A 48,622-nucleotide genomic window follows, 5' to 3' on the forward strand; every position below is an offset into this window, starting at 1 on the left:
CGTCGGTTCAGTTGGCATTCATGTCGACTGACACCCCGCCATCGCGAGCAAGCTCGCTCCCACAGTTGTTTTGTGTTGGCTGAAATATCCGCGCCTGCCCCCGATCCCTGTGGGAGCGAGCCTGCTCGCGATGGCGGCTTTATGGCCGGCCAGGATTCTGTTGATTGAGTACATATCCGTTGCTGCGGTAACGACGACTTAGGGTTCCGCCCTTACGGCGGCTCACTTTTTTTCAGACGCCAAAAAAAGTAAGCAAAAAAGGCTTAACGGGGCGCCGAGATCAACGTCCACCGCGAGGCGGCCTAACAGCCGACCTGGCTCTTGAGGTCGTACACCCATCAGCTCTGTTTGAGCAGGACCTGTGGGAGCAAAGCTTGCTCGCGAGGCGGCCTGACAGCCGACCTGGTTCTTGCGGCCACATACCCATCAGACTTGTTTGAGCAGGACCTGTGGGAGCAAAGCTTGCTCGCGAGGCGGCCTAACAGCCGACCTGGCTCTCCGGCCGTACCCCGCTCCCACAGTGGAATGGTGTTGAACTTGGGATTCGGTTCGACACAGAACCCTGTGGGAGCGAGCTTGCTCGCGATGGCGTCGGCTCAGCTTGCATCAATGCAAGCGCTACCCCTTGGCCCCAGGCGCCGCCATCTCCTTGGTTTCCAAACGATCCAACGCCCGCTCAACCAACAATTGCACCCCGTCGGCCATACGACTGATCGCCAGGGCGGCACAGCGGCGTGAGTCATCCACGTCATCAGCCAGGTCGGCGGCGATGGTGCTGATGGAGAGCAGGTCTTCGGAGGCGTTGGCCAGCAGGGTTTCGGTGTCGATGTGGGGGGCGACGATGAACAGCTGGGTGCTGTCGGGTTCGGGCGGTGAGGCGGGCTTGGGGTTGAGGTAGTAGTCGAGGGCGCGGGTGGCGGCGTCATCGAGCTTTTTTTCTTCCTGCATTTCGACGCGGGATTTGTGGCCGCTTTGCGGAGGATTCGGAGTTGCTTTGAACATGATTAATTACCCGATATGTAATTGATTGGAAGCTGACACCTTTCGTTGCACCGAAAGAGGTGGCAGCTACGCGCGGGTGTGCAAGACCGGGCATATCGGACCCCGGCAGACCTCGAGAGTCTCCCGCGCGCAGCCGCCATAAACGCACCAATATGAGCATGAGCCGATTGGTGTGGCAGTTCGCGCGCCGATATGTACCGGACTTGCACGTCCGTGTCACCGTTTTTTGCGATGACGAACAGAGGTTAGCGGCGCTCGAAAGCCCTGCCTAGTTCATGAACAGCCCGGCGTTTTGAAGGAAATCTCCGAGGAACAGGAGAGCAAAAAGATCAAAAGATCGCAGCCTTCGGCAGCTCCTACGGAAATCGATGTAGGAGCTGCCGAAGGCTGCGATTTTTTGATTTTTGGTTTCGTGACTTGGCAGTCATCTTTCGCGAAAACAAGCTGATCTTCCGCTAAACCGATCCGATGATGGCGTTACGCCGAAGAATCGCTAAACTGCCAGCCAATCATCTTTCATCACGAGGTTGTGCCCATGAAATTTCGTTTTCTGCTGTGGATGCTGGGGTTGTTGATGGGCAAGGCCAGTCGGACCAATCCTGCGTTCCAGCAGCAGTTGGGCGACAAGGAATTGGTGTTCCAGCTGCAAACCCTGGACGGCAAGGTCGCCCGGCATTTCACCGTGAAAAACCAGCGCATCACTAGCCAGTCCGGCACTTACCCGGAGCCTGCGTTCGCCATTGCCTTCAAGGACGCCGCCTATGGCTTTGCCACGATGCAGGCCAAGAACAAGCAACTGGCGTTCATGACGGGGATTCAGGACAAGTCGATCCAGATCAAGGGCAACCCGGCGCTGGTGATCTGGTTCCAGGGGCTGACCAAATACCTGAGGCCGAGGAAACCGAAAGCCTAGTGATTCCCCTGTGGCGAGGGAGCTTGCTCCCGCTGGGCTGCGAAGCGGCCCCAAATGGATTGACGCGGTCCTCCAGGCGGATCGCGTCGGCAGGTTTTGCGTCTGCTGCGCAGCCGAGCGGGAGCAAGCTCCCTCGCCACAGGAGCTCGTCCGCCTGACACAGAGCCGTTTTCAGCCGTGGCCGAACTGCGACGCCAGCTCCCTCAGCAGCACTTCAGCCTCGAGCACTTTGCTGACTACGTCGTTGACCTTGTCCCGAGACAGGCCTACGCGTTCGAGCAACGCATCGGGAATTTCCTCGTCCGGGCCGGAGCCGATACCGCGCGAGCGCAGCAGGCGCACGGCCAGGCACACCAGGTTCGGGTAGGCGGCGTATTCGCCGTCGTAGTGCGGGTCGTGCTGGAAGCGCAGGGCGGTGGCCAGTTCGTCGGGCATGTCCCAGTAGCGCATCAGCCAGGCGCCGATCTGCTCGCGGCTGATGCCCAGCAGGTGCTGTTCCACGTAGCTGTGGCACAGGTGCGGGTTGACCTCCAGATGCCGGCAGATCAGCGAGAAGTGCGGCGGGAACACGTGGGCCAGCAGCAGGTAACCGAAGTTGTGCAGCAGGCCAGAGAGGTAGGTCAGGCCGCCTTCGGGTCGCTGGGCGCGCGGCATGGCGCGGGTCAGGCCTTCGATGACGGCGGCGGTGTAGATCGACTGGTGCCAGTACGGCGTGGTGTGTTGCGGGTGATCCTTGGGCAGGCTCAGGGTCTTGCCCAGCGCCAGGCCCAGCGCCAGGTTGATCACCAGGTCGAAGCCCAGGACCCGCACGATGGCATCTTCCACCGAACGAATCTTGCCCGGTGAGGCGTAGTAGGGCGATGCCGCCCAGCTCACCACTTGCGCGGCCAGGGCCGGGTCGGTTTCCACCACGCCGGTGATGTCATCGATGGTCGCGTCCGGGTCGACCCGCAGCTTGATGATTTTTTGCGCGGTTTCAGCCAGCGGCGGGATCTCGATGGTTTCTTCCAGCCGTTGCTGGATACGCCGGGCGGTGAATGCCTGCACGGCCAGGGTGATTTCCTTGCGGTCGTCGTCCGGGCGGTCCAGGTTGGGGGTGATGTTGCTCAGGGGCTCGCCGAACGTCGCGGCGCTGGCCTTGGTGAGCATGGTCTTGAACGCTTCGCTGGTGACTTCCAGCAGCAGCCCCGGTTCGCCGGAGTTGATCAGCAACTTCGGTTCGCGCAGCAGGCTTTCTTCGTACAGGCACGGCGAGCTGGTCAGCGCCGGCAGGCCGGGCAGCAGGCTCAGGCTGTGTTTGCCGAGCATGCGTTCCAGGCGTTCGGTCGGCACTGCCGTGAGTTTGCGACCGGTGAGCTCAGCCAGGCGGTTGAGGTCCAGCAGTTGGCTTTGCGGAAACAGTACCATCAGCGCGCCAACGGCATCGTGCAGCAACACCGCCTGTACTTTGCGGGCAGGGTTCAGGCCGGGGTGTTCGAGCACTTCGTCAAAGCCGATGCCCAATTTCTCGAGCAACAGCCGAATAACAGACGGAGCGTGCGGTGATTCGGGGACGAGGGCAGCTTCTGTCATGGTCTGTATCCGTTTTCCTACAAGTTGGTCAGTATAACCAGCTTGTCCGGTACGCGCGTCCGGAAAACTGAGCACGTGCTCACACTTGGCCGTATTGCTGCCCGTGCCGCAGCCAGCGATCCAGTAGCGGGCTGACGTGCTCGGGCCAGCGCTCCAGCAGCGCCTGGGCGGCATCGCGTACGGCGGGGAGCAGGTCGGCGTCGCGCATCAGGTCGGCTACCTTGAATTGAAGCAGACCGGTCTGGCGCGTGCCGAGCATTTCACCGGGGCCGCGTAATTCGAGGTCTTTTTCGGCGATGACGAAACCGTCGTTGGTTTCGCGCATGATCCCCAGCCGCTGGCGCCCGATCTGCGACAGCGGTGGGTGATAGAGCAAGACGCAATGGCTGGCGGCGCTGCCCCGACCGACGCGGCCGCGCAACTGGTGCAGCTGCGCCAGGCCCAGGCGCTCGGGGTTTTCGATGATCATCAGGCTGGCATTGGGCACGTCGACGCCGACCTCGATCACCGTGGTGGCAACCAGAAGTTGCAGGGCGCCGGCCTTGAATTCAGCCATGACGGCGGCTTTCTCGGCGGGCTTCATGCGGCCGTGGATCAGCCCGACCTTCAACTCGCCGAGGGCGGCGGTGAGGTCTTCATAGGTGGTTTCGGCCGCCTGGCAGGTCAGTTCTTCCGACTCTTCGATCAGCGTGCACACCCAATAAGCCTGGCGCCCTTCGGCACAGGCGCTGCGCACGCGCTCGATCACTTCCACCCGTCGAGTGTCGGTGACCAGCACGGTGTTGACCGGCGTACGGCCGGGCGGCAGTTCGTCGAGGATCGAGGTGTCGAGGTCGGCGTAGGCGCTCATCGCCAGGGTCCGCGGGATCGGCGTGGCGGTCATGATCAATTGATGAGGGCACATCCGCCCACCGACGCCTTTCTGCCTCAGGGCCAGGCGCTGTTGCACGCCGAAGCGGTGCTGTTCGTCGATGATCACCAGGGCCAGGTTCTTGAATTGCACTTCGTCCTGGAACAGCGCATGGGTGCCGACCACCATGGGCGCGCCTTCGGCGATCTGTGCCAGGGCGGCGGCGCGGTTCTTACCCTTGAGCTTGCCGGCCAGCCAGGCGACTTCGATGCCCAACGGTTCGAGCCAGCGCTGGAAGGTGATGAAATGTTGTTCGGCGAGGATCTCGGTGGGCGCCATCAATGCCACTTGATAACCCGCTTCCAAGGCCTGCAGGGCGGCGAGGGCGGCGACCACGGTCTTGCCGGCGCCGACATCACCCTGGATCAGCCGCAGCATCGGCTCGGGCTGGCTCAGGTCGTAGGCGATTTCGTTGCCGACCCGTTGCTGCGCGCCGGTGGGGGTGAAACCGAGGTTGGCCAGGTAGCGGGCCGGCAGGTCCTTGGCCTTGGGCATGGCCGGGGCGCGCAGGGAACGCAGGCTTTCGCGCAGGCGTTGCTGGGACAACTGATGCGTCAGCAGTTCTTCGAACGCCAGGCGATGCTGGGCCCAGTGATGGCCAAGGGCGAGTTCGTCGACATCGGCATCGGCGGGCGGATGGTGCAAGTAGCGGATCGCATCGGCCAGGGGCGCCAGGTGGTAATCCCGGGCCAGTTCCGTGGGCAGCCAGTCGGGCAGGCTGCTGGGGCCGAGCAGGGTCAGGGTTTGCTGGCAGAGCTGGCGCAGGCGTTGTTGGGTCAGGCCTTCGGTGAGTGGATAGACCGGGGTCAGGGTCTCATCCACGGGTGGCGGTTCGTCGCCGGTGATGGCGCGGTATTCCGGGTGATAGATCTCCAGCCCCGAAGCCCCGGGCCGTGCCTCGCCGTAGCAGCGCACGCGGGTGCCACGCTTTAGGCCTTCCTTTTGTGCATTGCTGAAATGATAGAAGCGCAGGCTGAGCCCGCCAGTGCCGTCCTGCAGGCGCACCACCAGGCTGCGCCGACGGCCCATGACCACGTCGGCGCCGCTGACGGTGCCTTCGATCACCGCATCCTGTCCCGGGCGCAGATGGCCGATGGGCACCACACGGGTGCGGTCCTGGTAACGCAGGGGCAGGTGGAACAGCACGTCCTGGAGGTTTTCCAGGCCGACCTTGGCCAGTTTCTCGGCCATGGCTTCACCAACACCCTTGAGTGTCGTGACCGGCACTTTCGACAGCTCAGTCATGGCCGTGGCTTACTTGCCAGCGGGCGGCCTGGCCACGGAGCACAGACGGATCGAGTCGGCGAGGATCTCGATGGCCTTGGGCCGCGGGAAACTGGCGCGCCAGGCGATGGCAACGGTGCGGAACGGCACGGGCGGCGTCAGTGGGCGGACTTCGATCACGCCGGGGGCGTAATGATGGCTGTCCACCGCCGACAGCGGCAGGATCGAAATGCCCAGGCCCGAGGCGACCATGTGGCGGATGGTTTCCAGGGAGCTGGACTCCACCGTGGTGTGCTTGGCGCCCTCGCTGCCCTTGGTCAGGGTCGGGCAGGCTTCGAGCACTTGGTCGCGGAAGCAGTGGCCTTCGCCAAGCAACAGCAGGCTCTTGTCGTTGAGCAGGGCGGCGTCGATGGTTTTTTTCTGGGTCCAGGGGTGCTGGGCCGGCATCAGGACGTAGAACGGTTCGTCGTAGAGCGGCAGGGTCAGGACGTCGGCTTCGTTGAACGGCAGGGCGATGATGATCGCGTCCAGCTCGCCGTTGCGCAGCTTGTCGCGCAGCACATGGGTGAAGTTTTCTTCGATGTACAACGGCATCTGCGGGGCGACCCGGTGCAGTTGCGGAATCAGGTGCGGGAACAGGTACGGGCCGACGGTGTAGATCGCGCCGACTTTCAGCGGGGCGGTCAGCTGGTTCTTGCCGGCCTGGGCCAGTTCGCGAATGCCCTGGGCCTGCTCCAGGACCTTTTGTGCCTGGGCGACGATGCCTTCGCCCACCGGGGTCAGGCGCACGGCGCTTTTGCTGCGCTCGAAAATCAGCACACCGAGTTCGTCTTCAAGCTTTTTCACGCCCACCGACAGCGTCGGCTGGCTGACGTGGCAACGCTCGGCCGCATGGCCGAAATGCTGCTCTTGGGCGAGGGTCACGATGTAGCGTAATTCTGTGAGGGTCATGGCGAGCGTCCGTGAAGTTGCGAGCCAAGCATACCGGCTGCAATCGATAGACGCACGTTATCAGACTGGGGGTGCGGTGTGACACTGTCCAATGTCTCTGTGGCGAGAGGATTTATCCCCGCTGGGGTGCGAAGCACCCCCAAAGCTCCAGCAATGTGGCAATCAAGAAAGATGTATCAGTAGCTTTTTTGGGGCCGCTGCACGCCCCAACGGGGATAAATCCCCTCGCCACAAAATAAGAAGCCCCTGTTACAGGGGCTTGCAAATTTGGGTCAGCGCCGGCGCTTGTCGATGGAGTACACAAACGGTGCCGTCAGTTCGATGGTGCCGTTGGTCAGCAGCTCCGCCGGCGGCTTGGGCAGCGGTTGGGCTTTGCGGATCATTTCCAGGGTGGCCCGGTCCAGGGAGTCCGTGCCGGAGCTGCCCACCAGTTCGAATGACAACACGTTGCCTTCGGCATCCACCACGAAGCGCAGGCGGTTGGTGCCTTCCTTGTTCATCTGCCGGGCCCTGACCGGGTAGTCCTTGTACTTGCCCAAGTGCGCCAGCAGTGTGCCTTGCCAATTGGCCTTGGCAGCCGATTGCGCAGGCGACGGGCCGGGCGCCGGTTGTGCGGACTTCTCGGCCACTGACTGGGTCGGCGGGGTGTCGCTGGGCTTCTGCTCCGACGGCTGTTCCTTCGGCGGCTCGGGCTTCTTCTCCACCGGCTTGGGCTTGGGCGGTTGCGGCTTTGGCTTGGGCTTGACCGGCTTGGGCACGGAAATCTCCGGCTTCGGCGCTTCGGCAAGCTTGGGCAGCGGCAATTCTTCGACCGGCTCGGGCGGTTGCGGCGGTGTGACGACTTTCGGCGGTGCCGGTGGCGGCGGGGCGGGCACCGGCGCCAGCTCGACCATCATCGCCTGGGGAGGCAATTCGATGGGCGGGCGCGATGTCCAGTTCAACGCCAGGGCGATGGCGAGCGCATGCACGCCCAGCACCACCACCAGGCTAGCGCTGTATCGCGTCAGCTTTTGGCGCGTCGTGATCATTTCTTGGGCGCCGTCTCGAGTCCGACCAGGCCGACCTTCAGGTAGCCAGCGCCCCGCAGTGCGTCCATCACGCTCATCAGGTCGCCGTAGTCCACGCCTTTGTCGGCCTGGAAGAAGATCGTCGTGTCTTTCTTGCCTTGGGTCTTGGCGTCGAGGGTCGCGCCGAGGGTTTCGGCCTTGACCTCGTCTTCACCCAGGAACAGGCGCTGGTCGGCCTTGACGCTGAGGAACACCGGTTTCTCCGGCCGTGGCGAGGGCTTGGCCGTCGACGCCGGCAGGTCCACCTTGATGTCCACGGTGGCGAGCGGGGCGGCCACCATGAAGATGATCAACAGCACCAGCATCACGTCGATGAACGGCGTGACGTTGATTTCGTGGTTCTCGGCCAGATCGTCGTCTGCGCCTTCTTTCAAATGCAGGCCCATGGCCGATTACCCCACTTTCACCATGTGCGGTTGCGAGCCACGCTCGGGCGGCAGGTGGTCGAGGTCGCGGCTGACCAGCAGCAGGACTTCGGCCGAAGCGTCGGAGACCTGGGCCTTGTAGCCGGCAATGGAGCGGGCGAAGACGTTGTAGATCACCACGGCCGGGATCGCCGCGACCAGGCCCAGTGCCGTTGCCAGCAGGGCTTCGGCGATGCCGGGTGCAACGACGGCGAGGTTGGTGGTCTGGGTCTTGGCGATGCCGATGAAGCTGTTCATGATGCCCCACACGGTGCCGAACAGGCCGACGAACGGCGCGGTAGAGCCGATGGTGGCGAGCACGCCGGTGCCGCTGCTCATGTTGCGACCGCAGGCGGCGACCAGGCGCTCGAGGCGGAAGCTCACGCGTTCCTTGATGCCTTCTTTCTCGCGGCTGTTGGCCGACAGGCGCATCTCTTCGAGTGCGTCATGCACCAACAGGTTGGCAAGAGTGCCTGCCTTCGCGGCAGTGGCGCTGGCTTCCTTGAGGGTGGTGGCTTTTTTCAGGGCGGCGATTTCACCGCGCAAGCGACGCTTGGCGCCCAGCAGCTCGAAGCCTTTGGCAATCCAGATGGTCCAGGTGATGATCGAGGCGATGGCCAGGCCAATCATCACGATTTTGACGATGATGTCAGCGTTCTTGTACATGCCCCATGGCGACAGGTCGTGGGCCATGCCCAGGGAGTTGTCGGCTTCGAGCACTTCAGGTGCGACGGCCTCGACGGCTTGGGCTGGGTCGGTGGCGGCGGGCGTCGCAACGGGAGCGGCCGGGTCGGCCGGTGCCTGGGCCGCAGCCGGTGCGGTGGCCGGGGTTGTAGCAGGGGGCGTGGCGGGCGTTTGTGCATCGGCGAACACGGCGGCAGGTGCCAGCAGCAGGCTGAACAGCAGGGCGGCTACCGTGCTCCAGGCACGAGGTCGATTGGTTGGCGAAGCGGGGGCTAGAGAACGTTTCATGCTGGCCGGACCTGAGAGGAAAAGAAGGTTTGATGTTCTTCCAGGCCTCGTGGGCCGAGAACAAAAGTGGCGGGCATTATTGCAAGTAATTCTTGTTAACAAAAGTAATACAGTAACTTTTTTTCTCACATGGCTAGCCGCTCGTCCCCCACGGAGGCTAGTCTGCGGCTTTGCCAGAGGAGTTCTTGATGTCCGCGCCTTCTGTTTTGATCGCCGGTTGCGGTGATATCGGCGGCCGCCTGGCCAGCCAGTTAGTGGCCGAACATTGGCAAGTCCATGGGCTGCGACGCACGGTTTCGAACCTGCCGACAGGCGTCATCGGGGTGGCGGGGGATCTGTTCAGCGAGCAATGTCCCGCCGACTGGCCCACCGGGTCGCTGGATTATCTGGTGTACAGCGCCGCGGCCACCGACCATGACGAAGCGGGTTATCGCACGGCTTATGTCGAGGGGTTGCAGCATGTGTTGAGCTGGTTGAAGCAGCATGGCCAGCGGCCCAAGCGTCTGTTTTTTGTGTCCAGCAGCAGCGTTTATGGGCAACAGCAGGGCGAATGGGTGGATGAAACCTCGCCCACCGTGGCCGGCGGGTATTCCGGACGGCTAATGCTCGAAGCCGAGCAAGTGGCCCTGGACAGCGGCATCCCGGCCAGCCGCGTGCGCCTGACCGGCATCTACGGCCCGGGTCGGGAATGGTTGCTGAGCCAGGTGCGCCAAGGCTATCGCGTCGTGATCGACCCCCCGCTCTACGCCAATCGCATCCACGCTGATGACGCGGCCGGCTTGCTGGCGTTCCTGTTGGAGGCCGATCGCCAGGGTCAGGTGGTGGACGATTGCTACATCGGCGTCGACGACGCCCCTGCGCCGCTGGCCGAGGTGGTGGGCTGGTTGCGCGAATACATGGGCGTGACCGAATGGGCCGAAGACGCCAGTGTGCGTCGCGCCGGCAGCAAGCGCTGCAGCAATGCCCGGGCAAAAGCCCTGGGATGGACGCCACGGTATCCGAGTTTTCGCGAGGGGTATGCGGCGATTCTGGAAGGGCGCTGCTGACTACAGCCACCCCAAAACCAACTGTGGGAGCGGGCTTGCTCGCGATGAGGCCATAACATTCAACATCAAGATTGACTGTTACACCGCTATCGCGAGCAAGCTCGCTCCCACAGGGGATTTTTGTTGTCACCTGGATCGCATTACTGCTTTTCCAGCACCCACTTGCGATCACCCGGCGTGAACGAAGGCATTTCATCCGCCAGCGCCGCATTCACGGTCTGGAAAATTTCCAGTTTCTTGCCGTCGCGGGCAAAGATCCAGGTGTTGCCCTGGCCGTTCTGTTGCAACCAGATGTTGTCGTTGCCACCGCTCATGGAGGCGCAATCGCCCGCCAGGCACAAGGCGTAGCGATCGGCACCCGGCAGCCCGCTGACCTGGCCGTCGGGCTGGAATTGCACGGTGGCGCCCTGGCCGGGACCGCTGGCTATGTTCCAGGTGCCGCCCAGATAGGCGGCATACAGCGCACGCTCGAAACTGGCGCCGATGGGCGCGCCTTCCGGGACCTGGACTTGCGCGCGGTCGAACATCTGCTGCGGTTCGTTCTCGGTGGCGGCCTGGCTCAACTGGTCGCCATCGCGCTTGAGTTCGCTGGCGGAGCTGCCGTAGAAATCAACTTTCCAGGCGCCGTCTTCTTCGCCCAGCAATTTGCCTTCGACGTTTTCAAAACCGTTGGTGTAGCGCGCCTGGCCGGCTCGGGTGTTGACGTCCCATTCCAGATTCGGGCCATAGCCCTGCAGCGCTTCGCGAAGCGGGCCGCCCTTGGCGGCAGCGTCGATGGCTGCCTGGTTGATCCAAGTGCCGCTAATGTCACGGTCGGCAGGGTCGCTGGCGCAGCCGCCCAGAAGCAGGGCTGCCAGCGAGAGAGCAAGCGCTTTGCGCATGGTGGAATCCTTTCAAGACGAAAACGGCGCAGCGGGGGAGGCTGCGCCGGCCTTATTACTCGATGACCAGGATGGCATCCATCTCAACCTGAGCGCCCTTTGGCAGGGCGGCCACGCCGATGGCGGCGCGGGCAGGGTAAGGCTGGTCGAAGTACTTGCCCATGATCTCGTTGACCTTGGCGAAGTGGCTCAGGTCGGTGAGGAAGATGTTCAGCTTGACGATGTCCTTGAACGAACCACCGGCGGCCTCGGCCACGGCCTTGAGGTTTTCGAACACCTGCACGGTCTGGGCTTCGAAGCCTTCCACCAGCTCCATGGTTTTCGGGTCCAGTGGGATCTGGCCCGACATGTACACGGTGTTGCCGGCCTTGATCGCCTGGGAATAGGTGCCGATGGCGGCTGGGGCTTTGTCGCTGGTGATAACGGTCTTGGTCATTGATGACTCCTTGTAAGGAATAGGGCTATTGAGGCGCTATGCGCGCATGCGGGTGATGCGGATAACGCCGGTCAGGGCGCGCAGTTTCTTGATCACGCGGGCCAGGTGCACACGGTCGTGCACGCTGACCACCAATTGGACGACGCTGATGCGGCCATCGCGCTCGTCCATGCTGATTTTTTCGATATTGCCGTCGGCGGCATTGACGCTGCTGGCCAGCAGGGCGATCAGGCCGCGCTGGTGTTCCAGCTCGACCCGCAGCTCGACGTTGAATTCGCCGGTGACATCCTTGGCCCAGGAGAGCTGGATGCATTTTTCCGGGTTATGCCGGATTTCGCTGATGTTGCGGCAGTTGTCCAGGTGCACGACCATCCCTTTGCCGGCGGACAAATGGCCGACAATCGGGTCGCCCGGGATCGGCGTGCAACACTTGGCATAACTGAGCACCAGGCCCTCGGTGCCGCGAATCGCCAGCGGGCCTTCGGGGCTTGGCAACTGTTCGCCTTCGCCGAGCAGGCGACGGGCGACGACGTAGGCCATGCGATTGCCCAGGCCGATGTCTTCGAGCAGGTCTTCGATCAATTCGAGGCGGTATTCGTGGAGCATCACCTGCACGCGCTCGCCCGGGATCTTGTCCAGCGAGCTGTCGAAACCGTTCAGCACCTTGTTCAACAAGCGTTCGCCGAGGCTGATGGATTCGGAGCGGCGTTGCAGTTTCAAGGCGTGACGGATATGGGTGCGGGCCTTGCCGGTGACCACGAAATTGAGCCACGCCGGGTTGGGCCGTGCGCCCGGGGCACTGACGATTTCCACCGTGGAACCGCTTTGCAGTGGTTCGGACAACGGTGCCAGGCGGCGGTTGATCCGGCACGCGATGCAGCTGTTGCCGACGTCGGTGTGCACCGCATAGGCAAAGTCCACGGCCGTGGAGCCTTTGGGCAGCTCCATGATCCGGCCCTTGGGCGTGAAGACGTAGACCTCGTCCGGGAACAGGTCGATCTTCACGCTCTCGATGAATTCCAAGGAGTTGCCGGCACGCTGTTGCATTTCCAGCACACCCTTGACCCATTGCCGGGCGCGGGCGTGGGTACTCTTGGGCTGCTCGTCACCGCTGGATTTGTACAGCCAATGGGCGGCGATGCCGTTGTTGGCCATCTCTTCCATTTCGCGGGTGCGGATCTGGATTTCGATGGGTACGCCGTGCATGCCGAACAGCGTGGTGTGCAGCGACTGATAGCCGTTGGCCTTGGGGATCGCGATGTAATCCTTGAACCGCCCCGGCAACGGTTTGTACAAATTATGTACAGCGCCCAGTACGCGGTAGCAGGTGTCGACCTTGTCGACGATGATCCGGAACGCATAGACGTCCATGATCTCGTTGAAGGCCCGACGCTTGCCGCGCATTTTCTTGTAGATGCCGTAGAGGTGTTTCTGCCGCCCGCTGACTTCGCCTTCGATGCCGTCGATGGCCAGGCAGTGGCTCAGGGACTCTTCGATCTTGTTGACGATTTCCTTGCGGTTGCCCCGGGCGCGCTTGACGGCCTGGTTGATCCGCGCCGAACGCATCGGGTGCATGGCCTTGAAGCCGAGGTCTTCGAACTCGATGCGGATCGCGTGCATGCCCAGGCGATTGGCGATGGGGGCGTAGATTTCCAGGGTTTCCTTGGCGATGCGTCGGCGTTTTTCGCCGGACAGCACTTCCAGGGTGCGCATGTTGTGCAGGCGGTCGGCGAGCTTGACCAGGATCACGCGGATGTCGCGGGCCATGGCCATGGCCATTTTCTGGAAGTTTTCGGCCTGGGCCTCGGCCTTGGTCTCGAAGTTCATCTGGGTCAGCTTGCTGACCCCGTCGACCAGTTCGGCCACGGTTTCGCCGAACTGCGCTTGCAGCGCTTCCTTGGCAATGCCGGTGTCTTCGATCACGTCATGCAGCATCGCCGCCATCAGGCTCTGATGGTCCATGTGCATGTCGGCAAGAATATTCGCCACCGCAAGGGGATGCGTGACGTACGCCTCGCCGCTGCGGCGGCGTTGGCCGTCGTGGGCTTGTTCGGCGTAGAAATAGGCTCGGCGGACCAGGTTGACCTGGTCCGTGCCGAGGTAGGCCGATAAGCGATCGGCGAGGGCGTCTATGCTCGGCATGATGACTCCTGCCGTTTGCTGTGACCCCGCGCCGTGCTACGTCGACCAGGCATAGGCTTAGACCGCCTCGTTGGACTCGTCCTCGAACGCTGCGAACAGCGGTTCGTCTTCGACGATTTCAGCGTTGGCGATGAACTCGTAGCTCATCAGGCCTTCGGCGATTTCACGCAGCGCTACCACGGTAGGCTTGTCGTTTTCCCACTGGACCAATGGCTCTTTGCCGCCGGTGGCCAGTTGACGGGCACGCTTGGTAGAGAGCATGACCAGCTCAAAGCGGTTTTCCACGTGTTCTAGGCAGTCTTCAACGGTTACGCGGGCCATGGTATTCCTCGGAGCGAATGCAATATGCGCGCTGCCCGGTTGGGCGAGCGGACTCGACAGTTTAAAAAAACACCAGCGTTTAGGGAAGCGCTGATTTTTTAACCAAACCCCTCGGCGCGCTGCGACTACCAATGTAAAGCCGTCGCAGCGGTTTTGGGAAGGGCTGTTCAGCCCAACAATTCGGCCAATAATTTACCGAAACGTTGCTGTTGGCGTTTCTGTTGCAGCTGGCTGGCGCGGAAAATCGCCTTCAGGTCGTCCAGCGCGTGGGCGAAATCGTCGTTGATGATCAGGTAGTCATAGTCGACGTAGTGACTCATCTCGCTGACCGCTTCGCGCATCCGCCCTTCGATGATGTCGTCACTGTCCTGGCCGCGGTTGGTCAGGCGCTGGCGCAAGGCTTGCTGGCTCGGCGGCAGGATGAAGATCGAACGGGCCTGGGGCATCAGCTTGCGCACCTGCTCGGCGCCTTGCCAGTCGATTTCCAGGATCAGGTCGTGACCTTCGTCCAGGGTCTGCTGCAAGTAGCTTTGCGAAGTGCCATAAAGGTTGCCGAAAACTTCGGCGCGCTCCAGGAAGTCGCCGTGTTCGGCCATCTTCACGAACTCTTCGCGGTCGACGAAGTGATAGTTCACACCATTCACTTCGCCCGGGCGCATGGCGCGGGTGGTGTGCGAGACCGAGACGCGGATCTGCGGCTCGGCGTCGATCAGTGCCTTGACCAGGCTGGTCTTGCCGGCGCCCGAGGGCGCGGAAATGATGTACAGAGTGCCGGTGCTGTGGGTCATGTTGTGAGCCTTACTCAATGTTTTGCACTTGTTCGCGCATTTGCTCGATCAACACCTTGAGGTTGACCGCCGCCTGGGTGCTGCGCGGGTCGAAGGCTTTGGAGCCCAGTGTATTGGCTTCGCGGTTGAGTTCCTGCATCAGGAAGTCGAGGCGGCGACCGGCCGCACCGCCGGACTTGAGCACCCGGCGAACTTCGATGATGTGGGTGCTCAGGCGATCCAGTTCTTCGGCCACGTCGCTCTTTTGCGCGAGCATGACCATTTCCTGTTCCAGGCGTTGCGGGTCCAGCTCGGCCTTCATGTCGGTGAAGCGGTCGAGGACTTTCTGGCGCTGGGTGGCGAGCATCTGCGGGACCAGTTCGCGCAGGGTGCTGACGTCTTCTTCAATGGAGGTCAGGCGCTCGTTGATCAGCCGGGCCAGCTCCGCGCCTTCGCGCTCGCGGCCGGCCTTGAGTTCCTTGAGACCTTCATTGAACAGCGCCATCGCCTCGGCGTTCAGCGCCTGCGGGTCGCTCGCATCGCCCACCAGCACACCGGGCCAGGCCAGGACTTCCAGTGGATTCAAGGCAGCAGGGTTCTTGATCAGGCCGGCGACGGTTTCGGCGGCGGCGACCAGTTGCGCGGCGCGCTCGCGGTCCACCTGCAAGGCTTTGCCGGTGCTTTCTTCAGTGAAGCGCAGGGTACATTCCAGCTTGCCCCGGGACAGGCCCTGGCGCAGTGCTTCGCGCACCCCCCCTTCCAGGTCGCGGAAAGACTCGGGCAGGCGCAGGTGCGGCTCCAGGTAGCGGCTGTTGACCGAGCGCAGTTCCCAGCTCAGCGTGCCTTGGGCCCCGGCTTTTTCGACGCGGGCGAAGGCGGTCATGCTGTGCACCATGGAGGTTCCTCGCAATGCAGGCCGGCACGACGGTGGTCGTGGGCCTGGGATCTGTAGATAAAAGCCCGAGGGCAGCAAAGGCGCAGGATTGTAGCGCAGTGAGGCGTATGCCCCAACCGCACTTGCGACAAAGCGCAGCAGCCCGTCGGGCGGGCCTTGGCGCCGCTTCGCTCGCGCCGGCTTTTTAGAGCCGTGCTACGTTTAACTGCCCTATGACGGTTCACGGCTCTATAATGCTCGGCAGTTTTCCGTCCTCTGTACAGGTACTCCCTATGAAACGTCCAAGTGGTCGCGCTGCCGATCAGCTTCGCTCGATCCGCATTACCCGCAACTACACCAAACACGCCGAGGGATCTGTACTGGTCGAATTCGGTGATACCAAGGTCATCTGCACCGTCAGCGTCGAAAACGGCGTGCCACGGTTTCTCAAGGGCCAGGGCCAGGGCTGGCTGACGGCCGAATACGGCATGCTGCCGCGCGCCACCGGTGAGCGGAACCAACGTGAGGCCAGCCGTGGCAAGCAGGGCGGTCGTACCTTGGAAATCCAGCGCTTGATCGGCCGCTCGCTGCGTGCTGCGTTGGACATGTCCAAGTTGGGCGACGTGACGCTGTATGTCGATTGCGATGTGATCCAGGCCGACGGCGGCACGCGTACTGCGTCCATTACCGGCGCCATGGTCGCCCTGGTCGATGCCTTGAAAGTGATCAAGAAGCGCGGTGGCCTCAAGGGCGGCGACCCGCTCAAACAAATGATCGCCGCGGTGTCCGTGGGCATGTACCAGGGCGAGCCGGTGCTGGACCTGGATTACCTGGAAGACTCCGCCGCCGAGACCGACCTGAACGTGGTCATGACCAGTGCCGGCGGTTTCATCGAAGTCCAGGGCACTGCCGAGGGCGCGCCATTCCAGCCGGAAGAATTGAACGCTATGCTGGAGTTGGCGAAGAAAGGCATGAACGAGATCTTCGAACTGCAAAAAGCCGCATTGGCTGACTGACCGATACCCGCTTCAAGACAAGGAGAGCGTCATGAGTGATGAGCAAATCCTGCTGCCCCAGCCGAGCAAAGAGGCGCGTCAATGGGCAATGTTTTGTCACCTGTCCGCCTTGTTGGGGATCTGGATTCCGTTCGGCACGCTGATCGGGCCGCTGGTGCTCTGGCAGCTCAAGCGTGAGTCCGACCCGTTCATCGATGCCCAGGGCAAGGAAGCGCTGAACTTCCAAATCACCGTGGCGATTGCCTCGGCGATCTGCCTGCTGTTGATGGTCGTGGTAATCGGCTTCTTCCTGTTCGGCCTGGTGGCCATCGGTGCGCTGGTATTGACCATCATCGGTGGCGTGAAGGCCAATGAAGGGCTGCCGTATCGGTATCCGTTTACCTGGCGCTTGGTCAAATAACCATCGGCGTTGCGATTCAAGGAAAATGCCCCGACTTATCGGGGCATTTTTTTTTGAAGTTGTAAATGTTTCTCTTTGTGTGCAGCGTCCCATTGCGTCGCCAGTTATCGTGCACATATACCGCTCTTACACTTCCAGTCACAACTGCACAGTTCCAGTGCAATCTCTATGCTTGGCAATAAGACACTTCGATTGATAGAGTTGCGCCAAGTTATATTCCTTTAGAAATATTTCGATATATTCAGACCATTGAAGGTCCTTGAATTCAAAGCCAATCAGTGTTGAGGCAATCAACCTGTTCAAGAGGCGTGCCCAGGTAAAAAGTCCGCCCCTGAATACATGTTCAAAGAATAAACACTCATGTTGCAGCTTGACTTCTATGGAACACTTGTCGCCGCCTCTCTAGTCCTTTTGTTGGGGCGCGGACTTGTTACACGTGTTGGTTTTCTACGCGCCTATAATATTCCTGAGCCTGTATCGGGCGGGTTGGTAGTTGCCCTGGCTCTCCTGGCTTTGCGCGGGCTTGAAGTTGAAGTTCGATTTGATACTTCATTGCAGACACCGCTGATGCTGGCATTTTTTGCCACGATTGGCCTGAGCGCAGACTTCGCCAGCCTGAAGAAAGGCGGGCGCGTGGTGGGGATTTTCCTGCTGGCGGTCGTCGGTCTGCTGGTGGTCCAGAATGCCATGGGCATCGGGCTCGCAAAAGCGCTGGGGCTCGATCCGTTGATGGGGTTGCTGACAGGCTCGATCAGCTTGGCGGGCGGTCACGGTACCGGCGCGGCGTGGGGGGCGGTGTTCAGTGAGAAATACGGTCTGGCTTCCGCCTCCGAGCTTGCGATGGCTTCCGCGACGTTTGGCTTGGTGTTGGGTGGCTTGATCGGAGGGCCGGTTGCGCGCCTGCTCATCAAGCGTGTCCAGTCACCCGTCGGCCTTGAGCCAGAAATGCCCCGGGTGCCCAAGGGGTTCGAGCAGCCGAACAAAGAGCGCTCGATTACGCCGTTTTCGTTTATCGAGACGTTGGCGCTGATTGCGGTCAGCCTGTTGGTCGGCACGCTCTTGAATGGGCAGCTCCACGACACCGCCTTCGAGTTGCCGACCTTTGTTTGCGTTTTGTTCGTGGGGGTGGTCTTGCGCAATGGCCTTTCGGCGCTTGGCTTGTATCAGGTCTTTGAGCGAGAAGTGTCCGTGCTCGGCAATGTCAGCCTGTCACTGTTCCTGGCGATCGCCCTGATGTCACTCAAGTTGTGGGACCTGGCGTCGCTGGCCTTGCCGATCTTCATTATCCTGGCGGCCCAGACATTGGTCATGGCGCTGTTTGCGATTTTCGTGACGTTCAGAATCATGGGCAGTCATTACGATGCCGCCGTCTTGGCGGCAGGGCATTGCGGTTTTGGGCTGGGTGCCACGCCGACGGCCATCGCCAACATGCAGGCAGTGACGCAGCGCTATGGGCCTTCACAGATAGCGTTCCTGGTGGTGCCGATGGTGGGGGCGTTCTTCATCGATATCATTAACGTCATCGTCATCAAGTTGTACCTTGCCCTGCCGTTTTTTGCCGTGGCTTGAGGTTCCGAGCGGTAGCGTTCGCCATAAAAAATGCCCGTCTCTTGCGAGACGGGCATTTTCTTTGGACGGTCGACCTGGGGGATGTCGCCGGTACGCTTAGATGGTCAGCGTCCAGTCGTAATCCACGATCAGCGGCGCATGCTGCGAGAACCGTGGTTGGCGCGGCAGGCGAGCGCTGCGTACGAAGCGGCGCAGCCCTGGCGTCAGCAACTGGTAGTCGAAGCGCCAACCGAGGTTGAGCATCTCAGCCTGTTCGTTGTCCGGCCACCAGCTGTACTGGTCGCCTTCACGGCTGACTTCGCGCAGGGCGTCGACGTAACCCATGTTGCCAATGATCTCGTCCATCCAGGCCCGTTCCGGCGCCAGGAAGCCAGGAGATTGTTGGCTGTCGCGCCAGTTCTTGATATCCAGCTTCTGCTGCGCCACGTACAGCGAGCCACAATAAATGTACTCGCGACGTTTGCGCCGCTGTTTATCCAGGTAACGGGCGAAGTCGTCCATCAACTTGAATTTCTGATTCAAATCTTCATCGCCGTTCTGCCCCGAAGGGAGCAGTAAGGTCGCGATGCTGACCTTGTCGAAATCGGCTTGCAGGTAGCGCCCGTAGCGGTCCGCCGTCTCGAAACCGAGACCGTTGATGACAGCCTTCGGTTGCAGCCGCGAGTACAAAGCCACGCCACCCTGGGCGGGGACTTCGGCATCGCAGGCATAAAGGAAGTAACCATCCAGTTGGAAGGCTGCATCGTCCAGTTCAAAGGCGGAGGCGCGGGTGTCCTGCAGGCAGATGACGTCGGCATTCTGTGCTTGCAGCCAACTGAGCAAACCACGCTCGACTGCAGCCTGAATACCATTGACGTTCACACTGATGATCCGCATAAATGGCCCCAAAAATCACGTGCGTGTATGATACACGCCGTGTACCTATTTAGCTAAATCCGCGGTATTTGAGGCTTTTTTTCATGCAGGCGTATCAGCGCGATTTCATTCGCTTTGCCATCGATCGCGGCGTTTTGCGCTTCGGTGAGTTCACCCTCAAGTCCGGGCGCACCAGCCCGTACTTCTTCAATGCCGGCCTGTTCAACACCGGTTCCGCCCTGGCGCAACTGGGTCGTTTCTATGCGGCAGCCATCGTCGAGAGCGGCATCCCGTTCGACGTGCTGTTCGGCCCGGCCTACAAAGGCATCCCGCTGGCCGCCACCACCGCCGTCGCTCTGGCCGAACATCACGGCCGCGACTTGCCTTGGTGCTTCAACCGCAAGGAAGCCAAGGCCCATGGCGAAGGTGGCAGCCTGGTGGGGGCGCCGCTGACTGGCGACGTGTTGATCATCGACGACGTCATCACTGCCGGCACGGCCATCCGTGAAGTGATGCAGATCATCGGTTCCCAGGAAGGCGCCAAGGCCGCTGGCGTGCTGATCGCCCTGAATCGCCAGGAGCGCGGCAACGGTGAGCTGTCGGCGATCCAGGAAGTGGAGCGCGACTTCGGCATTCCGGTGATCAGCATTGTGTCGCTGAACCAGGTGCTGGAGTTTTTGGCCGACGATCCACAGCTCAAGCAGCATTTGCCGGCGGTTGAGGCTTATCGGGCGCAGTTCGGCGTCTAAGAAGCCCGCTGATTTTGATCTTGTGGCGAGGGAGCTTGCTCCCGCTGGGCCGGTCCGACGCTTCGGGCGCAGCGGCCCCAATATTTTTGCGGTCGCTGCGCGACCGAGCGGGAGCAAGCTCCCTCGCCACAAAAGCATCATCTGAAAAAGAGGTGTAAAAAAAGACCCCGCTCAACCAGGTTGAGCGGGGTCTTTTTTTACCGGTATCGCTTAAGGACGCTTGCGATTGCTGATCAACGTGCCCACACCCGTATCGGTGAAGATCTCCAACAGGATCGCATTCGGTACCCGGCCGTCGATGATCAACGAACTGCCGACGCCACCTTGTACCGCTTCCAGCGCGCAACGGATCTTCGGCAGCATGCCGCCGTAGATAGTGCCGTCAGCGATCAGTTCATCGACCTGTTGGGTCGACAGTCCGGTCAGGACTTTGCCCGACTTGTCCATCAGGCCGGCGATGTTGGTCAGCAGCATCAGCTTTTCAGCTTTCAGTGCCTCGGCAACCTTGCCCGCCACCAGGTCGGCGTTGATGTTGTACGACTCGCCGTTGGCGCCCACGCCGATAGGCGCGATGACTGGGATGAAGTCGCCCTTGACCAGCAGGTTCAACAGGTCGGTGTTGATGCCGACCACTTCGCCCACATGCCCGATGTCGATGATTTCCGGCTGGGTCATCTCCGGAGTCTGGCGGGTGACGGTGAGTTTCTTCGCCCGGATCAGCTCGGCGTCCTTGCCTGTCAGGCCGATGGCGCTGCCGCCATGGCGGTTGATCAGGTTGACGATGTCCTTGTTGACCTGACCGCCCAGGACCATTTCCACCACATCCATGGTCTGCGCGTCGGTCACGCGCATGCCATCGATGAAGTGGCTTTCGATCGACAGGCGCTTGAGCAGGTCGCCGATCTGCGGACCACCGCCATGCACCACCACCGGGTTGATGCCCACGGCCTTCATCAGCACGATGTCGCGGGCGAAGCCGGTCTTGAGCTCCTCGCTTTCCATCGCGTTGCCGCCGTATTTGATCACCAGGGTCTTGCCGACGTAGCGTCGGATATAAGGCAACGCTTCGGACAGGACCTTGGCGGTATTGGCGGCGGCTTCGCGTTCGAGGGTCATTCAGGGCTCCGGTAGTGCTTCAAAAAATCAAAACGGTAGTTGGAGATCAGGTGCAACACGTTTGAGTTGGGCGTGGAACACATCCTTGATGCGCTGCAGTTCGGCTTCGTTGTCGGCCTCGAAACGCAGTACCAGCACCGGTGTGGTGTTGGATGCGCGAACCAGGCCCCAGCCATGGGGATAGTCGACCCGCACACCGTCGATGGTGGTCAGTTCGGCGCCTTCGCCCCATTGAGCGTCGTGCAGTGCATCAATGATGCTGAATTTGCTCTCTTCGGTCACATGGATATTGATTTCTGGCGTAGAAATATCGTTTGGGAAGGTTGCGAACAGCTCTTCGGCGGTGGATTTCTCTTTGCTGAGGATTTCCAGCAGGCGCGCGGCGCTGTAGATGCCGTCGTCAAAACCGAACCAGCGTTCCTTGAAGAAGATGTGCCCGCTCATTTCGCCGGCCAGCAGGGCTCCGCTCTGTTTCATTTTCTTCTTGATCAACGAATGACCGGTTTTCCACATCAGCGGGCGACCGCCGTATTCCTTGATCAGCGGCACCAGGCGACGGGTGCACTTAACGTCGAAAATGATTTCGGCATCGGGGTTGCGCGCCACCACGTCCTTGGCGAACAGCATCAGCAGGCGGTCCGGGAATACCACGCTGCCGGTATTGGTCACCACGCCCACGCGATCGCCGTCGCCGTCGAAGGCCAGGCCCAGGTCGGCGTTGGTTTCCTTGACCTTGGCGATCAGGTCTTCGAGGTTTTCCAGCTTGCCCGGGTCCGGGTGGTGGTTAGGGAAGTTGCCGTCCACGTCGCAGAACAGCGGGATGACTTCGCAGTTCAGCGCTTCGATCAGTTGCGGGGCGATCACGCCTGCCGCGCCGTTGCCGCAATCGACCACCACTTTCAGGCGGCGGGCGAGTTTCACGTCCTTGACGATTTCGTCGTTGTAGCGCGGCAGGATATCGACCTTGGTCACGCTGCCCTGGCCGCTGCTCAGGTCGTTGGTCTTGAGGCGGGTGTGCAGGGCCTGGATCTGCTCGTTGGCGAGGGTGTCGCCGGCGATGACGATCTTGAAGCCGTTGTAGTTCGACGGGTTGTGGCTGCCGGTGAGCATCACCCCGGATTTGCCGGCCAGCACGTTGGCGGCGTAGTACAGCGCCGGGGTTGGCACCAGGCCCACGTCGCTGACGTGGCAGCCACTGTCGGCAACGCCTTTGATCAACTGTGCGACCAGCTCAGGGCCCGACAAGCGGCCATCACGGCCGACGCACACATTCGGTTCACCCTGGGCCAGGCTCTCGGAGCCGATGGCGCGGCCAATCCAGTAGGCGGTTTCGGCAGTGAGGGTTTCCGGTACCACGCCACGGATGTCGTAGGCGCGGAAGATGCTGTCAGGGAAGATCGGGGCGATTGCGGCTGGGGTGTTCATGGGCGGGGCGCTCTATCAGGAAAGTGACTGGACAGGCCGGCGGTTAGCGTCGGCAGGCTCAAGCTGAAGGGTATGACGGCGTTTTTGACAGAGAGTTCGTGGTGGGAAAGTGCCATGAGACAGCGTTACCCTGGCCTCGCTCGCCTAATACATTGATTCCGGGTGGGAAACCTAGCAGAAAGCCATTGCGCATTTTTTGCCCTGAAACACAAGCTTCACAAACGGGCCGGGCAGGACGCCCGGCCTGTAACCACTAGTCAATGGCTGCCGGAATGCCCGAAACCACCCGCGCCGCGCTGGCTTTCGTCGAATTCTTCGACCAGTTCGAAGTGGGCCTGGACCACTGGCACCAGCACCAACTGCGCGATGCGTTCGCCCACGGCAATGTTGAAGGCCGTTTGGCCGCGGTTCCAGCACGACACCATCAGTTCGCCCTGGTAGTCGGAATCGATCAGGCCCACCAGGTTGCCCAGCACGATGCCGTGCTTGTGGCCCAGGCCCGAGCGCGGCAGGATCAGCGCCGCCAGGCCCGGGTCGCCGATGTACACCGACAGACCGGTAGGAATCAACAGGGTCTGGCCAGGCTCCAGGACCGTGTCCTGCTTGAGCATCGCCCGCAGGTCGAGGCCGGCGGAGCCCGGCGTGGCGTATTGCGGCAGCGGGAATTCGTTACCAATGCGTGGGTCGAGGATCTTGGCTTGTAGGGCGTGCATGACATTAAACCTGGTTCAGACGTTCGGCGATAAAAGTGATCAGCTGGCGGGCAATCTTGCTCTTGCTGGTCTGGGCGAAAAGTGTGGCGTGCAACTGGCGGTCGATCACGCTGCAGGCGTTTTCTTCGCTGTTGAAGCCGATGCTCGGGTTGGCCACGTCGTTGGCGACGATCAAGTCGAGGTTCTTGTCCTTGAGCTTGCGTGCGGCGTAATCGAGCAGGTGTTCGGTCTCGGCGGCAAAGCCGACACTGAACGGGCGGTCGGGGCGGGTGGCGATGCTGGCCAGGATGTCCGGGTTGCGCACCATTTGCAGTAGCAGGCCGTCGCCGCTTGTAGGGTCTTTCTTCAATTTTTGCGGGGCAACGACTTCGGGACGGTAGTCCGCCACCGCCGCCGAGGCGATGAACAGGTCGCACGGGATGGCCGCTTCGCAGGCCGCGAGCATGTCCCGGGCGCTGACCACGTCGATGCGCGTGACTCGGTCCGGGGTCGGCAAGTGCACGGGGCCGGTGATCAGCGTCACCCGGGCGCCGGCTTCCACGGCAGCTTCGGCCAGGGCGAAGCCCATTTTTCCGGAGCTGTGGTTGGTGATGTAGCGCACCGGGTCGATGTTTTCCTGGGTCGGTCCGGCGGTGATCAGCACATGCTTGCCGGTCAGGGCCTGGCGCTGGAAGCAGTCGGCGGCGCACTGGGCCAGGTCGGTGGCTTCGAGCATGCGGCCCATGCCGACATCACCGCAGGCCTGGCTGCCAGAGGCCGGGCCGAAGACTTTCAGGGCGCGGCTTTCGAGCAATTGCAGGTTGGCCTGGGTCGCCGGGTCGCGCCACATGGCCTGGTTCATGGCCGGCGCCACGGCGACCACCGCGTCGGTGGCGAGCACCAGGGTGGTCAGCAGGTCGTCGGCGATGCCTTGGGCCAAACGGGCGATCAGGTCGGCCGTGGCCGGGGCGATCAGCACCAGGTCGGCCCACTTGGCCAGTTCGATATGGCCCATGGCGGCTTCGGCCGCGGGGTCGAGCAAATCCAGGTGGACCGGGTGCCCGGACAGGGCTTGCATGGTCAGCGGGGTAATGAACTCGCTGCCGCCGCGGGTCATGACGACCCGTACTTCCGCGCCCTGGTCGATAAGCCTGCGAACCAGCTCGGCGCTCTTGTAGGCGGCAATGCCGCCGCCGACGCCCAGAACGATGCGTTTCCGATACAGCCGCTGCATAGGCCTGCCTTTCGATTTCAGTGGTCAGTGCAAGGCGAACCCCTTGGCAGCAGCTGCCAGGGTGCAAATCGCCTGCAAAAAAGATGGGCTACGATATCACAGCGACCGCTACGGAACAGCGGCGCCCACAATCAGGGAGATGCTATGAGTATTCGCGATTGGCCCGCGGCCGAGCGGCCACGGGAGCGGTTATTGGCGCTAGGGGCGGGGAGTCTATCGGACGCCGAGCTGCTGGCGATTTTTTTACGAACCGGCGTGTCGGGCAAAAGCGCGGTGGATCTGGCGCGACAACTATTGATTCAATTTGGCAGCCTGCGCGCGCTGCTTGAAGCCGATCAGATCACATTCAGTAATCATATGGGGCTCGGGCCGGCGAAATTTGCCCAGCTGCAAGCGGCTCAGGAAATGAGTCGTCGGCATTTGGCTGAACGGGCACGGGAAAAGACCACGCTGGAAAGCCCGTTCGCGGTGCGTGAGTACCTCAAATCGATGCTGCGTCACGAACCCCACGAGGTGTTCGGCTGCCTGTTCCTCAATTCCAAGCACCAGGTGCTGACCTTCGAGGCGCTGTTTCGCGGCTCTATCGACAGCGCCAGTGTCCATCCCCGGCAGGTCGTCAAGCGCGCCCTGGCCCACAACGCCGCGGCGCTGATCCTGTGCCACAACCACCCCTCCGGCAACACCGAGCCCAGCCAGGCCGACCGAGTACTCACTGAGCGCCTTCAGGAGGCGCTGGAGCTGATCGACGTGCGGGTGCTCGACCATTTCATCGTTGGCGATGGAGAGCCGCTGTCGATGGCGGAGTGTGGGTGGATGTAGGCGATATTTAGCGCTTAGAACCCTTTGTGGGAGCGAGCTTGCTCGCGATAGCGGTCGATCAGTCAACATCGATGTCATCTGATACGCCGCCATCGCGAGCAAGCTCGCTCCCACAGGGGGCACTGCAACCTCAAATGTCCGAGGGCAGGGGTTACTTGATGCTGACCTTGGAGTAATCCTGGCGCCCAAACGGACTGACCGAGTAACCCTGCACATCCTTGCGGGTCAGGGCGAACGCAGTCGGATGCGCCAGGGGTAGCCATAGGGCTTGCTGCTGGATCTGGGCCTGGGCCTGCTCGTAGAGCTTGGTACGCACACCTTGTTCGCCAGTGGTCTTGCCGGCGGTGATCAGTTTGTCCAGGTCGGGGTTGCAGTAGCGGGCGAAGTTGGTACCGGACTTGACCGCCGCGCAGGAAAACTGCGGCGTGAGGAAGTTGTCCGGGTCGCCGTTGTCGCCGGCCCAACCCATGAACAGCAAGTCATGTTCGCCGGCCTTGGCGCGACGGATCAACTCGCCCCATTCGATCACCCGGATCTCGGCCTGGATGCCGATTTGCGCCAGGTCGGATTGCAGCAGCTGTGCGCCGACACTGGGGTTGGGGTTCAGCAGGCTGCCGGAAGGGCGGGTCCAAATGGTGGTCTGGAAGCCTTCCTTCAAGCCGGCCTTGGCCAGCAGGTCGCGGGCCTTGGCCAGGTCATGGGTGTAGCCGGGCAGGCTTTTGGCATAGCTCCAGGTGTTGGGTGGGTAGGGGCCGTTGGCGGCTTCGGCAGTGCCTTCGAAGACGGTCGTCAGGTAGCTGGCCTTGTCGAAGGCCAGGTTGATGGCTTGGCGCACCTCAGGCTTGTCCAGTGGCGGATGCTGGCTGTTGAACGCCACGAACGCGGTCATGAAGGCGTCGGTCTGCTCGACCTTCAGCGTAGGTTCTTGCTTGGCGGCCTGTACGTCCAGTGGCTTGGGCGACAGGGCGATCTGGCATTCGTTGCGGCGCAGTTTCTGCAGGCGCACGTTGGCGTCCGGCGTGATGGCAAAGATCAAGGGATCCACTTGGGGCTTGCCGCCAAAATAATCCGCGTTGGCCTTGTAGCGAATCGAAGCATCTTTCTGGAAACGGTTGAAAATGAACGGGCCGGTGCCGATCGGCAGGCTGTTGAGCTTTTCCGGCGTACCGGCCTTCATCAACTGATCGGCGTATTCGGCCGAGTAAATGGAGGCAAAACCCATGCTCAACGTCGCCAGGAAGGTCGAGTCGGCGTGATCGAGGGTGAAGCGCACGGTCAGCGGGTCCAGCGCGTCGATTTTCTTGATCAGCGCTGGCAACTGCATGGACTGGGCGTGGGGGAAGCCGCTTTGCGCCACCTTGTGCCAAGGGTTCGCCGGGTCGAGCATGCGCTCGAAGCTGAATTTCACGTCCTCGGCAGTCAGGTCGCGGCGCGGCGTAAAGTAGTCGGTGTGGTGGAACTTGACCTGTGGCCGCAGCTTGAACACGTAGGTCAGGCCATCGGTGGAGACTTCCCAGCGCTCGGCCAGGCTGGGGACCAATTTGCCACTGGCGGTGTCGAAGTCCACCAGGCGGTTCATCAGCACGTCGGCGGAGGCGTTGGTAGTCGTCAGGGAGTTGTACTGGACGACATCGAACCCTTCCGGACTGGCTTCGGTACAGACGCTCAGGGCGGCGGCCAAGGCCTGCGGGGCGATCAGCAGAGGGGCGAGCAACAACGGTAGGGCAGCGAGGCGCATGGTCGGTTTCCTGTGCAAGTCGAAGGCCCATCTGCGAGTGCAGTCTGGAAAAGGCCTACCCTAGTGGGCCCGCCGCTAAATGACTATCCCCTTTTTGCATTTTCCGGCACTCTGCGCCGACGCGTTGATGGGCTAAAAATCGCCGCGGGTGGAAAAAACCTGCGTGCCGCGACGAGCGGTAAGGGGCTGCGCCAGCCGCTGCCCACGCCGTCCGGGGCGGTTGGTCGATGATTGGCCATGAAGACAAATCACATCGGCTGTTGTTGCACTGTGGTCTTTCTGGTATAAAGCAGCGCTCTTTTCTAGGGGCCCGGTTCCTTCACTGTAGGTGTAGCCGGTAAGACCCTTAAAGAAACGCGGCGCCTGGCGCCAAATGACTGAGAGATTAAGCGGCCAACCCATGCCGGGTTGGGCATGTGGTTTTAGAGGGCTGAGGCATGTCGAGAGTCTGTCAAGTTACCGGTAAGGGTCCGGTGACTGGGAATAACATTTCCCACGCAAACAACAAAACCCGTCGTCGTTTCCTGCCGAACCTGCAGCATCACCGCTTCTGGGTTGAAGAAGAGAAACGTTTTGTGCGTCTGCGCGTATCTGCCAAGGGCATGCGTATCATCGACAAGCGTGGCATCAGTGTCGTGCTGGCCGAACTTCGTCGCGATGGCAAGGTTTAAGGGAGCTAATCATGCGTGAATTGATTCGTTTGATCTCGAGCGCCGGTACTGGTCACTTCTACACTACCGACAAGAACAAGCGTACTACCCCGGACAAAATCGAGATCAAGAAATATGATCCGGTTGTTCGCAAGCACGTGATCTACAAGGAAGGCAAAATCAAGTAATTGATTTTTCCCTCTTACAAAAAAGGGCCCGTATCGTGAGATACGGGCCCTTTTTTGTGTCAGTTATGCGCCAGCGACGGTGCAGATCAGCCGCAATGGATGCTGACAATGATTCTATCGGCATTGGTATGCAGGTTGATGCGCTGCGGGCGCAGATCCCAACTCGTAGGATACTTCGGGCCTGTGGCGCGAACGAGCGCTCCGTTGGCCAGGGCGCGAACCTCCCTGAGCAACTCAGGGGTGCATTTTTGGCCGATGGTGTATCGAGCGATGGCCAGATCGCATTGATCGGGTAAGACGGGCATGTTGCCTCCTTGCAGTAGTTGATAGGTCAGGGCGTTCTCTGTCGGGTTGGCTGCACGTCCTGTGCAGAGCCGTAGTGCCGACAGCGGCATAACGCCCGTGAGCAGTTTCATCTGCTTGGCTGGTCATTGGCCAGCGCTGGAATGTCAGCAGCTTTTTCTGCGTTCCGCGGGGCTCACCCCTTCTGTTCGAACACCACATAGATCTTGCGGCACGGCTCCAACACTTCCCAAGTGCCCTTGAACCCCGCTGGAATCACGAAACGGTCACCGGCCCGCAGGGTCTTGGCGCTGCCATCCTCGTCACGCAGCACCGAGACACCCTGGACGATTTCGCAGTATTCGTGTTCGGTGTAGTTGACCGTCCACTGGCCAACCGCGCCTTCCCATACGCCCGCGTTCATTTGCCCGCAGGGGCTGCTGTAGTGGTTGAACACGGTTTGCTCGGGATCGCCCTTGAACACCTTGGCCGGGTCCGGGCGATAACGTTCGGCGGTGGTATTGGCCTGGCTGAAATCAACGATGTCCTGAATGCTCATGCGGGTGATCCCCAGTGATCGCTTGGAAGGCCTCGAGTCTATGTTTATTAAAACGAACATCGCAAGGTCGTTTGCCAGGGTTGTGTCAAATATATTGAAACATGACCAGTCGCTGGTTTAGGGTGGCGGGTGCCCTATGCCGAAAACGGCGCCGAAACCAGGCTGGTTGGGCAGAATTCTTTTGAGCGCTGCGCACCGCGCGACGTTCGTACTCAATAAGAGGAGGACACACGCATGACCACCCTGACTCGTGCCGACTGGGAACAACGCGCCCGCGACCTGAAGATCGAAGGCCGCGCCTTCATCAACGGCGAGTACACCGATGCGGTGTCCGGCGAAACCTTCGATTGCCTCAGCCCGGTCGATGGCCGCCTGCTGGGCAAGATCGCCAGCTGTGACGTCGCCGACGCCCAGCGTGCTGTCGAAAACGCCCGCGCCACGTTCAACTCCGGCGCCTGGTCGCGCCTGGCACCCAGCAAGCGCAAAGCCACCATGATTCGTTTCGCCGGCCTGCTCAAGCAGCATGCCGAAGAACTGGCCCTGCTCGAAACCCTGGACATGGGCAAGCCGATCAGTGATTCCCTCAATATCGACGTTCCCGGCGCGGCCCAAGCGTTGAGCTGGAGCGGCGAAGCCATCGACAAGCTCTACGACGAAGTGGCGGCCACACCCCACGACCAGTTGGGCCTGGTAACCCGTGAGCCGGTGGGTGTCGTGGGCGCTATCGTGCCGTGGAATTTCCCGTTGATGATGGCCTGCTGGAAGCTCGGCCCAGCGCTGTCCACTGGTAACTCGGTGGTGCTCAAACCGTCGGAAAAATCCCCGCTGACCGCCATCCGCATCGCCGCACTGGCGATCGAGGCCGGCATTCCCAAAGGCGTGCTGAACGTGCTGCCGGGCTATGGCCACACCGTCGGCAAGGCCTTGGCCCTGCATATGGACGTCGATACGCTGGTGTTCACCGGCTCTACCAAGATCGCCAAGCAACTGATGATCTACTCCGGCGAATCCAACATGAAGCGTATCTGGCTGGAAGCCGGCGGCAAGAGCCCGAACATCGTGTTCGCCGATGCCCCGGACCTGCAAGCCGCCGCCGAATCCGCCGCCAGCGCCATCGCCTTCAACCAGGGCGAAGTCTGCACCGCCGGGTCGCGGCTGTTGGTGGAGCGCTCCATCAAGGACACGTTCCTGCCACTGGTGATCGAAGCCCTCAAGGGCTGGAAGCCGGGCAACCCCCTGGACCCGGCCACCAATGTCGGCGCCCTGGTCGATACCCAGCAGATGAACACCGTGCTGTCCTACATCGAGGCCGGGCACAGCGACGGCGCCAAACTGGTGGCCGGCGGCAAGCGCATCCTTGAGGAAACGGGCGGTACGTACGTCGAGCCGACGATTTTCGATGGCGTGAGCAACGCGATGAAAATCGCCCAGGAAGAGATTTTCGGCCCGGTATTGTCGGTCATCGCCTTCGATACTGCCGAGCAAGCCATCGAGATCGCCAACGACACGCCGTACGGCCTGGCCGCAGCGGTATGGACCAAGGACATCTCCAAGGCCCACCTGACCGCCAAGGCCCTGCGTGCCGGCAGCGTATGGGTCAACCAGTACGACGGCGGCGACATGACCGCGCCGTTCGGTGGCTTCAAGCAGTCGGGCAACGGTCGCGACAAGTCGCTGCATGCGTTCGACAAGTACACCGAGCTGAAGTCGACCTGGATCAAGCTCTGAGAATGACGGCCCCGGATCCTGTCCGGGGTCTCATGCAGCGCTGATCCCCCCTGTGGGAGCGAGCTTGCTCGCGATAGCGGTATGACAGTCGACGACTTTGTTGAATGTTGCGCCGTCATCGCGAGCAAGCTCGCTCCCACATTTGTTTTGCGTAGGGCTTGAAACATCACTGTCCACAGGAGCGTGGAAATGCGTTGGGCGACTTATTTCGCCGTGTTGGCGTCTGTCCTGAGTGTCGGCCTGGCCCTGGGTGTGAGCATGCCGCTGGTGTCGCTGCGCCTGGAGGGCTGGGGCTATGGCTCGTTCGCCATTGGCGTGATGGCCGCCATGCCGGCCGTGGGGGTGTTGCTCGGAGCCAAGGTGTCGAGCCGGCTGGCGGCACGGTTCGGCACGGCGGCATTGATGCGCCTGTGCCTATGGGGCGGCGCGGTGTCCATCGGGTTGCTGGCGCTGTTGCCCAGCTATCCGGTCTGGTTGCTGCTGCGCCTGGTGATTGGCGTGGTCCTGACCCTGGTGTTCATCCTGGGTGAAAGCTGGATCAATCAACTGGTCATTGAAAAATGGCGTGGGCGACTGGTGGCGCTGTACGGCAGCAGCTATGCCCTGAGCCAGTTGTCCGGCCCGCTGCTGCTGGGCGCGCTGGGGACCGATCATGACTACGGGTTCTGGGTGGGTGTCGGTCTGCTGCTGAGCGCACCCTTGCTGTTGCTGGGCCGCAGCGGTGGGCCGAGCAGCGAGGCCGGCAGCGTTACGTTTAGCGATTTGTGGACGTTTTGCCGAGGCTTGCCAGCGATTGCCTGGGCGGTCTCGTTGTTTGCCGCGTTCGAGGCCATGATCCTCACGCTTTTGCCGGTGTATTGCCTGCGCCAGGGCTTCACTGCCGACATCGCGCTGGCGATGGTCAGCACCGTGGTGGTTGGCGATGCCTTGTTGCAGTTGCCCATCGGTGCCCTGGCCGATCGCGTGTCTCGCCGGGCGCTGTTGACGGGCTGTGCGGTGGCGCTGACCTTATCGAGCCTGGCGGTTCCGCTGTTGATCGATACCCTGTTGATCTGGCCGTTGTGGGTGTTGTTCGGCGCCAGTGCCGGCGGTTTGTTCACCTTGTCGCTGATCCTGATCGGCGAGCGTTACCGCGACGATGCGCTGGTGCGGGCCAACGCCCACGTCGCGCAACTGTGGGGCCTTGGTTGCCTGATCGGCCCACTGGCGGCAGGAGCGGGCAGCCAGTGGATCAGTGGACATGCGCTGCCATTGTTCATGGCGGCAGGGGCGTTTGGCCTGGTGATTCTGCTAATGCGCCAAGGGGCGTTCGGGACCACCCAACCCGCTTGAACACCCCAAAACCCTGTGGCGAGGGAGCTTGCTCCCGCTGGACTGCGAAGCGGTCCCGGCTTTGCGGTTGCTGCTCAACCGAGCGGGAGCAAGCTCCCACGCCACAAAAGCGACCCCACAAAGCGCGCTGTCCACAAAACGGGTTGCCATGAAAGCGGTCGGCCTTTAAAGCATCCGCTCCAACCCGATCGTCGTGCTGAACCAGGCATTGAACCGGCGCCACCAACTGCCTGGTTCGCGGTCCAGGTCGTGCGTCTGGCCGTTGTCTTCGGTGGTCCATACAAGCGTTCCGTGCTCCAGCCTGGCCTGATAACTCAAGGCTGGCGCCATGCCCTGCAAGGCCAGTTCGCGCACTTGGCTGGCGAGTTCAGGGCTGTCCACCAGCACGCCGACTTCGGTGTTCCACAGCACCGAGCGCGGGTCGAAATTGAACGAGCCGATGAACGATTTCTGCTGGTCGAAGATGATCGCCTTGCTGTGCAGGCTGGAATCCGATTGGCCGTAGGATTTGCTGTAGAACAGGTGAGGGCTGCTGCCGGAGTCGCCCGGTTGTCGTCGCAGCTCGAACAGGCGTACGCCATGTTGCAACAGGGCCTTGCGGTACGGCGCATAACCGCCATGCACGGCGGGCACGTCGGTGGCTTCCAGGGAATTGGTCAGCAGGCTCACCGACACGCCGGCATCGGCGCGACTGGTCAGATAGACCAAACCTGGCTGACCGGGGACGAAGTAGGCGGAAATCATGATCAGCTCTTTGCTGACGCCGGTCAGTTCCGGTGCCAATTGTGTGGTCAGCAATAGCTGCGGGTCCGGCTCGTCCTTGGCCAGCACCTTGCTGGGCGCGTCCCACAGCGCCTTGTTCCAGGCCCAGATCAACTGGTCGCGCCAAGTGTCCAGGCGTGGTTGGGTCTTGTAGGCGGTCAACTGCTGGTAGAGCGCGTGATTCTCCTTTTGGGTCTGCTCCAGGGACTCTTGCAGGCGCAGGCGGTTGTTGGCCAGGTCCTTGGGCGTGGGGCGATGGGACAGGAACTGTTCGATGGGTTTGCTCAGGGCGCTGTTCCAGTATTGGTCGAAGCTGTGCCCCAATTGTTCAGCCACCGGGCCGACACCGAGCAGGTCGATGTCGGTGAAGTTCAGGTTCGGTTCGGCGTCGAAGTATTCATCGCCCAGGTTGCGACCGCCAACGATGGCCATGCTGTTGTCCGCCAGCCACAGCTTGTTATGCATTCGGCGGTGTTGCTGCGACAGGTTGAGCAGGCGCCCGAGGCTGCGGGTTACGCCGGTGGCACGTCCCAGGTGCAATGGGTTGAACAGGCGGATCTGGATATTCGGATGCGCGGCGAGGGTCGCGATGATCTGATCCTGGCCGTCGCTGGTGGTGTCATCCAGCAGGATACGCACGCGTACGCCCCGGTCGGCGGCCTTGAGCAATTCATCCACCAGCATTCGGGTGCTGATGCCGTCGTGGACGATGTAGTACTGCAAATCCAGGCTGCCTTGGGCGTGGCGAATCAACTCGGCCCGGGCGATGAAGGCGTCGGTGCTGTCCGACAGCAGCCGAAAGCCCGAGCGCCCCTCATGGGCGCCAGCCTGGGCCTGGACCGAGCGGCCGAACGAGGATTCGGCGGCCGGTAAGACCTGGGAGGGCTCGCGCGCGACATCAAGGCTCGCGCAGCCATTAAGCAGCATGGCTATCAACAGCATGAATGGCAGAGCAGGGTGCTGTCTCAAATGAGGTCATCCGGCTTTGAGAAAAGCGAAGTATGGCACGGCTTTGGATTGTTCACGCCCACTCGAAACGCGACGGAGGCTGGCGGTCCATTGGCGGTGTAGGTCGAAAAAGCCACGAGCCTTGTTGAGGAATACTGCAATTAGTAGAGCTTATTCCTACAGAAAAATCCTACTCGACGGGCAACCATGCGCGGGTGTTCGCAGCAGTGAAATCTCACAGCTGCAGCACGGATATTTTCCAACCATTCAACAGGTCCATGAGCATGAAAATAATACTCGCCGGCACGCTGGCCGCTGCCACATTAATCCCGTTCGCCGTCCAGGCGGCCAGTGTCGATTTGAGCGTGACTGGCCGCGTTATCCCGACCACTTGTGTTCCGGCGTTCGCCGGTGGCAACGAGGTCAATCTGGGACGGATCTTCTCTTCAACCCTGGCCCCTGACCGGCAGAACGATCTGCCGCCTCGGGACATCATGCTGAACATTTCTTGTGACGCACCCGCGGCAGTGGAAATTGCCGTCACCGATAACCGCGGCGCTACCAAGGTCCCGGGGCTGGTTTTCAATAGCCGTCGAGATAATGATCTTTACTTCGGCCTGGGCAGCACCCAAGGCGAGGGGATCGGTGGTTTTGGTTTATTGACCGGCCAACCAATGGCTGACGGCAGCCCACAGACCTTGCTGATGCGTACGTCCGCCAATCCGGCCTGGCAAGTGTCCACCAACGGCCTGTTAGCCAACACACCGGCTTATTCCTGGGGGACGAATGCGTTGGTAGGCCCAGTCGCTGCCAGCCTGCACAGCTTCCCGATGCAGGTGGTCGCCTCCATTCGACCGACTTCCGAATTGCCGGCGACCAACGATGAGTTCGATCTCGACGGTTCGGTGACGTTCGATGTGTTCTACCTCTAAGTCCTGACCCACGACGGAGCGTGGCAGGCGCTTGAAAAACCGCCTGCTCGCCTGAGAGGGCCACGCTCCGGCGGGTCGGCCGGGTGCGAGCTACGCCGCTTGTCCTGCCTGGCTGACACCCTCTGGAGATTCCCATGTTTTCCCCAATATCTTCGCCGAAGCTCAGCGCAGTAGTCGCGCTGTGCCTGGCGTTTATCGTTCAAAATGTCCAAGGCGCCGGAATGGTCCCGGAAACGCCGGTCGTGATCGTCGACCAAGGCAAGGGCGAGGCGACACTGACCGTCAGGAACACCGATGCTCAGCCGGCATTGCTTCATAGCTCGGTCATTCACCTTCCGCAGGACCAGGAGCCTTTGCTGGTTCTGAGTCCGCCAGTGGCCCGGGTCGAACCGGGCCAGAGCCAGCAAGTGCGCTTTATCCTGCACACCACTGCCCCGCTGAAGACGGAGCGGCTCAAGCGCGTGCAGTTCGAGGGTATCCAGTCACGTCCGGCGGGCAATGGCGCACAGATCTCCATGGGTGTGCGGCAGAATATTCCGGTGATTCTTCGCCCGGCCGGGCTTGCGGTTGAACGAGCGCCGTGGAAGCGGTTGGTCTGGAGCGCCAAGGGCGGCCTGGTCCGCGTAAACAATCCCAGCCCTTATGTTGTCCGATTGGCGCGGTCGGTGAGTCTGATTCCGGGCGGTGCAATGCTGGACCTCGGACGCACATACATCCTGCCCGGCGAAGTACTGACACTGAATACGCCTTCGAGTCTGGCTACCCATGTCCGGCTGTTCCCCGCGACCACTTACGGTTTTGCAACTGACAGCTATGACGCACTTTTGAGTTTGCAATAGTGCGTTTTCGGGTCTTCTTCCGCCTGGCCGCTGGCTTGGCCTTGCTTGGGATAACACAGGCCGAGACCACGGCCGAAACTTTCGCCGAATTCGACCGATCAGTACTCGAGGCCCGAGGGCTTGATCCGCAGATCGCCGAGTATTTTCGCGATGCGCCGCGCTTCCCGGCCGGGCGCCATCTGATCTCCTTGAGCGTCAATGGCGCATCGTCGGGGGAGGTAATGGCCACTTTTGATGAGCAAGGACAGCTTTGCCTGGATGCGAACCTGCTGGATCGAGCAGCAATAGCTGCGCCACCAGGCCTATATCTCGACGCCGAGACGGTGTCGTGTTCGCGGGTTACTGAAAGCCTGCCGGGGGCCCGGGTATGGCTTGAGCCGGGGCTGAACCTGGTGCGCTTGCTGGTGCCCACCGACTGGTTGCTCGCTGCGGCGCCCCGCCAGGACAGCTGGACTTCGGGCGGGATGGCCGGGGTCATCAACTATGATGCGTTGATGGTAAACGGTTCCGCCGCCGGGCAGTCCAGCCAATACCGCAGCCTGGGCACCGAGTTGGGATTCAACGCGGGCGATTGGGTGGTGCGCAGCCGTCAGAACTACAGCTCTTTTGCAGGTGTAACGCGTTTCGAAACGCTGTACACCCAGGCTTCAAAGACCTGGGAGCGCTACGGGGCGCAGGTGCAGTTGGGGCAGCTGAACATGCGCTCATCGTTGTTTGCGGGCGAACCCTTTTTCGGCGCGCAGATTCTTCCGGAAACGGCGCTCTCGCAGGCAAGTGGTGGCGTGGGCGGCGGAGCGCTGGTGCAAGGGCTCGCCTACTCGACAGCGCGGGTCGAAGTCCGGCAAAGCGGTGTAGTGATCTTTAACACGTTGGTTCCCGCAGGGCCTTTCACACTGAGCGACTTGCCCCTGCTCAGCCAGCGTCTCGACCTGGAGGTGAGCGTGCTTGAAGAAAATGGCGAGCGCCGTGATTTCCGTGTCCCCGCCGCCAACCTGCGTCCGGTGAGCCTGAGAAGCGCGCCCAGCTATGCGCTGGCGGTTGGCAAGGTGCGCCGGCTCAACAACGATGAGCGCGATACGCCGTCGTTTTTTGCCCTGAGCCGGGACTGGCGGTTTGGGCAGGCAACGCAGCTCAGCGGCGGGGTGATGGGTGCTGACGAATATCGCTCCATGGGATGGGGAATCGAGCAGGCTCTGACGCGTAACATGACGGCGCGGTTCCAGCAGTTGGGTTCGCGCACGGCCCGGGGTACTCAGGGGCATGACCTGCAGGCCGCGTTGAACACGGTTCTGAACGATGGGTTTTCGATCGGCTTGACGACGGGGCGACGCAGCAGGGGTTTCCGGCATCTGGCTGAGACGGGGGTGGATGTCGGGACCGATGATCGACTCGCTTGGGCAGAACGTCATTGGGCCATCTCCTTGCGACATGCCGATCCGCGATGGGGGGCGCTCAGTGGATCGTTGACGCGTTATTCCGGGGCCATGGGGAGGAACGCTGCACGAATCAGCACGGCTTGGTCCCGAACATTCGACAGGACGACCCTGTCATTGAATGTGCAACACGACCATGTCGGGCAAGCACGCAATACCGGCATATCCGCGAACCTCAGCGTGCCCCTGGGGCGCAGCCGAAGGATCAGTACTTTTGTCCGTCGGGATGATGATCGAGGGCTGCGTACCGGAGCTCGTTACACAGAGCAGGTCAGCGATAGCCTGGGCTATAGCGTCGGTGTCGACCGCCCGGCCAGTGGCCAGAACGCTCTCAACGCCAGGCTCAGCGCCTTGCCGCGATATACCAGCGTGGACATCGGCCTGTCTCGCAGCGGCGCCGGGGCCCAGCATTATGATCTGGCCCTGCGCGGCGGCTTGGCGTTGCATGAGGACGGGGTGACACCCTCGCCTTATCCTCTGCGCGATACCTTTGGCCTGATCAAGGTCGGCGATGACGCGGGAGTCAGGATTGGCACGCCCCACGGCCCCGTCTGGACCGACGCTGGGGGGCGCGCGGTGGCGTCCAGTTTGTCCGCCTACCAGGCCAGTCGGATTGAAATCGATACGTCCAGCCTGCCACGCAACCTCGATGTGCCCAATGGATTTCAGGAAGTTCGGGCTGCACGTGGCGCCGTGCCGCGGCTCGACTTCCAGACGGGTTCGGTTCGTCGCCTGATGCTGAGCATACGCACCGACGAGGGGGTGCCTGTGAGCAAGGGCCTTGGGGTGTATGACGAACACGATCAGTACCTGACCACGGTGGTCGATACGGGCCTGGTGTACCTGGATAACGCACCTGCCGTGGTTCGGCTACGGGTGCTGCTTTCCGAGGGCCGCGCTTGCAGCCTGGAGCTTGATACGGGTCGGTTGCCAGCGGCTTCAGGACCGTATGACAGTGCCGAGGTGGTCTGTCAGACGGGATGATGTGCCAAGCCAGCCAAGGCGCCGGGCCGATCGCGGCTCATGCAAGCGACGGGGTATCGTTCAGCAGCCTGGTCGCGGCCGCTCCTACCTTGCGCACCGCCTCTTCGATTTGTGGGGTCGGCTTGGCAGCGTAGTTCATGCGCAGGCAATTGCGGTATTTGCCTGACGCCGAGAAGATACTGCCGACGGCGATTTGAACGCCCTGGTCATGAAGCATGCGGTTGAGCTTCAAGGTATCGAAACCTTCCGGCAGTTCGACCCAGAGCATGAAGCTGCCCCGGGGTCGGCTGGCCCGGGTGCCCTGGGGGAAATAGCGGCTGACCCAGTCGATCATCACATCGCGATTACGCTGGTATTGCGTACGCATCCGGCGCAAATGGGGTTCGAAATGCCCGCCCTTGAGAAATTCGGCAATGGCGATCTGCGGTTGTGGCGCGGTGGAGCCGGTGCTGATGTATTTCATGTGCAGCACCCGCTCCAGATACCGGCCTGGCGCGACCCAGCCAATGCGCAGCCCTGGCGCCAGGGTCTTGGAAAATGAACTGCAAAGCAGGACGCGACCGTCTTCGTCGAAGGATTTGATGGTGCGCGGACGAGGGTAGGTGTAGGCCAATTCTCCATACACATCATCTTCAATGATCGCCACGTCGAAGCGCTGTGCCAGGGTCAGCAGTGCGCGTTTATTCGCGTCGGGCATGATGTAGCCCAGCGGGTTATTGCAGCTGGGGGTCAACTGTATGGCCTTGATCGGCCATTGCTCCAGCGCCAGTTCCAGTGCATCCAGGCTGATCCCGGTGAGCGGGTCGGTGGGGATTTCCAAAGCCTTCATGCCCAGGCCCTTGAGGGTCTGCATGGCCCCGTGAAAGCTGGGTGAGTCCACCGCGACGATGTCGCCTTGTTCGCAGGTGGCGCGGATGCTGACCGACAGGGCTTCATGGCAGCCGGTGGTGACGATCAAGTCGTTGGGCCCCAACTGACAGCCGGAGTCCAGCGACAGCCGGGCGATTTGTTCGCGTAGTGCGAGGTTGCCGTAGATGTTGTCGTAATACAGGCCGGGCATGTCTTGTCGGCGGCTGATCTGGGCCAGGCTGCGCAGCAGCGGTTTCATGGTCGGCGAATGGATGTCCGGCATGCCGCGTCCCAGTTGCACCACGTCCGGGCGCGGCACGGCGCGGATCAGCTCCAGCACCTGGTCCCACTGGGAAATATCCACGGGGCGTTGGGCCGGACGGCCTACCGCCGGCAGGTCCGGCAATTCGCGGCCCACGGGTACGAAATAGCCGGACTTGGGTCTCGGCATCGCCAACCCACTGTCTTCCAGCAGGCGATAGGCCTGCTGCACCGTACTCAGGCTGACCCCATGTTCCGTGCTCAATGCCCGCACTGATGGCAGCCGGTCACCGGGGCGGTAAAACCCCTGTTCGATGCGGGTGCCGAGCAATTCGGCGAGATTCACGTAGAGGGTCATGGGGCGCTCCCGATGAGATGGACCACTGCAACCGATACAGTTTGGGTAGAAAATGACAATTCAGTGCCGGAAATATCGAATCTGTATGCTTATAAAAGAAATGAGTTGAATCTGTATTGCTTTTGACCGTCCGCGCATCATGAAACCTCTGGCTACCCAAGTAAACAGGAGCGATCAAAATGAACGGCTTGAGCGATGTGCGGCTGACGTTACACAGTCAGGAACTGGTGGCAGGGCAGGAGAAGGGACTGCGCAGCGCGATGCTGCGCAGTTCGCCGTCCGGCCTGAGCCGTTGGGCCCTGTTCTGGCATCGTCTGCATACACGCAAAGCCTTGTTGGAACTTACACCCGAACAGTTGCGTGACATCGGGCTGACGCGGGAGCAGGCGTTGGAGGAGGGGCTCAGGCCGTTCTGGCGGCTTTGAAGCGCGGAGGACCTTGTGGCGAGGGGATTTATCCCCGCTGGGGCGCGAAGCGGCCCTAAAACCTGACACCGGGGAGTGTCAGATAGATTGCCTTGGGTCTGCTTCGCAGCCCAGCGGGGATAAATCCCCTCGCCACACTGATAGGTGTCTGGTTCCATTGGTGGGTATTCAGGGGCTAAACCAACTCTTTCAACCGATGCCACAACATCCCCAGCGCCAGCAGTGGCGAACGCAGATGCTTGCCGCCCGGGAAGGTCATGTGCGGCACCTGGGCGAACAGATCGAAACCGCTGCTGTGCTGCCCACTGATGGCTTCAGCCAACAATTTGCCGGCCAAGTGCGTGGCATTCACCCCATGGCCGGAGTAGGCCTGGGCGTAATACACATTGGGCTGGTCCTTGAGCTTGCCAATCTGCGGCAAACGGTTGGCCCCGATGCCGATCATCCCGCCCCACTGATAATCGATGTTCACATCCACCAATTGCGGGAAAACCTTGAGCATTTTCGGACGCATATAGGCGCCGATGTCCTGCGGGTCACGGCCGGAATAGTGACAGGCCCCGCCAAACAGCAAGCGTCGATCCGCCGAAAGCCGATAGTAATCCAGCGCTACGCGTTGATCGCAGACCGCCATGTTCTGTGGCAACAATGCCTGTGCCTGGGCCTGGCTCAAGGGTTCGGTGGCGATGATGTAGCTGCCGGCGGGCAACACTTTGCCGCCCAGTTGCGGATTGAGTCCATTGAGGTAGGCGTTGCAGCCCAGTACCAGCGTCTTGGCGCGGACCGAGCCCTGCTCGGTGTGCACCTTCACTTCAGCGCCGTAGTCGATACGTGTGACCGCCGATTGCTCGAACAACCTGACCCCCAGATGCTGCGCGGCGGCAGCTTCGCCCAGGGCCAGGTTCAGTGGATGCAGATGGCCCGAGCCCATGTCGATCAACCCACCGACGTAACGATCCGAACCCACGACGCTGTGCATTTCGTTGGCTTGCAGCAGTCGGGTCGGATGGCGATAACCCAGGCTGCGCAGTTCTTCGGCGTCTTCGGCGAAGCCTTCCAGGTCGCTGGGCTTGTTGGCGAGGTCGCAGTAACCCCAGGTGAGGTCGCAGGGGATCTGGAAGCGCTCGACGCGCTGTCGGACGATTTCCACGGCCTCAAGGCCCATGAGCTTCATCTGGCGTACGCCGTCGGTGCCGATGATCGGCGCAAACTGATCGAGACCATGGCCGACGCCACGAATCAATTGGCCGCCGTTGCGCCCGCTGGCCCCCCAGCCGATCCGATGCGCTTCCAGCAGCACCACGCTCATGCCGCGCTCGGCCAGTTCGATCGCCGTGTTCAACCCGGAGAACCCGCCGCCGACCACGCAGACATCCGCCCGCAATTCACCCTGCAGCAGCGGATGGTCCGGTTGCGGCAGGCTGCTGGCGGCGTAATAGGAGGCGGCGTGCGCGTGGCTCGGGACAGGTTGCTGAACACGGGCGTTCATGTGCGTAATCCTGATTTTTGTGTTTGAGAAATTTGACGGAGCATAAGCTGGCGATTCCTTGCTGGGCAACATCGGTCGGCTGGCGCTGTCTGGTGCGAGGCTTTTAAGGCAGAATCCTGGACCATCTCCCTCGGTAATCGCCTCGATGAGCTGCAACAGTCAAAAAATCCTCGCGCTACGCCAGCAGATTCCCTCGTTCGAGTGCGTACCGGGCTGCCATGACTGCTGTGGCCCGGTGACCACCTCGCCTGAGGAAATGGCCCGTTTGCCCCGCAAGACCCGCGCCGAACAGGACGCGGCCATGGAAGCTCTCGACTGCGTGCACCTGGGGCCCAACGGCTGCACCGTCTACGACGAACGCCCGCTGATCTGCCGGCTGTTCGGCACCACCGCGACCTTGCCGTGCCCCAATGGGCGACGGCCGGTGGAGCTGATTCATCCGCGGGTCGAGAAGCAGATTCATGAGTACATGGCCAGCACCCGGCAGGTGTTGGTCTAGCAGGCATGGATACCGAGTCGCGGCTTTCGCGAGCAGGCTCGCTCCCACCATGGATCTGCGTTGCCCACGAGAAGATATTCACCACTCACCTGTGTGGAGCGAGCCTGCTCGCGAAAGCGGCCGTCCAGACGACCCTTGCCTTGGAGACCGTCATCAATCCGGAATCGGCAGGTTCAAGCTCTCCTTCACCTCTTCCATCACGATGTAGCTCTTGGATTCGCGCACGTGGGGCAGCTTGAGCAGGATGTCCCCCAGCAGCTTGCGGTACGACGCCATCTCGGAAATCCGCGCCTTCACCAGATAGTCGAAATCCCCTGATACCAGGTGACATTCCAGCACGTGAGGCAGTTTCAGCACGGCGCGTCGGAACTCTTCGAACGTGTCGCCGGATTTGTAGTCGAGGCTGATCTCGACAAACACCAGCAGGCTACCCTTCAAATGCTGCGGATTGAGCCGGGCGTTGTAGCCCATGATGATGCCCTCGCGCTCCAGGCGCCGTACCCGCTCGGTGCAGGGCGTGGTAGAGAGGCCGACCTTTTCCCCCAGCTCGGTGAAGGAGATGCGCCCGTCCGCCTGGAGAATGCGCAGGATATTGCGGTCGATCTTGTCCAGCTCACGTTTGGTCTGGGTGTTGGTACGCACAGGTGATGCGCCTCCGTGAAAAGGGTTTTTGCCGAGAATTCTCGCCAAATATAGGCGTTTATATAGTGAAAAGCACTGGCTAATCTTTTTTACACTGCGACCATCAAAGCTATGTACAACAACGTCAGCGGTTATCCGCGATGAGGGCATCAACATGCGCGTTCTGGTCTTGGGTAGCGGCGTCATCGGTACCGTCAGTGCTTATTATCTGGCCCGTGCCGGGTTTGAAGTGGTGGTGGTCGACCGTCAGCCGGCGCCTGCCATGGAAACCAGTTTCGCCAACGCCGGCCAGGTGTCGCCCGGTTATGCCTCGCCGTGGGCCGCGCCGGGCGTACCGCTCAAGGCCATCAAGTGGCTGCTGCAGCGCCACGCGCCGCTGGCGATCAAGGCCACTGCCGACATTGATCAATACCTGTGGATGGCCCAGATGTTGCGCAACTGCACCGCCAGCCGCTACGCCATCAACAAGGAGCGCATGGTGCGCCTGTCCGAGTACAGCCGTGATTGCCTCGACGAGCTGCGCGCTGAAACCGGCATTGCCTACGAGGGCCGTAGCCTGGGGACTACGCAGCTGTTCCGCACCCAGGCCCAGCTCGATGGCGCGGCAAAAGACATCGCCGTGCTGAAAGAATCGGGTGTGCCGTTCGAAGTGCTCGACCGCGCGGGCATTGCCCGGGTTGAACCGGCCCTGGCCAATGTCACGGACATTCTGGCCGGTGCCTTGCGCCTGCCCAACGACCAGACCGGCGACTGTCAGATGTTTACCACGCGCCTGGCGGAAATGGCCATGAAGCTCGGTGTGCAATTCCGCTTCGGCCAGGATATCCAGCGCCTGGATTTCGCCGGCGACCGCATCAACGGTGTCTGGATCGACGGCAAGCTGGAAACCGCCGACCGCTACGTCCTCGCCTTGGGCAGCTATTCGCCGCAACTGCTCAAGCCTCTCGGCATCCGTGCACCGGTGTATCCGCTCAAGGGTTACTCCCTGACCGTGCCGATCACCAACCCGGCGATGGCGCCGACTTCGACCATTCTCGACGAAACCTACAAGGTCGCGATCACCCGGTTCGACAACCGCATTCGGGTGGGCGGCATGGCGGAAATCGCCGGTTTTGACCTGTCCCTCAACCCGCGTCGGCGCGAAACCCTGGAGATGATCGTCAACGACCTTTATCCTCAGGGCGGCGATCTGGCCCAGGCCAGTTTCTGGACCGGCTTGCGTCCGACCACCCCGGACGGCACGCCGATCGTGGGTGCCACGCCCTTCAAGAATCTGTTCCTGAACACCGGCCACGGTACCCTCGGATGGACCATGGCGTGTGGTTCCGGTCGCCTGTTGGCCGACCTGATGGCAAAGAAAAAGCCGCAGATCAGCGCCGAAGGCCTTGATATTTCCCGTTATGGCAGCAAACACCAGGAGTCTGCAAAACATGTCAATCCAGCGCCAGCTCACCAATGACCGCATGAGCCAGGTTGTCGTGCACAACGGCACCGTTTACCTGGCGGGACAGGTCGGCGACGACATGAACGCCGGTATTGAGCAGCAGACCCGTGAAACCCTGGCCAATATCGAGCGCTTGCTGGACCTGGCCGGGACTGACAAGAACCGTCTGTTGTCGGTGACGATTTATCTGAAAGATATTGAGGCCCACTTCGAAGGCATGAATGCAATCTGGGACAAGTGGCTGCCTAAAGGCGTCGCCCCGGCCCGTGCCACTGTGGAAGCCAAGCTGTGCGAACCAGAGATTCTGGTGGAGCTGTCGGTTGTGGCCGCGCTGCCTTAGTTCCTGTCAAAACGATCCCTCTTCCGGCGTTGTGGGTGGTTATGCCTTCAGCCTCAGCGCCGTTTTTTTATTCATGACCGCCTAGAAGCCTGCCGCCATGCGTCCTGCCCGTGCCCTGATCGATCTCCAAGCCCTGCGTCACAACTACCAATTGGCCCGCGAAGTCACGGGGGCCAAGGCCCTTGCGGTGATCAAGGCCGACGCTTACGGGCACGGCGCGGTGCGTTGCGCCGAGGCGCTGCAGGACTCGGCGGACGGGTTCGCCGTGGCCTGCATCGAAGAAGCCCTGGAACTGCGGGCCGCCGGGATCCGTGGGCCGATCCTGCTGTTGGAGGGTTTTTTTGAAGCCGATGAGCTGCCGTTGATCGTCGAGCATGATCTCTGGTGCGTGGTGCATTCGTTGTGGCAACTCGAAGCGATCGAAAAAGCCGCGCTGAGCCAGCCGATCACGGTCTGGCTCAAGCTCGATTCGGGCATGCACCGGGTCGGCCTGCATCCGGCGGATTACCAGGCGGCCTACCGTCGCCTGCTCGCCAGCGGCAAGGTGGCGAAGATCGTCTTGATGAGCCACTTCGCCCGTGCCGATGAACTGCACGATCCCAGCAGCACCGAGCAACTGGCGATATTCGACAAGGCCCGCCAGGGCCTGGTGGCGCAGATCAGCCTGCGCAACTCACCGGCCGTGCTGGGCTGGCCGCAGATACCCAGCGACTGGGTGCGCCCGGGCATCATGCTCTACGGGGCCACGCCCTTTGACGAGCCGAACGCCGTCGCTTCGCGCCTGCAACCGGTGATGACCCTGGAGTCGAAGATTATCAGCGTGCGTGAATTGCCCGCTGGCGAACCGGTGGGCTACGGTGCCCGTTTTGTGACCACGCAACCGACCCGGGTCGGCGTGGTCGCCATGGGGTATGCCGACGGCTACCCACGCCAGGCGCCCACCGGTACACCGGTGCTGGTGGATGGGCAGCGCAGCCAACTGGTCGGACGCGTGTCGATGGACATGCTGTGTGTCGACTTGACCGATGTCCCCCAGGCCGGGCTCGGCTCGACCGTTGAGTTGTGGGGCAAGAACATCCTCGCCAGTGACGTTGCCAAGGCCGCCGACACCATCCCCTATCAGATTTTCTGCAACCTGCGGCGGGTGCCACGGCTCTATTCCGGGCATTGACGCACGGCGCCAACTACCGAAAGTCGCTTCACCGCACAGGATTCGGGTCAAAGTGTTGTAAATACTGAACGCTGTCGCCATGATAACGCTCACTTTCCTCACAACCTGATTCCCTGGAGGCTCCAGCATTGGACGTCGGTGAACGACTGCAATCCATTCGTAAACTCAAAGGCCTTTCCCAGCGTGAACTCGCCAAGCGCGCGGGCGTCACCAACAGCACTATTTCGATGATCGAGAAGAACAGCGTCAGCCCCTCGATCAGCTCGCTGCGTAAGGTCCTTGGCGGGATTCCCATGTCCATGGTCGAGTTTTTCTCCGAAGAAATCCTTCAGGAGAAACCGACTCAGATCGTCTATAAAGCCAACGAACTGATCGACATCTCCGACGGCGCCGTGACCATGAAGCTGGTGGGCAGGGCACACCCGAGCCGGGCGATTGCCTTCCTCAACGAAATCTATCCGCCTGGCGCCGACACCGGTGAAGAGATGCTCACCCATGAGGGCGAGGAAACCGGGATCCTGGTGGAAGGACGGCTGGAACTGGTGGTCGGTGTCGAAACCTTCGTGCTCGAAGCCGGCGACAGCTACTATTTCGAAAGCACCAAGCCGCACCGTTTCCGTAATCCGTTCGACGTGCCGGCGCGACTGATCAGCGCAGCCACACCGGCCAATTTCTAGAAAAAGCGGCGCCGGCCCCATGGGGCAAAGGCGTCCAAGCAATGAGCTGTCATCGCAAACAAGACCCTTGCGACTTTGGGGTTGTTTCAGTGTGACGGGCTTACCGCTATACTTGCGCCCGCCTGCAAACCGTGGCCGCAGGCGTGACTAGCCACCATTGAGGGTGTACGCGTGAACCTAATTATGAAAATGCTGGCTGCACCAGCAACCGTATTGGCCCTATGGGCAGTCAGTGCCCAAGCGGCGACCACCGACGAAATCGCCAAGCGCCTCGAACCCGTTGGCCAGGTCTGCGTCCAGGGGAAAGAATGCAAAGGCATGGAAGTTGCCACTGCCGCTGGCGGCGCTGGCGGTGCCAAGAAGCCGGCTGACGTGATTGCAAAACATTGCAACGCTTGCCACGGCACGGGCCTGCTGGGCGCGCCGAAAATCGGTGACAAGGCAGCCTGGAAAGAGCGCGCCGATCACCAGGGCGGTCTCGACGGCATCCTGGCCAAGGCCATTACCGGCATCAACGCCATGCCGCCTAAAGGCACCTGCGCCGATTGCTCGGATGACGACCTCAAGGGCGCCATCAAAGAGATGTCCGGCCTGTAATACGCCGATATCTCGCGCAAAAAAGCCGCTTACGAGCGGCTTTTTTGCGCCTGGGGTTTTTCCAGGGCTGTTCATCGCAACCAAGACCCGGCAAGCTCGGTCCAACCCACATTCATTGAATGTCCAGGAGGGTCCGATGGTGCAGTTGTGTTCAATCGAACAGGCGGTGGATGACGTGCTCGAGCGCCTGCCCGCGCATATTCATCTGGGCATGCCCTTGGGGCTGGGCAAGCCCAACCTGTTCGCCAACGCGCTGTACCGGCGCATCGCCCAACTGCCCGAGCGACAGTTGACGATCTACACGGCCTTGAGCCTGGGCCGGCCAAAACTGGGCGATGGTCTGCAGAAGCGCTTCCTCGAACCCTTTGTCGAACGGGTCTTCGGCGACTATCCAGAACTGGATTACCTGGCCGACCTGCATCAGGACAGCCTGCCACCCAACATTCGGGTCGAGCAGTTCTTCATGCAGCCCGGCAGCCTGTTGCACAGCGCCTCGGCCCAGCAGAACTACGTCAGCAGCAACTACAGCCATGCCGCCCGGGACATCAACGCCGCCGGCTTGAACCTGGTGGCGCAATTGGTGGCGAGCGATCCTGAGCATCCGGATCGCCTGAGCCTGAGCTGCAACCCGGACATCACCCTCGACCTGCTGCCGATGATCGCCAAGCGGCGCGCGGCCGGGGAGACCATCCTCCTGGTCGGCCAGGTGCACAACGATTTGCCCTACATGCCCGGCGACGCGGAAGTCGGCATCGACGCTTTCGACCTGTTGATCGACGAGAAGGACAGCCACACGTTGTTTTCCACGCCGAACATGCCGGTGGGGTTCCAGGACCATCTGATCGGCCTGCACGCCAGTACCTTGGTGCGCGACGGTGGGACGCTGCAGATCGGCATCGGCGCCATGGGCGATGCGTTGACGGCGGCACTGTTGGCGCGCCAGGCCGATAACGCCGGCTACCAGGCGTTGCTGGCGGACCTGAACCTTAGCCAGTGGGCGCAACTGATCGAGCGTGAAGGTGGGGTCGAGCCGTTTGCCAAAGGGCTGTACGGTTGCAGTGAAATGTTCGTCAACGGTTTGCTGGTGCTGGCCGAGGCCGGAATCATCCGGCGCAAGGTCTACCCCGACGTGCCGACCCAGGAACGGGCCAACGCCGGCACCCTCGACGAGGCGGCGCAACCCGACGGCATCTGCATACATGGCGGATTCTTCCTCGGGCCGCGCAGTTTTTATGAACGCCTGCGCGAGTTGCCGCAAAGCCGTCTTCTCGAATTCAACATGACGCGCATCAGTTACATCAACGAGCTGTACGGCCAGGAACAGCTCAAGCGCCTGCAGCGCCTCGACGCCCGTTTCATCAACACGGTCTTCACCATGACCCTGATGGGGGCCGGAGTGGCCGATCAGTTGGCAGACGGGCGGGTGCTCAGCGGTGTGGGCGGGCAGTACAACTTCGTTGCCCAGGGCCATGCGCTGGAGGGCGGACGGTCAATCCTGCTGCTGCGCAGTTGGCGTGAGTCCGGGGGCGAGATCAGCTCGAACATCGTCTGGGAATATGGCCATTGCACGATTCCCCGGCACCTGCGCGACATCGTGGTGACCGAGTACGGCATCGCCGACCTGCGCGGCAAGACCGACGCTGCGGTGATCGAGGCGTTGCTGAACATCAGCGATTCACGCTTCCAGCCTGGGTTGATCGAGCAGGCGCAAACCGCTGGCAAATTGCCGAAGGATTTTCGCCTCGACCCGCGTTTCGCCGACAACACATCGGAACGCTTGCAGGCGCTCCAGGCACGCCATCCGAACCTGTTTCCCGAATACCCCCTGGGGTGTGATTTCGATGAGGTCGAGCGCGACCTGCTGCGGGCGCTGAACTGGCTCAAGAGCAAGTTCAAGCTCACCGAGATCCTGGAATTGGGCAAAGCCGCGCTCGATGCGCCGGAGCCCTGGGAGTTTGCCGGGCATCTGGCGCGGATGCAGCTGGCCAGCCCTGAAGGGCTGAAGGATGAGTTGTTTCAGCGGTTGTTGCTGGCGGGGCTCAAGGCGACTGCGCCTTAGCGACCCACCTAGAACCCCTGTGGGAGCGAGCTTGCTCGCGATAGCGGTCTATCAGACACATTTTATGTAACAGATACAC

46 protein-coding genes and 1 pseudogene are annotated in these 48,622 nt (G+C 61.5%); 22 read left to right on the forward strand and 25 right to left on the reverse strand.

Annotation, left to right across the window (positions count from 1 at the left end; all coding sequences use genetic code 11):
• Positions 1-618: 618 nt before the first annotated feature.
• Entirely contained in the window at positions 619-1,002 is a 384-nt protein-coding gene (locus LQ215_RS19545; protein WP_230152162.1) for a DUF6124 family protein, read from the reverse strand.
• Positions 1,003-1,537: 535 nt separating this feature from the next.
• Here LQ215_RS19545 and LQ215_RS19550 point away from each other — a divergent pair.
• The gene (locus LQ215_RS19550) at positions 1,538-1,915 is read left to right on the forward strand and encodes a helicase (protein WP_230152163.1); all 378 of its coding nucleotides are present in this window, start codon (positions 1,538-1,540) and stop codon (positions 1,913-1,915) included.
• A 171-nt stretch (positions 1,916-2,086) separates the two neighbouring features.
• Here the strand turns inward: LQ215_RS19550 and LQ215_RS19555 are convergent, their stop codons facing one another.
• The 6 genes from LQ215_RS19555 to exbB all read right to left on the reverse strand — a co-directional run bounded on the left by LQ215_RS19555 (position 2,087) and on the right by exbB (position 9,015).
• Positions 2,087-3,487 (reverse strand): aminoacyl-tRNA deacylase and HDOD domain-containing protein, encoded by a 1,401-nt coding sequence (locus LQ215_RS19555; RefSeq protein ID WP_230152164.1) that lies wholly within the window; start codon positions 3,485-3,487, stop codon positions 2,087-2,089.
• Positions 3,488-3,566: 79 nt separating this feature from the next.
• A complete protein-coding gene (gene recG / locus LQ215_RS19560; RefSeq protein WP_230152165.1) occupies positions 3,567-5,642 on the reverse strand; it encodes an ATP-dependent DNA helicase RecG in 2,076 nt (691 codons plus the stop codon).
• Positions 5,643-5,651: 9 nt separating this feature from the next.
• Positions 5,652-6,572, reverse strand: a complete 921-nt coding sequence (locus LQ215_RS19565; protein ID WP_230152166.1) for a hydrogen peroxide-inducible genes activator — start codon at positions 6,570-6,572, stop codon at positions 5,652-5,654.
• A 272-nt stretch (positions 6,573-6,844) separates the two neighbouring features.
• Positions 6,845-7,600, reverse strand: a complete 756-nt coding sequence (locus tag LQ215_RS19570) for an energy transducer TonB (RefSeq protein WP_230152167.1) — start codon at positions 7,598-7,600, stop codon at positions 6,845-6,847.
• Complete coding sequence (gene exbD, locus LQ215_RS19575) at positions 7,597-8,025, reverse strand: TonB system transport protein ExbD (protein WP_003206888.1); 429 nt, start codon at positions 8,023-8,025, stop codon at positions 7,597-7,599. The genes LQ215_RS19570 and exbD overlap by 4 nt, the downstream gene beginning before the upstream one ends.
• 6 nt (positions 8,026-8,031) lie before the next feature.
• Entirely contained in the window at positions 8,032-9,015 is a 984-nt protein-coding gene (exbB, locus tag LQ215_RS19580) for a tonB-system energizer ExbB (protein WP_230152168.1), read from the reverse strand.
• 188 nt (positions 9,016-9,203) lie between these two features.
• Here exbB and LQ215_RS19585 point away from each other — a divergent pair, with 188 nt between their 5' ends.
• Positions 9,204-10,061 carry an SDR family oxidoreductase gene (locus tag LQ215_RS19585; RefSeq protein ID WP_230152169.1) on the forward strand — a complete coding sequence of 286 codons (858 nt, stop codon included), beginning with the start codon at positions 9,204-9,206 and terminating at the stop codon, positions 10,059-10,061.
• Positions 10,062-10,201: 140 nt separating this feature from the next.
• Here LQ215_RS19585 and LQ215_RS19590 read toward each other — a convergent pair whose 3' ends face one another.
• The 6 genes from LQ215_RS19590 to LQ215_RS19615 all read right to left on the reverse strand — a co-directional run bounded on the left by LQ215_RS19590 (position 10,202) and on the right by LQ215_RS19615 (position 15,503).
• Entirely contained in the window at positions 10,202-10,942 is a 741-nt protein-coding gene (locus LQ215_RS19590) for a hypothetical protein (protein WP_230152171.1), read from the reverse strand.
• 55 nt (positions 10,943-10,997) lie between these two features.
• Positions 10,998-11,378: a RidA family protein gene (locus LQ215_RS19595; protein ID WP_014340863.1), complete on the reverse strand. Its 381-nt coding sequence runs from the start codon at positions 11,376-11,378 to the stop codon at positions 10,998-11,000.
• A 36-nt stretch (positions 11,379-11,414) separates the two neighbouring features.
• Positions 11,415-13,520, reverse strand: a complete 2,106-nt coding sequence (gene spoT / locus LQ215_RS19600) for a bifunctional GTP diphosphokinase/guanosine-3',5'-bis pyrophosphate 3'-pyrophosphohydrolase (protein WP_053126562.1) — start codon at positions 13,518-13,520, stop codon at positions 11,415-11,417.
• A gap of 57 nt (positions 13,521-13,577) precedes the next feature.
• Positions 13,578-13,841, reverse strand: coding sequence for a DNA-directed RNA polymerase subunit omega (gene rpoZ / locus LQ215_RS19605; protein ID WP_003177259.1), 264 nt, complete (start codon positions 13,839-13,841; stop codon positions 13,578-13,580).
• Between the two features lie 167 nt (positions 13,842-14,008).
• A complete protein-coding gene (gene gmk, locus LQ215_RS19610) occupies positions 14,009-14,629 on the reverse strand; it encodes a guanylate kinase (protein WP_003206877.1) in 621 nt (206 codons plus the stop codon).
• A gap of 10 nt (positions 14,630-14,639) precedes the next feature.
• Positions 14,640-15,503 (reverse strand): YicC/YloC family endoribonuclease, encoded by an 864-nt coding sequence (locus LQ215_RS19615; RefSeq protein WP_230152172.1) that lies wholly within the window; start codon positions 15,501-15,503, stop codon positions 14,640-14,642.
• Positions 15,504-15,775: 272 nt separating this feature from the next.
• On the opposite strand from LQ215_RS19615, the gene rph reads away from it, so the two are divergent.
• From rph to gltS, 3 genes are all read left to right on the forward strand, one after another.
• Positions 15,776-16,498: a ribonuclease PH gene (gene rph / locus LQ215_RS19620; protein WP_003177262.1), complete on the forward strand. Its 723-nt coding sequence runs from the start codon at positions 15,776-15,778 to the stop codon at positions 16,496-16,498.
• A gap of 31 nt (positions 16,499-16,529) precedes the next feature.
• Positions 16,530-16,898: a DUF4870 domain-containing protein gene (locus tag LQ215_RS19625; RefSeq protein WP_058545766.1), complete on the forward strand. Its 369-nt coding sequence runs from the start codon at positions 16,530-16,532 to the stop codon at positions 16,896-16,898.
• A 360-nt stretch (positions 16,899-17,258) separates the two neighbouring features.
• Positions 17,259-18,467, forward strand: a complete 1,209-nt coding sequence (gene gltS, locus LQ215_RS19630; protein ID WP_230152173.1) for a sodium/glutamate symporter — start codon at positions 17,259-17,261, stop codon at positions 18,465-18,467.
• Between the two features lie 96 nt (positions 18,468-18,563).
• Here gltS and LQ215_RS19635 read toward each other — a convergent pair whose 3' ends face one another.
• Positions 18,564-19,343 (reverse strand): exodeoxyribonuclease III, encoded by a 780-nt coding sequence (locus LQ215_RS19635; protein WP_013694557.1) that lies wholly within the window; start codon positions 19,341-19,343, stop codon positions 18,564-18,566.
• 83 nt (positions 19,344-19,426) lie between these two features.
• Here LQ215_RS19635 and pyrE point away from each other — a divergent pair, with 83 nt between their 5' ends.
• Positions 19,427-20,071 (forward strand): orotate phosphoribosyltransferase, encoded by a 645-nt coding sequence (gene pyrE / locus LQ215_RS19640; RefSeq protein WP_003206873.1) that lies wholly within the window; start codon positions 19,427-19,429, stop codon positions 20,069-20,071.
• Positions 20,072-20,281: 210 nt separating this feature from the next.
• On the opposite strand, the gene argB is transcribed toward pyrE, so the two are convergent.
• The 4 genes and pseudogenes from argB to coaBC form a co-directional block, all read right to left on the reverse strand.
• Entirely contained in the window at positions 20,282-21,187 is a 906-nt protein-coding gene (gene argB / locus LQ215_RS19645; RefSeq protein ID WP_230152175.1) for an acetylglutamate kinase, read from the reverse strand.
• Positions 21,188-21,214: 27 nt separating this feature from the next.
• Positions 21,215-22,618 (reverse strand): annotated as a pseudogene (locus LQ215_RS19650) (phosphomannomutase/phosphoglucomutase); the annotation flags it as partial.
• 251 nt (positions 22,619-22,869) lie between these two features.
• The gene (gene dut / locus LQ215_RS19655; RefSeq protein ID WP_047702584.1) at positions 22,870-23,325 is read right to left on the reverse strand and encodes a dUTP diphosphatase; all 456 of its coding nucleotides are present in this window, start codon (positions 23,323-23,325) and stop codon (positions 22,870-22,872) included.
• A gap of 4 nt (positions 23,326-23,329) precedes the next feature.
• Positions 23,330-24,538, reverse strand: coding sequence for a bifunctional phosphopantothenoylcysteine decarboxylase/phosphopantothenate--cysteine ligase CoaBC (gene coaBC / locus LQ215_RS19660; protein ID WP_003206865.1), 1,209 nt, complete (start codon positions 24,536-24,538; stop codon positions 23,330-23,332).
• Positions 24,539-24,682: 144 nt separating this feature from the next.
• Between coaBC and radC the strand changes: the two genes are divergently transcribed.
• Positions 24,683-25,357 (forward strand): RadC family protein, encoded by a 675-nt coding sequence (radC, locus tag LQ215_RS19665; protein WP_230152176.1) that lies wholly within the window; start codon positions 24,683-24,685, stop codon positions 25,355-25,357.
• Positions 25,358-25,508: 151 nt separating this feature from the next.
• Here the strand turns inward: radC and LQ215_RS19670 are convergent, their stop codons facing one another.
• Positions 25,509-27,095, reverse strand: coding sequence for an ABC transporter substrate-binding protein (locus LQ215_RS19670; protein ID WP_230152177.1), 1,587 nt, complete (start codon positions 27,093-27,095; stop codon positions 25,509-25,511).
• A gap of 437 nt (positions 27,096-27,532) precedes the next feature.
• On the opposite strand from LQ215_RS19670, the gene rpmB reads away from it, so the two are divergent.
• Positions 27,533-27,766 carry a 50S ribosomal protein L28 gene (gene rpmB / locus LQ215_RS19675; RefSeq protein WP_003177273.1) on the forward strand — a complete coding sequence of 78 codons (234 nt, stop codon included), beginning with the start codon at positions 27,533-27,535 and terminating at the stop codon, positions 27,764-27,766.
• 11 nt (positions 27,767-27,777) lie between these two features.
• Positions 27,778-27,933, forward strand: coding sequence for a 50S ribosomal protein L33 (gene rpmG, locus LQ215_RS19680; RefSeq protein WP_003177274.1), 156 nt, complete (start codon positions 27,778-27,780; stop codon positions 27,931-27,933).
• 86 nt (positions 27,934-28,019) lie between these two features.
• Here the strand turns inward: rpmG and LQ215_RS19685 are convergent, their stop codons facing one another.
• Together LQ215_RS19685 and LQ215_RS19690 are read right to left on the reverse strand one after the other, a co-directional pair.
• On the reverse strand, positions 28,020-28,349 hold the full coding sequence (locus LQ215_RS19685; protein WP_230152178.1) for a hypothetical protein: 330 nt from the start codon (positions 28,347-28,349) through the stop codon (positions 28,020-28,022).
• Positions 28,350-28,411: 62 nt separating this feature from the next.
• Positions 28,412-28,774, reverse strand: a complete 363-nt coding sequence (locus tag LQ215_RS19690; protein ID WP_230152179.1) for a cupin domain-containing protein — start codon at positions 28,772-28,774, stop codon at positions 28,412-28,414.
• A 234-nt stretch (positions 28,775-29,008) separates the two neighbouring features.
• Between LQ215_RS19690 and LQ215_RS19695 the strand changes: the two genes are divergently transcribed.
• Together LQ215_RS19695 and LQ215_RS19700 are read left to right on the forward strand one after the other, a co-directional pair.
• Positions 29,009-30,502, forward strand: coding sequence for an aldehyde dehydrogenase (locus LQ215_RS19695; protein ID WP_230152180.1), 1,494 nt, complete (start codon positions 29,009-29,011; stop codon positions 30,500-30,502).
• Between the two features lie 189 nt (positions 30,503-30,691).
• The gene (locus tag LQ215_RS19700) at positions 30,692-31,834 is read left to right on the forward strand and encodes an MFS transporter (protein ID WP_230152181.1); all 1,143 of its coding nucleotides are present in this window, start codon (positions 30,692-30,694) and stop codon (positions 31,832-31,834) included.
• A gap of 165 nt (positions 31,835-31,999) precedes the next feature.
• Here LQ215_RS19700 and LQ215_RS19705 read toward each other — a convergent pair whose 3' ends face one another.
• On the reverse strand, positions 32,000-33,538 hold the full coding sequence (locus LQ215_RS19705) for a phospholipase D family protein (protein ID WP_230152182.1): 1,539 nt from the start codon (positions 33,536-33,538) through the stop codon (positions 32,000-32,002).
• 290 nt (positions 33,539-33,828) lie between these two features.
• Here LQ215_RS19705 and LQ215_RS19710 point away from each other — a divergent pair, with 290 nt between their 5' ends.
• The 3 genes from LQ215_RS19710 to LQ215_RS19720 all read left to right on the forward strand — a co-directional run bounded on the left by LQ215_RS19710 (position 33,829) and on the right by LQ215_RS19720 (position 37,732).
• Positions 33,829-34,476, forward strand: a complete 648-nt coding sequence (locus LQ215_RS19710) for a DUF1120 domain-containing protein (protein ID WP_230152184.1) — start codon at positions 33,829-33,831, stop codon at positions 34,474-34,476.
• Between the two features lie 134 nt (positions 34,477-34,610).
• Positions 34,611-35,315, forward strand: a complete 705-nt coding sequence (locus tag LQ215_RS19715) for a fimbria/pilus chaperone family protein (protein ID WP_230152185.1) — start codon at positions 34,611-34,613, stop codon at positions 35,313-35,315.
• Entirely contained in the window at positions 35,315-37,732 is a 2,418-nt protein-coding gene (locus tag LQ215_RS19720) for a fimbria/pilus outer membrane usher protein (protein ID WP_230152186.1), read from the forward strand. The genes LQ215_RS19715 and LQ215_RS19720 overlap by 1 nt, the downstream gene beginning before the upstream one ends.
• 37 nt (positions 37,733-37,769) lie before the next feature.
• On the opposite strand, the gene LQ215_RS19725 is transcribed toward LQ215_RS19720, so the two are convergent.
• On the reverse strand, positions 37,770-39,200 hold the full coding sequence (locus LQ215_RS19725; protein WP_230152187.1) for a PLP-dependent aminotransferase family protein: 1,431 nt from the start codon (positions 39,198-39,200) through the stop codon (positions 37,770-37,772).
• Positions 39,201-39,379: 179 nt separating this feature from the next.
• Here LQ215_RS19725 and LQ215_RS19730 point away from each other — a divergent pair, with 179 nt between their 5' ends.
• A complete protein-coding gene (locus LQ215_RS19730) occupies positions 39,380-39,625 on the forward strand; it encodes a DUF1127 domain-containing protein (protein ID WP_230152188.1) in 246 nt (81 codons plus the stop codon).
• Positions 39,626-39,800: 175 nt separating this feature from the next.
• Here the strand turns inward: LQ215_RS19730 and LQ215_RS19735 are convergent, their stop codons facing one another.
• Positions 39,801-41,114: an NAD(P)/FAD-dependent oxidoreductase gene (locus LQ215_RS19735; RefSeq protein ID WP_230152189.1), complete on the reverse strand. Its 1,314-nt coding sequence runs from the start codon at positions 41,112-41,114 to the stop codon at positions 39,801-39,803.
• 145 nt (positions 41,115-41,259) lie between these two features.
• Between LQ215_RS19735 and LQ215_RS19740 the strand changes: the two genes are divergently transcribed.
• Positions 41,260-41,613: a YkgJ family cysteine cluster protein gene (locus tag LQ215_RS19740; RefSeq protein WP_230152190.1), complete on the forward strand. Its 354-nt coding sequence runs from the start codon at positions 41,260-41,262 to the stop codon at positions 41,611-41,613.
• Between the two features lie 153 nt (positions 41,614-41,766).
• Here the strand turns inward: LQ215_RS19740 and LQ215_RS19745 are convergent, their stop codons facing one another.
• Entirely contained in the window at positions 41,767-42,255 is a 489-nt protein-coding gene (locus LQ215_RS19745) for an Lrp/AsnC ligand binding domain-containing protein (RefSeq protein ID WP_003206849.1), read from the reverse strand.
• A 154-nt stretch (positions 42,256-42,409) separates the two neighbouring features.
• Here LQ215_RS19745 and dadA point away from each other — a divergent pair, with 154 nt between their 5' ends.
• From dadA to LQ215_RS19775, 6 genes are all read left to right on the forward strand, one after another.
• The gene (gene dadA / locus LQ215_RS19750; RefSeq protein WP_230152191.1) at positions 42,410-43,714 is read left to right on the forward strand and encodes a D-amino acid dehydrogenase; all 1,305 of its coding nucleotides are present in this window, start codon (positions 42,410-42,412) and stop codon (positions 43,712-43,714) included.
• The gene (locus tag LQ215_RS19755; RefSeq protein WP_230152192.1) at positions 43,686-44,039 is read left to right on the forward strand and encodes a RidA family protein; all 354 of its coding nucleotides are present in this window, start codon (positions 43,686-43,688) and stop codon (positions 44,037-44,039) included. Before dadA ends, LQ215_RS19755 begins: the two co-directional genes overlap by 29 nt.
• 97 nt (positions 44,040-44,136) lie before the next feature.
• Entirely contained in the window at positions 44,137-45,210 is a 1,074-nt protein-coding gene (gene alr / locus LQ215_RS19760) for an alanine racemase (protein WP_230152193.1), read from the forward strand.
• Between the two features lie 128 nt (positions 45,211-45,338).
• Positions 45,339-45,887 (forward strand): cupin domain-containing protein, encoded by a 549-nt coding sequence (locus LQ215_RS19765; RefSeq protein WP_003206841.1) that lies wholly within the window; start codon positions 45,339-45,341, stop codon positions 45,885-45,887.
• A 183-nt stretch (positions 45,888-46,070) separates the two neighbouring features.
• Positions 46,071-46,484, forward strand: a complete 414-nt coding sequence (locus LQ215_RS19770) for a c-type cytochrome (RefSeq protein WP_356642065.1) — start codon at positions 46,071-46,073, stop codon at positions 46,482-46,484.
• Between the two features lie 136 nt (positions 46,485-46,620).
• On the forward strand, positions 46,621-48,543 hold the full coding sequence (locus tag LQ215_RS19775) for an acetyl-CoA hydrolase/transferase C-terminal domain-containing protein (protein WP_230152194.1): 1,923 nt from the start codon (positions 46,621-46,623) through the stop codon (positions 48,541-48,543).
• The last annotated feature ends 79 nt before the right edge of the window (positions 48,544-48,622 follow it).

Source organism: Pseudomonas brassicacearum, from assembly GCF_918698105.1.
Lineage (GTDB): Bacteria > Pseudomonadota > Gammaproteobacteria > Pseudomonadales > Pseudomonadaceae > Aquipseudomonas > Aquipseudomonas brassicacearum_F.

What these genes read in the sequence shown, in the direction of transcription:
- LQ215_RS19545 (WP_230152162.1), bottom strand. Translation starts at nt 1,002, where the DNA reads ATGTTCAAAGCAACTCCGAATCCTCCGCAAAGCGGCCACAAATCCCGC.
- LQ215_RS19550 (WP_230152163.1), top strand. Translation starts at nt 1,538, where the DNA reads ATGAAATTTCGTTTTCTGCTGTGGATGCTGGGGTTGTTGATGGGCAAG.
- LQ215_RS19555 (WP_230152164.1), bottom strand. Translation starts at nt 3,487, where the DNA reads ATGACAGAAGCTGCCCTCGTCCCCGAATCACCGCACGCTCCGTCTGTT.
- recG (WP_230152165.1), bottom strand. Translation starts at nt 5,642, where the DNA reads ATGACTGAGCTGTCGAAAGTGCCGGTCACGACACTCAAGGGTGTTGGT.
- LQ215_RS19565 (WP_230152166.1), bottom strand. Translation starts at nt 6,572, where the DNA reads ATGACCCTCACAGAATTACGCTACATCGTGACCCTCGCCCAAGAGCAG.
- LQ215_RS19570 (WP_230152167.1), bottom strand. Translation starts at nt 7,600, where the DNA reads ATGATCACGACGCGCCAAAAGCTGACGCGATACAGCGCTAGCCTGGTG.
- exbD (WP_003206888.1), bottom strand. Translation starts at nt 8,025, where the DNA reads ATGGGCCTGCATTTGAAAGAAGGCGCAGACGACGATCTGGCCGAGAAC.
- exbB (WP_230152168.1), bottom strand. Translation starts at nt 9,015, where the DNA reads ATGAAACGTTCTCTAGCCCCCGCTTCGCCAACCAATCGACCTCGTGCC.
- LQ215_RS19585 (WP_230152169.1), top strand. Translation starts at nt 9,204, where the DNA reads ATGTCCGCGCCTTCTGTTTTGATCGCCGGTTGCGGTGATATCGGCGGC.
- LQ215_RS19590 (WP_230152171.1), bottom strand. Translation starts at nt 10,942, where the DNA reads ATGCGCAAAGCGCTTGCTCTCTCGCTGGCAGCCCTGCTTCTGGGCGGC.
- LQ215_RS19595 (WP_014340863.1), bottom strand. Translation starts at nt 11,378, where the DNA reads ATGACCAAGACCGTTATCACCAGCGACAAAGCCCCAGCCGCCATCGGC.
- spoT (WP_053126562.1), bottom strand. Translation starts at nt 13,520, where the DNA reads ATGCCGAGCATAGACGCCCTCGCCGATCGCTTATCGGCCTACCTCGGC.
- rpoZ (WP_003177259.1), bottom strand. Translation starts at nt 13,841, where the DNA reads ATGGCCCGCGTAACCGTTGAAGACTGCCTAGAACACGTGGAAAACCGC.
- gmk (WP_003206877.1), bottom strand. Translation starts at nt 14,629, where the DNA reads ATGACCCACAGCACCGGCACTCTGTACATCATTTCCGCGCCCTCGGGC.
- LQ215_RS19615 (WP_230152172.1), bottom strand. Translation starts at nt 15,503, where the DNA reads ATGGTGCACAGCATGACCGCCTTCGCCCGCGTCGAAAAAGCCGGGGCC.
- rph (WP_003177262.1), top strand. Translation starts at nt 15,776, where the DNA reads ATGAAACGTCCAAGTGGTCGCGCTGCCGATCAGCTTCGCTCGATCCGC.
- LQ215_RS19625 (WP_058545766.1), top strand. Translation starts at nt 16,530, where the DNA reads ATGAGTGATGAGCAAATCCTGCTGCCCCAGCCGAGCAAAGAGGCGCGT.
- gltS (WP_230152173.1), top strand. Translation starts at nt 17,259, where the DNA reads ATGTTGCAGCTTGACTTCTATGGAACACTTGTCGCCGCCTCTCTAGTC.
- LQ215_RS19635 (WP_013694557.1), bottom strand. Translation starts at nt 19,343, where the DNA reads ATGCGGATCATCAGTGTGAACGTCAATGGTATTCAGGCTGCAGTCGAG.
- pyrE (WP_003206873.1), top strand. Translation starts at nt 19,427, where the DNA reads ATGCAGGCGTATCAGCGCGATTTCATTCGCTTTGCCATCGATCGCGGC.
- argB (WP_230152175.1), bottom strand. Translation starts at nt 21,187, where the DNA reads ATGACCCTCGAACGCGAAGCCGCCGCCAATACCGCCAAGGTCCTGTCC.
- dut (WP_047702584.1), bottom strand. Translation starts at nt 23,325, where the DNA reads ATGCACGCCCTACAAGCCAAGATCCTCGACCCACGCATTGGTAACGAA.
- coaBC (WP_003206865.1), bottom strand. Translation starts at nt 24,538, where the DNA reads ATGCAGCGGCTGTATCGGAAACGCATCGTTCTGGGCGTCGGCGGCGGC.
- radC (WP_230152176.1), top strand. Translation starts at nt 24,683, where the DNA reads ATGAGTATTCGCGATTGGCCCGCGGCCGAGCGGCCACGGGAGCGGTTA.
- LQ215_RS19670 (WP_230152177.1), bottom strand. Translation starts at nt 27,095, where the DNA reads ATGCGCCTCGCTGCCCTACCGTTGTTGCTCGCCCCTCTGCTGATCGCC.
- rpmB (WP_003177273.1), top strand. Translation starts at nt 27,533, where the DNA reads ATGTCGAGAGTCTGTCAAGTTACCGGTAAGGGTCCGGTGACTGGGAAT.
- rpmG (WP_003177274.1), top strand. Translation starts at nt 27,778, where the DNA reads ATGCGTGAATTGATTCGTTTGATCTCGAGCGCCGGTACTGGTCACTTC.
- LQ215_RS19685 (WP_230152178.1), bottom strand. Translation starts at nt 28,349, where the DNA reads ATGAAACTGCTCACGGGCGTTATGCCGCTGTCGGCACTACGGCTCTGC.
- LQ215_RS19690 (WP_230152179.1), bottom strand. Translation starts at nt 28,774, where the DNA reads ATGAGCATTCAGGACATCGTTGATTTCAGCCAGGCCAATACCACCGCC.
- LQ215_RS19695 (WP_230152180.1), top strand. Translation starts at nt 29,009, where the DNA reads ATGACCACCCTGACTCGTGCCGACTGGGAACAACGCGCCCGCGACCTG.
- LQ215_RS19700 (WP_230152181.1), top strand. Translation starts at nt 30,692, where the DNA reads ATGCGTTGGGCGACTTATTTCGCCGTGTTGGCGTCTGTCCTGAGTGTC.
- LQ215_RS19705 (WP_230152182.1), bottom strand. Translation starts at nt 33,538, where the DNA reads ATGCTGTTGATAGCCATGCTGCTTAATGGCTGCGCGAGCCTTGATGTC.
- LQ215_RS19710 (WP_230152184.1), top strand. Translation starts at nt 33,829, where the DNA reads ATGAAAATAATACTCGCCGGCACGCTGGCCGCTGCCACATTAATCCCG.
- LQ215_RS19715 (WP_230152185.1), top strand. Translation starts at nt 34,611, where the DNA reads ATGTTTTCCCCAATATCTTCGCCGAAGCTCAGCGCAGTAGTCGCGCTG.
- LQ215_RS19725 (WP_230152187.1), bottom strand. Translation starts at nt 39,200, where the DNA reads ATGACCCTCTACGTGAATCTCGCCGAATTGCTCGGCACCCGCATCGAA.
- LQ215_RS19730 (WP_230152188.1), top strand. Translation starts at nt 39,380, where the DNA reads ATGAACGGCTTGAGCGATGTGCGGCTGACGTTACACAGTCAGGAACTG.
- LQ215_RS19735 (WP_230152189.1), bottom strand. Translation starts at nt 41,114, where the DNA reads ATGAACGCCCGTGTTCAGCAACCTGTCCCGAGCCACGCGCACGCCGCC.
- LQ215_RS19740 (WP_230152190.1), top strand. Translation starts at nt 41,260, where the DNA reads ATGAGCTGCAACAGTCAAAAAATCCTCGCGCTACGCCAGCAGATTCCC.
- dadA (WP_230152191.1), top strand. Translation starts at nt 42,410, where the DNA reads ATGCGCGTTCTGGTCTTGGGTAGCGGCGTCATCGGTACCGTCAGTGCT.
- LQ215_RS19755 (WP_230152192.1), top strand. Translation starts at nt 43,686, where the DNA reads ATGTCAATCCAGCGCCAGCTCACCAATGACCGCATGAGCCAGGTTGTC.
- alr (WP_230152193.1), top strand. Translation starts at nt 44,137, where the DNA reads ATGCGTCCTGCCCGTGCCCTGATCGATCTCCAAGCCCTGCGTCACAAC.
- LQ215_RS19770 (WP_356642065.1), top strand. Translation starts at nt 46,071, where the DNA reads ATGAAAATGCTGGCTGCACCAGCAACCGTATTGGCCCTATGGGCAGTC.
- LQ215_RS19775 (WP_230152194.1), top strand. Translation starts at nt 46,621, where the DNA reads ATGGTGCAGTTGTGTTCAATCGAACAGGCGGTGGATGACGTGCTCGAG.